57 protein-coding genes, 1 pseudogene and 1 other annotated feature (1 of these 59 running past the window's edge) are annotated in these 57,671 nt (G+C 41.6%); of the genes and pseudogenes, 15 read left to right on the top strand and 43 right to left on the bottom strand.

Features of this window, described 5'->3' with window-relative positions; all coding sequences use genetic code 11:
- Positions 1 to 155: 155 nt before the first annotated feature.
- From I4V44_RS09215 to I4V44_RS09240, 6 genes are all read right to left on the bottom strand, one after another.
- Positions 156 to 860, bottom strand: a complete 705-nt coding sequence (locus I4V44_RS09215; protein WP_025578142.1) for a LytR/AlgR family response regulator transcription factor — start codon at positions 858 to 860, stop codon at positions 156 to 158.
- A 202-nt stretch (positions 861 to 1,062) separates the two neighbouring features.
- Positions 1,063 to 1,812, bottom strand: a complete 750-nt coding sequence (locus I4V44_RS09220) for an ATP-binding protein (protein WP_118137647.1) — start codon at positions 1,810 to 1,812, stop codon at positions 1,063 to 1,065.
- A 72-nt stretch (positions 1,813 to 1,884) separates the two neighbouring features.
- The gene (locus I4V44_RS09225) at positions 1,885 to 2,079 is read right to left on the bottom strand and encodes a hypothetical protein (RefSeq protein ID WP_118247149.1); all 195 of its coding nucleotides are present in this window, start codon (positions 2,077 to 2,079) and stop codon (positions 1,885 to 1,887) included.
- A gap of 16 nt (positions 2,080 to 2,095) precedes the next feature.
- On the bottom strand, positions 2,096 to 3,913 hold the full coding sequence (locus I4V44_RS09230; RefSeq protein ID WP_196002638.1) for a cobaltochelatase CobT-related protein: 1,818 nt from the start codon (positions 3,911 to 3,913) through the stop codon (positions 2,096 to 2,098).
- A 6-nt stretch (positions 3,914 to 3,919) separates the two neighbouring features.
- The gene (locus I4V44_RS09235) at positions 3,920 to 4,852 is read right to left on the bottom strand and encodes an AAA family ATPase (protein ID WP_019162591.1); all 933 of its coding nucleotides are present in this window, start codon (positions 4,850 to 4,852) and stop codon (positions 3,920 to 3,922) included.
- 85 nt (positions 4,853 to 4,937) lie between these two features.
- Positions 4,938 to 5,708, bottom strand: coding sequence for an ATP-binding protein (locus tag I4V44_RS09240; protein WP_119253947.1), 771 nt, complete (start codon positions 5,706 to 5,708; stop codon positions 4,938 to 4,940).
- A gap of 168 nt (positions 5,709 to 5,876) precedes the next feature.
- On the opposite strand from I4V44_RS09240, the gene I4V44_RS09245 reads away from it, so the two are divergent.
- On the top strand, positions 5,877 to 6,524 hold the full coding sequence (locus I4V44_RS09245; protein WP_196002639.1) for a TetR/AcrR family transcriptional regulator: 648 nt from the start codon (positions 5,877 to 5,879) through the stop codon (positions 6,522 to 6,524).
- On the opposite strand, the gene I4V44_RS09250 is transcribed toward I4V44_RS09245, so the two are convergent.
- Positions 6,446 to 7,072 carry a DUF3786 domain-containing protein gene (locus I4V44_RS09250; protein ID WP_196002640.1) on the bottom strand — a complete coding sequence of 209 codons (627 nt, stop codon included), beginning with the start codon at positions 7,070 to 7,072 and terminating at the stop codon, positions 6,446 to 6,448. The genes I4V44_RS09245 and I4V44_RS09250 overlap by 79 nt on opposite strands.
- A gap of 322 nt (positions 7,073 to 7,394) precedes the next feature.
- Between I4V44_RS09250 and I4V44_RS09255 the strand changes: the two genes are divergently transcribed.
- Together I4V44_RS09255 and I4V44_RS09260 are read left to right on the top strand one after the other, a co-directional pair.
- The gene (locus tag I4V44_RS09255; RefSeq protein WP_196002641.1) at positions 7,395 to 7,832 is read left to right on the top strand and encodes an Rrf2 family transcriptional regulator; all 438 of its coding nucleotides are present in this window, start codon (positions 7,395 to 7,397) and stop codon (positions 7,830 to 7,832) included.
- Between the two features lie 308 nt (positions 7,833 to 8,140).
- Positions 8,141 to 8,725: a cytidylate kinase-like family protein gene (locus tag I4V44_RS09260; RefSeq protein ID WP_196002642.1), complete on the top strand. Its 585-nt coding sequence runs from the start codon at positions 8,141 to 8,143 to the stop codon at positions 8,723 to 8,725.
- A 160-nt stretch (positions 8,726 to 8,885) separates the two neighbouring features.
- Here the strand turns inward: I4V44_RS09260 and I4V44_RS09265 are convergent, their stop codons facing one another.
- Entirely contained in the window at positions 8,886 to 9,362 is a 477-nt protein-coding gene (locus tag I4V44_RS09265; protein WP_196002643.1) for a GNAT family N-acetyltransferase, read from the bottom strand.
- A gap of 32 nt (positions 9,363 to 9,394) precedes the next feature.
- A complete protein-coding gene (locus I4V44_RS09270) occupies positions 9,395 to 9,883 on the bottom strand; it encodes a pyridoxamine 5'-phosphate oxidase family protein (RefSeq protein ID WP_055054291.1) in 489 nt (162 codons plus the stop codon).
- Positions 9,884 to 10,202: 319 nt separating this feature from the next.
- Between I4V44_RS09270 and I4V44_RS09275 the strand changes: the two genes are divergently transcribed.
- A complete protein-coding gene (locus I4V44_RS09275; RefSeq protein WP_008706729.1) occupies positions 10,203 to 10,781 on the top strand; it encodes a TetR/AcrR family transcriptional regulator in 579 nt (192 codons plus the stop codon).
- Positions 10,782 to 10,790: 9 nt separating this feature from the next.
- Here the strand turns inward: I4V44_RS09275 and I4V44_RS09280 are convergent, their stop codons facing one another.
- The 11 genes from I4V44_RS09280 to I4V44_RS09330 all read right to left on the bottom strand — a co-directional run bounded on the left by I4V44_RS09280 (position 10,791) and on the right by I4V44_RS09330 (position 22,064).
- A complete protein-coding gene (locus I4V44_RS09280; RefSeq protein WP_196002644.1) occupies positions 10,791 to 12,335 on the bottom strand; it encodes an AMP-binding protein in 1,545 nt (514 codons plus the stop codon).
- A gap of 103 nt (positions 12,336 to 12,438) precedes the next feature.
- Positions 12,439 to 12,669, bottom strand: a complete 231-nt coding sequence (locus I4V44_RS09285) for an acyl carrier protein (RefSeq protein ID WP_055054282.1) — start codon at positions 12,667 to 12,669, stop codon at positions 12,439 to 12,441.
- Positions 12,670 to 12,695: 26 nt separating this feature from the next.
- A complete protein-coding gene (locus I4V44_RS09290) occupies positions 12,696 to 14,084 on the bottom strand; it encodes a condensation domain-containing protein (RefSeq protein WP_008706732.1) in 1,389 nt (462 codons plus the stop codon).
- A gap of 300 nt (positions 14,085 to 14,384) precedes the next feature.
- On the bottom strand, positions 14,385 to 15,371 hold the full coding sequence (locus I4V44_RS09295) for an alpha/beta hydrolase (protein ID WP_196002645.1): 987 nt from the start codon (positions 15,369 to 15,371) through the stop codon (positions 14,385 to 14,387).
- 204 nt (positions 15,372 to 15,575) lie between these two features.
- The gene (locus I4V44_RS09300) at positions 15,576 to 16,514 is read right to left on the bottom strand and encodes a DMT family transporter (RefSeq protein ID WP_062807980.1); all 939 of its coding nucleotides are present in this window, start codon (positions 16,512 to 16,514) and stop codon (positions 15,576 to 15,578) included.
- A 218-nt stretch (positions 16,515 to 16,732) separates the two neighbouring features.
- Complete coding sequence (locus I4V44_RS09305; protein ID WP_025577511.1) at positions 16,733 to 16,927, bottom strand: hypothetical protein; 195 nt, start codon at positions 16,925 to 16,927, stop codon at positions 16,733 to 16,735.
- 78 nt (positions 16,928 to 17,005) lie between these two features.
- The gene (locus I4V44_RS09310) at positions 17,006 to 17,863 is read right to left on the bottom strand and encodes an EamA family transporter (protein WP_118586219.1); all 858 of its coding nucleotides are present in this window, start codon (positions 17,861 to 17,863) and stop codon (positions 17,006 to 17,008) included.
- A gap of 1 nt (position 17,864) precedes the next feature.
- A complete protein-coding gene (locus I4V44_RS09315) occupies positions 17,865 to 18,491 on the bottom strand; it encodes a hypothetical protein (protein WP_022381326.1) in 627 nt (208 codons plus the stop codon).
- Between the two features lie 435 nt (positions 18,492 to 18,926).
- Positions 18,927 to 20,204: an L-cysteine desulfidase family protein gene (locus tag I4V44_RS09320; protein ID WP_118331485.1), complete on the bottom strand. Its 1,278-nt coding sequence runs from the start codon at positions 20,202 to 20,204 to the stop codon at positions 18,927 to 18,929.
- Between the two features lie 74 nt (positions 20,205 to 20,278).
- Positions 20,279 to 21,622 (bottom strand): MATE family efflux transporter, encoded by a 1,344-nt coding sequence (locus I4V44_RS09325; protein WP_118520294.1) that lies wholly within the window; start codon positions 21,620 to 21,622, stop codon positions 20,279 to 20,281.
- On the bottom strand, positions 21,612 to 22,064 hold the full coding sequence (locus tag I4V44_RS09330) for a MarR family winged helix-turn-helix transcriptional regulator (RefSeq protein WP_008706749.1): 453 nt from the start codon (positions 22,062 to 22,064) through the stop codon (positions 21,612 to 21,614). The genes I4V44_RS09325 and I4V44_RS09330 overlap by 11 nt, the downstream gene beginning before the upstream one ends.
- Before the next feature lie 192 nt (positions 22,065 to 22,256).
- Here I4V44_RS09330 and I4V44_RS09335 point away from each other — a divergent pair, with 192 nt between their 5' ends.
- The gene (locus I4V44_RS09335; protein ID WP_118520292.1) at positions 22,257 to 23,189 is read left to right on the top strand and encodes an AEC family transporter; all 933 of its coding nucleotides are present in this window, start codon (positions 22,257 to 22,259) and stop codon (positions 23,187 to 23,189) included.
- Positions 23,190 to 23,227: 38 nt separating this feature from the next.
- Positions 23,228 to 23,770 carry a TIGR00730 family Rossman fold protein gene (locus tag I4V44_RS09340; RefSeq protein ID WP_196002646.1) on the top strand — a complete coding sequence of 181 codons (543 nt, stop codon included), beginning with the start codon at positions 23,228 to 23,230 and terminating at the stop codon, positions 23,768 to 23,770.
- 325 nt (positions 23,771 to 24,095) lie between these two features.
- Here I4V44_RS09340 and I4V44_RS09345 read toward each other — a convergent pair whose 3' ends face one another.
- The 10 genes from I4V44_RS09345 to mgtE all read right to left on the bottom strand — a co-directional run bounded on the left by I4V44_RS09345 (position 24,096) and on the right by mgtE (position 34,476).
- Complete coding sequence (locus I4V44_RS09345) at positions 24,096 to 24,767, bottom strand: energy-coupling factor ABC transporter ATP-binding protein (protein ID WP_026649038.1); 672 nt, start codon at positions 24,765 to 24,767, stop codon at positions 24,096 to 24,098.
- Between the two features lie 32 nt (positions 24,768 to 24,799).
- Positions 24,800 to 25,402 carry an energy-coupling factor transporter transmembrane component T family protein gene (locus I4V44_RS09350; RefSeq protein ID WP_243280256.1) on the bottom strand — a complete coding sequence of 201 codons (603 nt, stop codon included), beginning with the start codon at positions 25,400 to 25,402 and terminating at the stop codon, positions 24,800 to 24,802.
- A gap of 224 nt (positions 25,403 to 25,626) precedes the next feature.
- The gene (cbiM, locus tag I4V44_RS09355) at positions 25,627 to 26,631 is read right to left on the bottom strand and encodes a cobalt transporter CbiM (RefSeq protein ID WP_055199579.1); all 1,005 of its coding nucleotides are present in this window, start codon (positions 26,629 to 26,631) and stop codon (positions 25,627 to 25,629) included.
- Between the two features lie 181 nt (positions 26,632 to 26,812).
- Positions 26,813 to 27,574, bottom strand: a complete 762-nt coding sequence (locus I4V44_RS09360) for an ABC transporter ATP-binding protein (RefSeq protein WP_118586207.1) — start codon at positions 27,572 to 27,574, stop codon at positions 26,813 to 26,815.
- Entirely contained in the window at positions 27,571 to 28,458 is an 888-nt protein-coding gene (locus I4V44_RS09365) for an ABC transporter ATP-binding protein (RefSeq protein WP_330610624.1), read from the bottom strand. Before I4V44_RS09365 ends, I4V44_RS09360 begins: the two co-directional genes overlap by 4 nt.
- A 140-nt stretch (positions 28,459 to 28,598) precedes the next feature.
- The gene (locus tag I4V44_RS09370) at positions 28,599 to 30,137 is read right to left on the bottom strand and encodes an ABC transporter substrate-binding protein (protein ID WP_196002647.1); all 1,539 of its coding nucleotides are present in this window, start codon (positions 30,135 to 30,137) and stop codon (positions 28,599 to 28,601) included.
- 33 nt (positions 30,138 to 30,170) lie between these two features.
- Entirely contained in the window at positions 30,171 to 31,037 is an 867-nt protein-coding gene (gene nikC / locus I4V44_RS09375) for a nickel transporter permease (protein WP_196002648.1), read from the bottom strand.
- A complete protein-coding gene (gene nikB / locus I4V44_RS09380) occupies positions 31,034 to 31,978 on the bottom strand; it encodes a nickel ABC transporter permease (RefSeq protein ID WP_196002649.1) in 945 nt (314 codons plus the stop codon). The genes nikC and nikB overlap by 4 nt, the downstream gene beginning before the upstream one ends.
- Before the next feature lie 155 nt (positions 31,979 to 32,133).
- A complete protein-coding gene (locus I4V44_RS09385) occupies positions 32,134 to 33,042 on the bottom strand; it encodes a LysR family transcriptional regulator (protein WP_173744093.1) in 909 nt (302 codons plus the stop codon).
- 39 nt (positions 33,043 to 33,081) lie between these two features.
- Positions 33,082 to 34,476 (bottom strand): magnesium transporter, encoded by a 1,395-nt coding sequence (gene mgtE, locus I4V44_RS09390; protein ID WP_196002650.1) that lies wholly within the window; start codon positions 34,474 to 34,476, stop codon positions 33,082 to 33,084.
- 759 nt (positions 34,477 to 35,235) lie between these two features.
- Here mgtE and sdaAB point away from each other — a divergent pair.
- Complete coding sequence (gene sdaAB, locus I4V44_RS09395; RefSeq protein ID WP_025577539.1) at positions 35,236 to 35,904, top strand: L-serine ammonia-lyase, iron-sulfur-dependent subunit beta; 669 nt, start codon at positions 35,236 to 35,238, stop codon at positions 35,902 to 35,904.
- 19 nt (positions 35,905 to 35,923) lie between these two features.
- Entirely contained in the window at positions 35,924 to 36,793 is an 870-nt protein-coding gene (gene sdaAA / locus I4V44_RS09400) for an L-serine ammonia-lyase, iron-sulfur-dependent, subunit alpha (protein ID WP_196002651.1), read from the top strand.
- 79 nt (positions 36,794 to 36,872) lie between these two features.
- Here sdaAA and I4V44_RS09405 read toward each other — a convergent pair whose 3' ends face one another.
- Positions 36,873 to 37,508 carry a YczE/YyaS/YitT family protein gene (locus tag I4V44_RS09405; RefSeq protein WP_008706774.1) on the bottom strand — a complete coding sequence of 212 codons (636 nt, stop codon included), beginning with the start codon at positions 37,506 to 37,508 and terminating at the stop codon, positions 36,873 to 36,875.
- Positions 37,509 to 37,764: 256 nt separating this feature from the next.
- Between I4V44_RS09405 and I4V44_RS09410 the strand changes: the two genes are divergently transcribed.
- Positions 37,765 to 38,856 (top strand): PTS transporter subunit IIC, encoded by a 1,092-nt coding sequence (locus I4V44_RS09410; protein WP_055052633.1) that lies wholly within the window; start codon positions 37,765 to 37,767, stop codon positions 38,854 to 38,856.
- 189 nt (positions 38,857 to 39,045) lie between these two features.
- Here the strand turns inward: I4V44_RS09410 and I4V44_RS09415 are convergent, their stop codons facing one another.
- The 6 genes from I4V44_RS09415 to I4V44_RS09440 all read right to left on the bottom strand — a co-directional run bounded on the left by I4V44_RS09415 (position 39,046) and on the right by I4V44_RS09440 (position 45,907).
- Complete coding sequence (locus I4V44_RS09415; RefSeq protein ID WP_196002652.1) at positions 39,046 to 39,702, bottom strand: ribonuclease H1 domain-containing protein; 657 nt, start codon at positions 39,700 to 39,702, stop codon at positions 39,046 to 39,048.
- Positions 39,703 to 39,971: 269 nt separating this feature from the next.
- On the bottom strand, positions 39,972 to 41,156 hold the full coding sequence (locus I4V44_RS09420; protein ID WP_178687420.1) for an iron-containing alcohol dehydrogenase: 1,185 nt from the start codon (positions 41,154 to 41,156) through the stop codon (positions 39,972 to 39,974).
- 285 nt (positions 41,157 to 41,441) lie between these two features.
- Positions 41,442 to 42,962, bottom strand: coding sequence for an APC family permease (locus I4V44_RS09425; RefSeq protein WP_008706793.1), 1,521 nt, complete (start codon positions 42,960 to 42,962; stop codon positions 41,442 to 41,444).
- Between the two features lie 3 nt (positions 42,963 to 42,965).
- Positions 42,966 to 43,586 (bottom strand): cytidylate kinase-like family protein, encoded by a 621-nt coding sequence (locus I4V44_RS09430; protein WP_020993570.1) that lies wholly within the window; start codon positions 43,584 to 43,586, stop codon positions 42,966 to 42,968.
- Between the two features lie 112 nt (positions 43,587 to 43,698).
- Positions 43,699 to 44,916, bottom strand: coding sequence for an aspartate aminotransferase family protein (locus tag I4V44_RS09435; protein WP_008706795.1), 1,218 nt, complete (start codon positions 44,914 to 44,916; stop codon positions 43,699 to 43,701).
- Between the two features lie 436 nt (positions 44,917 to 45,352).
- The gene (locus I4V44_RS09440; protein ID WP_008706796.1) at positions 45,353 to 45,907 is read right to left on the bottom strand and encodes a helix-turn-helix domain-containing protein; all 555 of its coding nucleotides are present in this window, start codon (positions 45,905 to 45,907) and stop codon (positions 45,353 to 45,355) included.
- Between the two features lie 235 nt (positions 45,908 to 46,142).
- Positions 46,143 to 46,410, top strand: a binding site (T-box leader).
- A gap of 395 nt (positions 46,411 to 46,805) precedes the next feature.
- Here I4V44_RS09440 and ilvB point away from each other — a divergent pair.
- The gene (ilvB, locus tag I4V44_RS09445; RefSeq protein WP_196002653.1) at positions 46,806 to 48,524 is read left to right on the top strand and encodes a biosynthetic-type acetolactate synthase large subunit; all 1,719 of its coding nucleotides are present in this window, start codon (positions 46,806 to 46,808) and stop codon (positions 48,522 to 48,524) included.
- Positions 48,525 to 48,541: 17 nt separating this feature from the next.
- Complete coding sequence (gene ilvN, locus I4V44_RS09450) at positions 48,542 to 49,051, top strand: acetolactate synthase small subunit (protein WP_022381366.1); 510 nt, start codon at positions 48,542 to 48,544, stop codon at positions 49,049 to 49,051.
- Between the two features lie 68 nt (positions 49,052 to 49,119).
- On the opposite strand, the gene I4V44_RS09455 is transcribed toward ilvN (I4V44_RS09450), so the two are convergent.
- On the bottom strand, positions 49,120 to 50,367 hold the full coding sequence (locus tag I4V44_RS09455; RefSeq protein WP_196002654.1) for a DNA polymerase Y family protein: 1,248 nt from the start codon (positions 50,365 to 50,367) through the stop codon (positions 49,120 to 49,122).
- A 771-nt stretch (positions 50,368 to 51,138) separates the two neighbouring features.
- Between I4V44_RS09455 and I4V44_RS09460 the strand changes: the two genes are divergently transcribed.
- From I4V44_RS09460 to I4V44_RS09475, 4 genes and pseudogenes are all read left to right on the top strand, one after another.
- Positions 51,139 to 51,852 carry a phosphatase gene (locus I4V44_RS09460; protein WP_118520268.1) on the top strand — a complete coding sequence of 238 codons (714 nt, stop codon included), beginning with the start codon at positions 51,139 to 51,141 and terminating at the stop codon, positions 51,850 to 51,852.
- A 159-nt stretch (positions 51,853 to 52,011) separates the two neighbouring features.
- Positions 52,012 to 52,413: pseudogene (gene ilvN, locus I4V44_RS09465) on the top strand (acetolactate synthase small subunit); the annotation flags it as partial.
- 348 nt (positions 52,414 to 52,761) lie between these two features.
- On the top strand, positions 52,762 to 53,397 hold the full coding sequence (locus I4V44_RS09470; RefSeq protein WP_055153341.1) for an ECF transporter S component: 636 nt from the start codon (positions 52,762 to 52,764) through the stop codon (positions 53,395 to 53,397).
- A gap of 107 nt (positions 53,398 to 53,504) precedes the next feature.
- Positions 53,505 to 54,470, top strand: coding sequence for a P1 family peptidase (locus I4V44_RS09475; RefSeq protein ID WP_173720945.1), 966 nt, complete (start codon positions 53,505 to 53,507; stop codon positions 54,468 to 54,470).
- Positions 54,471 to 54,541: 71 nt separating this feature from the next.
- On the opposite strand, the gene I4V44_RS18545 is transcribed toward I4V44_RS09475, so the two are convergent.
- The 5 genes from I4V44_RS18545 to pyk form a co-directional block, all read right to left on the bottom strand.
- Positions 54,542 to 54,694, bottom strand: a complete 153-nt coding sequence (locus I4V44_RS18545; protein WP_008706810.1) for a hypothetical protein — start codon at positions 54,692 to 54,694, stop codon at positions 54,542 to 54,544.
- A 188-nt stretch (positions 54,695 to 54,882) separates the two neighbouring features.
- Positions 54,883 to 55,308 carry a hypothetical protein gene (locus I4V44_RS09485; protein WP_330610626.1) on the bottom strand — a complete coding sequence of 142 codons (426 nt, stop codon included), beginning with the start codon at positions 55,306 to 55,308 and terminating at the stop codon, positions 54,883 to 54,885.
- A 249-nt stretch (positions 55,309 to 55,557) separates the two neighbouring features.
- Complete coding sequence (locus tag I4V44_RS09490; RefSeq protein WP_055052637.1) at positions 55,558 to 56,322, bottom strand: tRNA threonylcarbamoyladenosine dehydratase; 765 nt, start codon at positions 56,320 to 56,322, stop codon at positions 55,558 to 55,560.
- The gene (locus tag I4V44_RS09495) at positions 56,316 to 56,504 is read right to left on the bottom strand and encodes a hypothetical protein (RefSeq protein WP_055059860.1); all 189 of its coding nucleotides are present in this window, start codon (positions 56,502 to 56,504) and stop codon (positions 56,316 to 56,318) included. The genes I4V44_RS09490 and I4V44_RS09495 overlap by 7 nt, the downstream gene beginning before the upstream one ends.
- 11 nt (positions 56,505 to 56,515) lie before the next feature.
- A protein-coding gene (gene pyk, locus I4V44_RS09500; RefSeq protein ID WP_118617277.1) for a pyruvate kinase crosses the window boundary here: on the bottom strand, positions 56,516 to 57,671 show its 3' portion. 263 nt of this gene lie beyond the right edge of the window; 1,156 of the gene's 1,419 nt are visible here — the last part of the coding sequence; the start codon falls outside the window, past its right edge — the gene reads right to left on this strand; its stop codon occupies positions 56,516 to 56,518.

Here is a 57,671-nt window from a genome sequence, read left to right on the forward strand (position 1 = left end):
TATAATTTTTGAAAATTCATGTATAGAATAATATTTACTCAAAGAATCAACTCCTTTCAATAATATTCTACTCTAATATCTTATAACACTCAACATGTACTTATATGATTTTATAATTTATATTTAACTGTTAATAACCTCCATTTCGCATGAAATCATTCCATATTGAGGTTTTGCAGAAGCAGATTCATGAATTCTTTTTTTCTGGTTCTGCTGACAGGTATATGTACATTATGGATCACACAATCAGAACCAACAAATCCCTCTACATGATTCATATTTACCAGATATCCCTTTGCACATCGAAAAAAATTATGTACCGCAAGTTTTTCTTCGAGTTCTTTCATCGTAATTCTTGAACAGTAATCTCCTCTCGAAGTATGATAAATTACATTATGTCTCTGCCCCTCAATAAAATAGATATCTGCTATATCTATCTTTACAACTCCTTCCCCAATCGGAATCGTAAGAAATTCTTTAACCTCAGAACGCATACGACCAACTGCTTTATCCAGTTTCTGCGAAAAAGAAAAATACTCAACTGGTTTTACTACATAATCCATTGCATCAACTTCGTATCCACGTACTGCATATTGAATCATATTTGTAATAAACATGATAATTACTTTCTGATCCATTTGACGAATTTTTTCTGCTGCTGTCATACCGTCCATGAACCGCATTTGAATATCCATCAGAATAATGTCAAAACCGCCATTGTAATTTTCAGTGATATCTTCTCCATCACCAAATACTGTAACCTTTATTGATCTTCCCCTTTCCGTTTGATATTTCCGGATATACTCTGTTAATTGTTTTACGTAAATTTCTTCATCTTCCACAATTGCAATCTGTATCATCCTATCCCTCCACAAGAATTGCATTTTTTGTAACTGTTCAATCACACAATATAGTCCCAGGTTTTTATTGTTATTTTATAAATAACTTTTGTTCCAGTATATCACTGCATCTCTCTTGCGTCAAGTGGATGTAATATTACAAATTATATCTGTATAATCTGGTTTTCTTTTATCATATATCCACAGTAAATCTCCTCATTCTTTAAATAGAAAGTAGAAATTCTGTTAAGTTTTCAATAGCATCTGGTTTTTCTGATAGTTCTTTCCCCATCAGTCCCTCTCTCATAATACTAGTATCCGCACTAAGAGATACAGCGACTCGACTTGAATTCCATACAGCTTCATACATCATTTCCTGATTCTCTTTTGTTACTTTATTGAGAACGTAATAAAATGGTTTTCTAATACTTTCCGATAATTCCCCGATTTTTTTGGAAAGCTGTAGGGATTCATAGGATGGATCTATAATTATCAATATCAAATCTACACCGTTATCAATTCCACGTCCAAAGTGTTCAATACCAGCCTCCATATCCATTAGCGCAAATTGGTCTTCTGTAAGCCTGAGATTTTGGATAAATTGAGTCATAACAGTTCCCATAGCACAAGAACACCCTTCATTTGCTTGATGAATTTTTCCACTGCTCATCAGTTTTACACCATCCTTCAGACTATAATAATCTTCCGGTATATCATCTATAGTCCAGGTTTCCTCAAAAAACTGATGAGTAAATTTTGATAACATCATATCATTTAAAACATTTTGCTTACCACCGAAATAGTCTGTAAAATCTCTGGGAAGCTTCATACCTAGCTGTCGGTGTAGACCATAATTAGATTCATCGGAATCAATTACCAAAATTTCTTTTCCTCGTCTGGCTAAAGCCTTAGCCAAAAGACTGGTTACTGTACTTTTTCCACATCCACCTTTTCCGCAAACTGCTATTTTCATCTGTTATCTCCTTTACCCGTAATCTATTATGATTTATAATTCCAGTTTCTCTATAATACCTTTTAAGGCTTCTTACTCCACTTCCTCCAGTTCTGTTCCTTCTGGAAGAATATATCCGCAGTTATCACATACTCCGTCCTCTGCGAGTATCCCGTCTTTCACAAAGGCTTCAATGCCTCCCGGTTCATGACAGTGTGGACAATCTAATTCCTGTATCTTTTTCTGATTTCTTACATCCTGGCAATTGGCAAATTCAATTTTACCCATAGTGATTCCTCCATTTTTATTCCATATCAATTTGTCTTCGCAAAAAAGTTCCTACCATACGGGAAAAATTGCTGATATTACGAATATAGGCAAAGTCTTTTCCATAGATTCTCTTTTCCACGGAGAGCTCTTCTTCATTCCCTACAAAAATACCAATTACGAAAATTCCCTGATTTCTGGCCCGACGCACCTCATATGCAGTATCTTTCACAGCTCCTTCTCCGTCATAGATCTTGGGCTGGCGGGTTCCTGGTCGTTGTATGCTCATATCACAGGGTTTTCCATCACTTAATACGATTAAAATCTTATTTTTTTCCGGTCGCTCCATGAGAGAGGAACAGACTGTTTTCAGTGCAAGCCCATCTCTGTTATTGGCATACGCCCGAAATTGAAAGATTCTTTCATTTGTTTCCCTTGGATCTTCATAATCCCGAAATCTCTGAAGTACTGTATATCCCCAGAAAGCACAGTATCCTGTCACCCGATGAGGAATTCCTGCCTGGCTTAATGCTTCACTGATAATATATCCCTGCGCCGCTACCTGAGCCTGTCTGCCAGCTTGGGAACCACTGGAATCAATCAGGACGTCTATTACAAACTCAGAATCTTCTGCTCTCTTTTTTCTATTAAATAACTTGTCATCGTCTGTTCTTCCAATTTTCCATAACCTTTCAGGAACAAGCTGCCCTGCATCAGATCTGCTGACAGAATCATCCTTTCGGATTATAAATGCCCGTTTCAGTGACTCTGCCAACACAGAAATATTTCTTTTGATGATCCAGTGATTATTTCCATAATAGGCTTTATTTTTTTCAAACTGCAGCTGAGAAAAACGGTATTGATTATTTTTTATGACAGGGTTCTGTAAAATTCCATCTGTAAGATACAGGATACAGTTTTTGTGGATTCCTGTACAAAATTTCCGGTTGATTCTGGCCTGCTCCGATTCACTCAGATACGATTTCCCGTAATTCAGTTCCACATATTCCCGTATCCGTCGCACTGCCTGTGGATTTATATTCTCCGAGCTTTCCGGAACTTCTTCATTTTCCGGAGAGAAATAAAATCTTTTTTTCTTTTTGTTTCTGATATCCAGACTCATCATCTTTTTTTTGAGATTAGAAAGATATTTTTGAATGATGTCTTCCATCTGTTCATCCGTCATGCATTCCTGCCACGCGTCATTGGCTAATGCCATATCCGGTAAATTCAGAATCTTCTCCAGATTTCCATTCCTTTTTTCAAAAGAGAGATCCAGAACATGATTATAAATCTCATCTATCACGTTTATGACATCTTCCGTATTTTCCGCATCCTTCAGAGAAAGAATCTTGTACAATGCAATCTCTGCCTGTGGATCCATTCCCTCATCGTCTGTGTTCTCCAGAACATGCCTTATATACAGAAGCCTAATCCTGTGAATCAGGTCTGTTCCAGCTTTGTCTGATACCTGCTCTTTCTCGGCCTTTTCCAATTCTCTGAACGCCTGTTCTCTGATTTCCTTTGTTCCCAAACGTTCTCGAATGATAAAACGCTCCACAGCAGCATCCATGCATAATCCAGCAAGAGGCAAAAGTATATCTTCTCCAGCAGAAAAATGTAATTTTTTCATCAAATACATGCCAAGTTTCTTCTGATCAAAATATCGTGCAAAGGCACCCTGCTTCACTGCCTCATATAGAACCGTTTGTTTTGAATAAACATATTTTTCTGTGTCCGGTTCAAATTCCATATCATAATCACCACTGACTGTCCAAAAAAGATTTCTGATACGATTGCTGATCTCCAGACGATGTTCTTCCAGTTGTTTCGCCGGCCATCTGACATCCTCCATACAAGTTTACCCCCATATGTCTTTTCCGGTCCAGGAAGATGGGATTCTGGTAGAAACCACATCTTCTATGATCTCTTTTTCAAATACATCAAAACTTTTATTTATGATCCCCATCTGGATTGCATCAATTGGAGAAAGTCCGCTTTTTGTTGCTTTTACAGCAGAAACCAGTCCTCTCAGGTCAAGAGATTTTGTTGAGATTTCTCCATGATAAGCTTTGATCTGCAAATCCAGAAACAGTCCTGCAAAAGCTTTCAGTGCACTTTTTTCCCCATCTGGAAAATGTTGTCTTAATACAAAAAGGACACTATCCTCATCCATTTCAGGCATATCAATTACCATAAACCTTGAAACCAATGCTTCATTTAGCTCTCTGGTACCTGCGTAGCCATAATTCATCGTGCCGATAAATCGTGTTGCCGGATGAAGTAAAATCCTGTTATATCCTGGAATATCGATTCTGCGCCGATGATCCAGTGTGGCATGCAGTACAGAAACCGCATCATTTTTTGCCATATTGATTTCGTCCAGGATTCCAAATCCTCCAAATTCCGCGCATTGGTAGATGGGGCCTTTCCGAAGGCGAACCTCATTATTTATAAAGGTATCCGTTCCAATCAGATCGGCACTGTCTGTATTTACATGAAAAGAAATGTCGTATTCCGGTCTTCCGAATATCCATGCCAGTGTCTCACATAGTACATTTTTCCCTGTAGCTTTCGCACCGGAAAGTAACAGGTTATCTCCCTGAAGAAGCGCTGCTATTGACATTTCCAGAATCTTTTTCCCATAAAACAGGATATCCGGTTTTTCTACCCGTTCCTTTACCTGATCCTCTACCTCATAACGCATGTGAAAATCTCTCAGTTCTCCAATTAGTTCCTGCGCTATCTTCTGGTCTTCTAAATATTTTTCTATTTCTGCCCAATGATTTCTCATGAAGATTTTCCTTTCTTTACAATTAGTTATGCCAAATCAGATAATATTTCTGTTTACTCAATCTTCAAACTTTCAATCCTCCAACTCACAATCCCAACTTCTTTACAATTTCTCCCAGTGCACTTCTTACAGGAGAATCTTTCGGAAGCTGTATGATCGGCTTTCCATCACAGTCATACTGATATACCTGGTCATCATGTGGCACAACCCCTAACAATTCCAGTCCCTGATTTCGAATTTCTTCCAGAGTTCCGGCATCCAGTTTTCCATCCGGAACACGATTCACGATTAATCCAGTTTTCTGTGGTTTAAAGTTTAACTCCTTCATCAGCTTTGCAATACGTCCGGCTGCCTGAACACCTCTTCTGGAACAGTCACTTACAAGAATCGCAACTTCCATCATTGGCAGGATTCCTCTGCTGATATGTTCCATACCTGCTTCGTTATCAACCACAATATATGGATAATGACCTTGCAGTTTCTGAACCTGGGTCTGCACAAGACCATTTACAAAACAATAGCAGCCCTGTCCCTGGGTTCGCCCCATTACCATCAAATCATAATCGTCTTCTTCTGCAATTGCATCGGAAAGACGCATTTCCAGATATGCCTGTTTTGTCATACCGGAGGGAATCTGATATCGTGGGTCTATGCCTGCCCGCTCAATTTCTTCTCTCAGCTCCCCAAGTGTGACCTCCGGCTCAACACCGAGCACTTCGTTCAAATTTGCATTTGCATCTGCATCCACCGCCAGGACCGGACGTTTTCCGCTTTCACATAAATACTGGATCAACAATCCACAAAGAGTTGTTTTTCCTACGCCACCTTTTCCTGATACTGCAATTACATGTCCCATGTTTTTCCTCCTAAAATTCTGAACAATCTGTTGACTTTTTCTTTAAACCTCATTATAGTTGTTACTATATAAATTACAATAATCAATCTGTGAGATTTGTATGGTTACTCAACACATCAGAAAAATTGTTGAGAAATCATATGATACTAACTAATACAGGAGTATATAATGTCAGAAAAAACGAGAAAACAAGATCGCCGTACCCGCTATACCAGGCAAACCATAAAAGATACGTTCTTAGAGTTGTTAAATCAGAAAAGTTTTACGAAAATTACAGTTACAGAGATCTGCAAAAATGCTGAAATCAACCGTGGCACTTTTTATCTTCATTACTACGATATCCATGATGTATTATCAGATATTTTTAATGATATGACTCAGGATATGTTAACAACTGTAGATCATTTATTCTGTCTAAATCAAAAAAGCTGTTCCTATCCGTTCTGTCAGAAAATACAGATGGAATCACAATACAGGGCACTGTTTCTGGATGATGCAATTGCCCCTATTCTTCTGGAAAAAATAGCAGAAAATACAAAAGAAGGCTATGTGACCTGGCTTATGTCACACAGCCTCCTGACCTTTGAACAGGCAGAATCGGTTTTTTATTTTCAAATGAATGGCTGCCTTTCCATCAACAGACTGATGCTCCGCAATCACTGTAATGACTGGAAACAGATTCAGACAGTAATCGACAAATTTATCAAAGCCGGACTGGAAAGTTTTCTGATTCATGATCAGAGAGAAGAAAATGCTTCCGATAATTTTTGCAACAAAATTTCTCCAACTGTTACCGCATCTTCTACACTTAGATAATGATCGGCATGATCCTGAAGAAATATTTTGCCAGATACAGGAAATTCTTCATCTGCAAACCATATCTTTAAAGTTACCGGATATCTTGGCAGAACTGGAAAAACAGCACACAGATCCGCCTTTGTCTCTGTGAATTCTGCACCCAGGTTTTTACATGCTTTCTGAATTTTCTCAGGATCTTTATCCTGCAAAAGTTTTTCCAGTTTCTGCTCTGCAGTCCGGTCAAACTTGGTTCCTCGAATCAATCCATCTTTCAGGTTACCAAAAGTAATGAGCTTCTGTGAACCTTCTGTTCCATCGGCCATGTCCAGATAATGCAGCAATGTCAGATAATGCCATTCGTCCATGTTTGAGTTAATACGAAACTCAGGGAGTTGAATTTCAATCGTTTCATAAAAACTCAGTACTTCAAGCACATTTCGGCTGCTATGAAAAACAGCCCCACTTTTTGCAGCAATCTCCTCTCCAGAACGATTTTGTAACCGTTTTACTGCTGCCTGAAACATTTCCTGAAATGCACGATTTTCTGTTTGATTTTTGTATTCCATAAGTTCTCCTTTGTAAATATTTTATCGCATCACGTAATAATCAATGTTTATTCAAGGATTTTGGTGGTTTCATAAATTTGTCTACGATCAGCATATTATACAATCCTCCGTAAGTTTCATTCCTGTGTTGACTTTTCCTTTAAATTTCATTATAGTTGTAATTATATTATTTACAATCATCAAAATAATAAATATGCACAGTTTCTCAACACATTGAAAAGAACTGCTGAGAACTTGAAATGTTTTAGACAAACCAGAAATATTTTTGTCTCAAAAATGTGAAAGCAAAATCATTATATCATACTACAAGGAGTTTCTTATCATGAAATATTCAACGAAATTAAGTGATACTGTTCATGTGATGGTTCTGATTGCTATCAACCAGGAAAAATCTCTCTCCAGCGCCTCAATTGCAGAAAGTGTCCATACAAATCCCGGCTTTGTACGCCAGCTTATGTTAAAACTAAAAAGAGCCGGACTTATGACCAGTGTAGCCGGACATGCCCGTCCTTCTCTTTCAAAACCAGCAGACCAGATTACATTGCTGGATATTTATAAAGCAGTTGAAGGTGATAAACCATTGCTTCATTTAGATACTCATACCAATCCGGATTGTGGCGTTGGCATTAACATTCAGTTATCTTTGCAGGGATTCTATAATGAAATTCAAAAAACTACTGAAGAAAAAATGAATACGATTACTTTACAGGATATCATAAATACCTATTATCAACGAGCATCCATGCAAAATGATTTATAAAACATTATATGACAGGAGAATATTCTTTTTCAGATATTGTAAAAGCACTTGATATCTACGAATTGCTCCGCTGCAAAGCAGCTCCCACAATTCTCATCATATCTCAATATGAGGTATTTGTCTAATATTTCTATCAAGCAAATATTTGTCAGACCAATTTGCCATAAGTACCAGAATATCAGGATTTGCGAAGGCAATTTATAGTAGATTTTGGCATATACATTTCGATTTTTTTTGAGTATAATAATTCCGAAAAAGTACTTTGATAGTAAATTAAATGCGACATCATTGCACAGGAGGCATGGGATATGATTATTACAATAGCAAGACAGTGCGGAAGCGGCGGACATGAAATAGGAAAAGAACTGGCTTCCAAACTTGGACTGGAACTCTATGACAGAAAGAAACTGGAAGAAGAGGCCAAAAAACTTGGAAAGCTTGACGAAAACAAAGAATTTTTCCAGGAAAAGGCAGTAAACAGCCTGCTCTACAGCATTGCTGTAAGCTACGGAGACAGCAATCCGATGGAAAAATCTTTTGAACTTATACGTGAACTTACGCAGCAAAAATCTGCCGTAATCATCGGACGCTGTTCAGGAGCGATCTATGCAAATGATCCTGAGGCAACTACTGTTTTTCTTCACGCAGATAAAGACTGCCGTATCAAACGTGTAATGGAACGGGACGGTATTAATGAGAAAAAAGCTGCAAAGCTGATAAAGGAAGTGGATGAGAAAAGAGCATCTTTCCACAAATTCTGCACAGGCAAAGAATGGGAAGACGCCAGCCAGTATCAGCTGTCTATTGATACAGGCAAACTTGATATTTCCGATACAGCAGACATGATCATAAATTATATCAATGCTAAAAATATCGGACAAAAGCACCTGTAATTCCCAAATAACACTGTAAAAATCAGGCACAAGTTTCCGAAATATGACTTGTGCCTGATTTGCATTTTCTTTTAATATTTACTGTTTGACTGATCGGATTCATCCATCGGATATCTCTGTAAATTCGCAGATAGACTTCTCAAATATGCTATACAACGCATCAATGTTCCAGGATATATTCCATCTGCCTTTCTTTTGTTTTCATACCCATTTTTTCATAGAACTTTTCGGCTGAAGTATTTCCTGCCCATACATTCAGTGTCACTTCATAACAGCCCATTCGCTCTGCTTCATTTTTTACATATTCAAACAACCTCTCGCCGATATGCTGTCCTCGAGCCTGCTGATCAACACATAGATCATCTATAAAAAGAGACTTAAACGGCACCATATTAGTTGAAAAAGGCTGTTCCTGTAATTGGCAAAATGCATATCCTACACAAACATCTTCCTCGTTCACTGCTACATATATGGGTTTTTCTTCTTTTTCTAATAGCTCTGTCAATTGGCTTACAGTATATTTTGTGGTACCGGGAATAAAAATATCAGGTCTTATATCTGCATGGATCTGCAATACCTGTCCCAACAATTCAATTATTCTTAGAATGTCTTTTTCTTCTGCTTTTCTAATAGTCATTTTTGTCCTCCAAGTAACAAATTATTCCCAATTTATACTACTGGATTTGCCGGTAATGGTCTGTACTTTGCAGTATAATAATCACACTCAATTCGAATGACACTGACAATTGAAACCAGCCGCTCATTAAACTCAAAATCCTTACCCGTTTGTATTTTCATTAAGGCGCTCATGGCCTTAATTTTTTCTTGTGGTGCTTCCACAATCTCCGCAGTTCCAAATCCATCAAAAGAATAATAACTACACCCATATTGGCAGGCCACTTTACCTGAAAATGGCTGAACATCACACTCAATCTGAACACAGCAGTCTGAATTGTTTCTGATAATGTCAAGCTTACGGCCTTCCAAAGCACCGTGCACATAAAATACAAGTTTATCATTTTCCATAACATAACCGTAGTTCACAGGAACTATGTATGGCTTTCCCTGATCCACCAGCCCAAGGTGCAAAACCTTGCCAGAATCAAGTATATGTATGATCTCATTAAGTTCTGTTACCTCTCTGTCTCTTCTTCGCATATAAATCCTCCCATCATACCTCTGATATTTCCATTTTTTCTTCTCCGGATAACGGATTATTCTATAGTCAGTTTAATCATAGCACATACATTCCTGCTTGACAAATACATCGCAATGCAATGTAGCATAATATCTTCTCACGACCAATTATGGATATGGGATTATGCAGAAAGTAAAAGAATTGACAGAGAATGAACATATTCTGGGACTAGAGCGTGTTTGAAAAAGGCTCTGGAAAGTCCTGGAAAAAATAATTTTTTTATGGTCAGATTTGTGATATACTTTATGTATTACTTACAGACTCCCGGGGGAAACAACTATGCAAAATATAATTCCCGATGAAAGATATTCTGTGGCTGACGAGGCCATTTTAGGTGCTTTTTTCAAATTGTTAAAAGAAAAGAAACCTGACAGGATTACTGTATCCGACATCACTAAAACAGCTGGTATTGCCAGAAGTACCTTTTATAATCACTATCAGGACATCCCTTCACTGATCTCTGCAGTTGAGGATAAAACTATTCATGATGTTTTTTCCATGATGGAAAATTTCCAGCCAAAAAATGACCGGGATATCTGCAGTTCCTATTTTCTGACTCTGTGCCGGTACACTATGGAAAATCCTTTTCTGTCCGGTCTTTTGAGCACGCCTCATGGCAATGATCTGTTTGAAAAAATGCTGACTATGCTCCATCATTATGTTACAGAAACTACATCTAATTCCAGGCCTGACAGGCATACAAAGGAAGAAGTTTCCTATGTGATCACCTGCGCCATCGGCAGTACCATCGGCGTTCTCCACAAATGGAGCCGGGATAATTTTAATCTGGCACCGGAAGTGATCGCTGATATTCTGTCTGAGGTTTTTTTATCCGGTATGCTTCCACTTTTATCTTAAGCCTCTGTCTTATTCCAGAGGCTCATCAATCAGGACATCCTGTCTCCTGATTTTTTTTGTTGTGTTGCGGATAAACGGATTTTTGCGGACAACCAATCCTGTAATGCGGCGATAGGTGGGCTGATTTCTGTTATATTCATCCAGAAATGCCTGAAGCTGTGCCTGAATTGCCTCTGCATCCAATGCTTTCGCTTCCACAACAGCCTGCTCCGGATAGATGCGGGCGGTCAGTCCATTGTCCTCACCTGTGACGATCACTTCTCCTACCAGCGGATTCAGAGCCAGCTTATTCTCAATCTCCTCCGGAGATACATTTTCACCGTTGGACAGGATGATCAGGTTCTTCACACGTCCATTGATAAACAGATAACCGTCTTCATCCATATATCCCTTATCACCTGTATGCAACCAGCCATCCTTTAAAGTCTCTGCTGTCTCATCAGGCATCTGATAATATCCTTTCATAACGCTACTGCCTTTTACCAGGATCTCACCGTTTTCAAATCTTATCTCTGCATTTTCAAGTGGTTTTCCAATAGAACCCTTTTTATTGTTTTCCAGTGTATTATTGCTGATAACAGGAGAGCATTCTGACATTCCATAGCCTTCCAGTACTTCGACGCCATATTCTGCAAAACAGTCAATATAATACGGATCCAGATGTGCACCGCCTGTAAAGATAATGCGCAGTTTTCCGCCGAATACCTTTTCTGCCAGAACTGCCTTCGGGATTGACGGATCAGCGGCAGCCAGTCTCTTATAAATAGTTTCGATCATCATTGGAACCATAAGCATAATATCCGGTTTGAAAATACTCATATTCCTTACCATATGGAGCAGGGAATCATTGATGCAAAGAGTTGCACCCAGAGAGAATCCCTTCAGCCAGTCCATAACCAGGCAGAATGCGTGATGGATTGGAAGCACACTGAGCACGGCAGTTCCCGGTTCTGCCGTAATCTTTACTGCCTCAACATTGGAGGCCAGATTATTCTGTGTCAGCATAACACCCTTGCTCTTTCCTGTTGTTCCGGAAGTGAAGATAATGGTCGCAATATCCTCTGCATCCGGGCAGACAGAATCTGATGATGCACTCTTTCCTGCATTTCGAAGTTCACCAATACCGTATACCTTTGCCGGCGCATCTTCTACCTCTTCCTGAAGCATCCACACCTTCTGAAGTTTCGGACAGTTTCCAAGAAATGCATCCAGATATGGTCTAAGCTTCGGACTTAAGAAAAGAGCGGCGGAATCGGAACGGTTAAGCAGATCGATTAGATCCTCACAGGGAAGTGCTGCATCCAGCGGTACTGCTGTGGTACATCCTGTAATGATTCCCAGATAGCTTTCCATCCACTCTACAGAACTGGTTCCGATCAGTGCAATGTGCTTTCCCTCAAAGCCTTCTGCAAGAAGACCTTTTCTGGTGGAAACTACATTTTCCATCAGTTCGCCATAGCTTCTTTCCATAATTTCCTTTTTCTTGAGCCATTTTACTGCTTTTACTTCATCAAATTTACGTACACTTTCTTCTAATATATTTCTGATCAGCATATCTGTCCCCCATTATTTTCTGAACTGTTCAAGTTATGGATATCCTGTCAGGTACAAAATATCCTTGACCCTGACATCTTTATAAGTTTTGCTTCGAAAAAAATTACTGAAGTTCTTCCAGCAGATTTAAGGCTTCGCCAAGAGTTGTGATCTTCAGCACTTCGCTCTCGTCAAGTTCAAGATCAAAGGTATCCTCAAGCTCACCTAAAAAGGACATAAAATCCAGAGAACTGAAACCCAGATCCTCGCGGAATCTCATTTCATTATTCATTTCTTCCGATGCTACCTTGCTATACTGTGCTACGATATTTTTAAATTCCATTTCCTGATTCATTGCATTTCCTCCTGATATTGATTTAGTTAAACCAGTTCCATAATTTCGCCGATGCTCATATCCGGCTCTGCGATTCCCTTGAAAAGAATACGCATCATATAATAATAGAGCAGTTCCATATCATGTTCCTCCAGATGAGCAGTCTGGTAATGATAGGAGAAGTTCATACCTCCATCTTCTGTATGGGATACAGTCAGATACATCTTCTTGGTGGCTGCACCGTTTGCAAACCATTTTGCATGCTGACGGATAGTTCCAAGCATTTCATTCTCTACCTTCACAGTCATTGGCTGGTAAGTCAGATAACAGCTCTCATATCCTGTATGCTCCGGTGTATTGTATCTCTTTCTCATCTCATCCATAATAAATGCCGGATCGTAATTGCTGTGCATGTAGATACGATTCTGCATATTCTGGATCTCATAAGCAGCAGAAAGGAAATCTGTCTCCGGTGCGATCACTGTTCTGCATGGGAACATGATAGTTCTGCTTCCTCCTGAAGTCCATTCATCATGAGTAGAACGTCTGGATATAAAGTTCTGGATAGTGATATCTTCCTGTCCGTTATTTACCTTTGACAGATAGGTACGGATGCCAAGCAGAAGAAGGTTTGTCATAGACAGCTGATGGTTCATACAGAAATCGATCAGATTTTTAGTTGGTCCCGGCTCCAGATAATAATCCTTAACTGCCACAAACAGATCCTTCATCTCAATGTCAGAAGAACGAAGTTTTGGATTTCCATGACGTTTTCTTGCTTCCTCCAGTACGGACGGTCCCTGAATATCAGAATACAGAGGTTCGCCCAGTGCATCCAGCTGATCATCCCAGAATTTCTTATCTTTTGCAAAACGTTTCTCGTTGCCTGCTTTTGCAAGATCTTTTTTCAGTACTGTCTCAAAGTCTGCCAGTTCCTGCGGATAGGCTGTTCCATATTTATAATAGGTATATAACTGAAACAGATCACCGATCATTACTACCAGACCACAGGAATCGATCAGTCTGTGATCCATATGTACAAAGAAACCATTATATCCTTCCGGCAGCTTCAGCATAGTAAACTCGCACATGGGAATGTCATCACCGTCAAAGGTTTCGTATGCCCACTGCTGCATCAGCTCGTCTGCTTTTGCAAGGCTTCCCATTCCTGACAGATCCTTGAATCCGATATCTCTTGGATCCTGTTTTACAAGGTATTGCTGTACATTTCCGTCTTTATCAGGCTTCGTAAAACGGATTCTGGTGCATCCGGAACGTTCTGTCTCCATCTGAATACATTTTTTTAATAATCCAAAATCCAGTTCAGCCTGTACAGACGCCACAACACTGACACCGGATACCTGCTGTGTACCGTAATCCATGATCCAGTTATGGTGCATTTTCTGTGCTGCTGTTAAAGGATAGTAGTTTGTCATACTTTATTTAACCTCCATCACCCGTTTTTTCTCTTTTCCCGGGTACAAAAACATTACATACTTGTTCAGTAGCCCACAGTTATTTTAAAAATAATGTACTGGCAGCTACAACATTACTTTTTTATTACGTGACAAAAAATAGCACAGATTTTTCCCAAATACCAGTACCCTCAGCACTTAATGAACACTTTACATAAAATTGACCGAGACTTATCATGCATTTAACAAAACGCATCTGATAAGTCCCGGTCAGGGATTGTTATCATTCGTAATCGCCTTTGGCGGTTGAAAACAGTCACATTATTTTTCAGAATTACTGCCATCATATTTCTCAAAAAACTCCATCACTGTACGCTGATACAGTTCCGGATCTGCATAGGCACTGCACAGATGCCTTGCTCCCGGTACAATGACCAGCTCCTTTGGTGCTCTGCACAGCATATAGTTCTGGAATGAATTGTTCGGGTATACATAAGTATCCTTCTCTCCATGGAAGAAAAGGACAGGTCTTGTATTCCTTTTCATAGCTTCTGTGGTATCTGCATCTTTCATACGAAATCCTGCCACAAAATGGCACAGACAGTCCATTTCCTTCAAAAGCAAAGGGATATAATGCAGATGGAACCAGTTGTCAGCCATATCCCGCATCTGTCTTTCCATAGACTGAAAACCACAGTCTGCGATCAGTCCCTTCACCTCTGACGGAAGCCTGTATCCGGATGCCATCAGTACAGCGGCTGCTCCCATAGACTGTCCATACAGATAGATTGGAAGCTTTTCTTTATTTCTCTCGGACACATAAATTGCCCAACGCTGCACATCCCATTTTTCCTTTGCTCCAAAGGTAATATATTTTCCTTCACTTTCTCCACAACATCGCTGTTCCATAAACAGAAGATTACATTGATGCTCATGGAGATATTTTGCCATAAATGACAGGGAACCAAATCTGCTGCCCCTGTAACCATGGCTTAAGATAACAAACCGCTTTGCATGCTCTGCCGGCAGATAGAATCCGTGGAGTTTTAATCCATCCACGCTTTGGATATAACAGTCCTGCATCTTCTGAGCCTCGCACCATGCCCTGCTCTCATCATATTCCTTTGCGTATCCGTTTCTGGGATGATTATCCCGTATATGAGATAATTCAAACCATTTCTTTCTTTCCTTTTTCCTTCCCCCTCTTTTGCAGCAGACCACCATGTTAAAAAAGCGCCAGCCAATCTCCATAATTCCCGAGAAAAAAAGCAATACTGCTGCTGACAGCTTACAAATTTTTTTCTTCATCTGAATTTCTCCTGTTCTTTTTTAGATTGATATCCAGAAATATTCATTCCTGCAAGATAAAATTCTATTTTATTATGCTCTTTTTTTCATAAAATAAAAAGAGCCGCCGATTTCTTTCCAGACTTCCCGGATTACGGAATCAGTCAAGCGGATATCCGCAATCTGCTTCGCTACTTGCTTATAACCGAATAACTGCTCCGCAGTTTATCGAGACATTTTTTTCTTGCAGTTAACAATATAAATTCCTGTGCAAACCAGAATCAGTGCTATCAAACTTCCAATATTAAATGCCTGCTTCACCTCTCCAAGCATCAGCGCAGACAAAATCACACTGCACAGGGGATTGACGAATCCAAAGATTGCAACCTTCGAAACATCATTCCATGCAAGCAATACAGACCAGAGTGTATATGCCACTGCTGAGACCATTGCCAGATAAAATATGATTGCCACACCTCCTGCTGTAACATTTCCCAGATGACCGCCCATTCCCACTCCTATCAGAGTCAGAACGATGCCGCCCATCGTAAACTGCGTTCCGCTCAGTACTACCGGCGATACTTTTCTGGAAAAAAGATTAATCAGAACTGTGGAAATTCCATAGGATAACTGAGCAATCAGAATAAATCCCTCTCCTGTCAGCTTAAACCCCATATCCAGGGAATTTCCCATCAGATTGATTACCACAACTCCCGCAAATCCCAGAACACATCCGGCAATTTTTCTGCCTGTCATCCGTTCACTCCGAAAAGCCAGACAGGACAGAAGAATTGCAATAAAGTTTCCAAGTCCGGTAATAATAGCGCCCTTGACTCCTGATGTATGTGCAACACCTATATAAAAGAAGAAATACTGTCCCACTGTCTGCGCCAGACATACCGGAACTGCGTATTTCAAAATTTCCCTGTCAGGAATCATCACTTTCCTTTCTTTAATGGAAGCAAAGATCAACACCAGAATCCCTGCCAGCGTAAAACGAACTCCCGCAAAAACAATCTGGCTCGCGGTATCTGCGGAGTCTACCTGCATCAGACGATAGCCGGTCTTGATCACCGGAATCGCACTTCCCCACAAGATGCAGCAAACACAGGCAAGAAGCGCTACAATACCGGTTTTTGTTAATGTATTTTGTTTTTGTGTCATTTGTAGTTTTCTCTCTTTTCATTTGTATTTCTGTATTTCGCCTTTCCATTGTATCACAGATTTCTGAATAATTGTTAGTGCTTTTTGACACTTTCTTTATTTTTAAAAACACAAAATTTTACGGCATTTTGAGTAAGAAATCAAAAAGCAGAAATGTCTTTCACGAATAAAATCGCTTCAGACATTTCTGCTCTATCTGCTACCCTGTCTGATATACTTCAGACACAGGATAAATATACAATTTGGGGATAACGGTCTGCGTATTCTTTTTCCAGACCGCATCTTTCCAGAAGTTCTTCCACTTTTCTACGAGTTTCGGTACGGCTTATCCCCATATTTCTCAGGCTTTCTCCGATTCCGTCCCCGAGCGTACAACGTGGATCAAAGGATTCCATTGGCATCTGAAATACCATCTGAATATCCCTCTGCTACCTGAAAAAGCCAGTTTCCGCAATTATATTTTTCCAGATAGTTTTTCTTTTTTATAATAGTTATATCAGCAAAGCTAACGTTCCAACAACAATAAGAAGCAGTCCTGTCCCTGATTTCAATGACAGTCTTTCATGGAATACAATATATGAGAATGCAATGGTCACAAGGATACTCAGTTTATCAATCGGAACTACCACACTGGCCGGACCTGTCTGAAGTGCTCTGTAATAACATAGCCAGGAACCGCCTGTTGCAACTCCGGAAAGAATAAGGAACAGCCAGCTTTTTCTGTCAATGTTATTAACCGTATTCTGCTTTCCGGTCACAAATACTACTATCCACGCCATCACCAATACAACAGCAGTCCTGATCGCAGTTCCAAGATTTGAATTAACATCCTGAATTCCAATCTTTCCCAAAATAGAGGTAAGACTGGCAAAAACAGCGGAACCGACTGCATAAAGCAGCCACTTCTTATCTTCTGCCTTCTCCTTTGTTTCCTTTTTCTGTATCATCAGATAAGTACCGATACCGATAAGAATCATTGAAACAAATTTCAGCCACGTTATTTCTTCCCTGAGAAAAATAAAAGCCAGCAGCATCGTTATCACTGTACTCGATTTATCAATTGGTGTTACTTTATTGATATCTCCAATCTGCAGTGCTTTGAAATAGCATAGCCAGGATATCCCCGTTGACAGTCCTGACAAAATCAGAAAGATCAGGACTTTTGCTGAAATATCTCTGATTCCGCTTTGTGCCCCGACCACAAATACCATAAGCCATGAAAAGACTAACACTACACCGGTTCTTAATGCTGTCGCAACATTAGAATCTGTGTTTCTGATTCCGCATTTTGCCAATATGGCTGTCAAGCCTGCAAACAGAGCAGAACCAAATGCAAATAATATCCACATATTATTTTCCCTCCATTACCCAGGCAAATGCTTTCGCAATTCTTATATCCGGTTCTCTAAAATGATTGCCCTGATTCCATTCCAGGTTACAATTGATCCCATGCTCTATGAGCCACCCATATCCCATCCGGATACAGTTTCCAACCTGTGACATCACCGAATTTCTCGTTTTTTCTTCTCTGTCACCAAGACTTAGATAAACTGTCTCACTTTTAATTTCATGTTCCTTCATATACTCAATAAATCCCGGAAACCAGACAGACGGTGAAGCAGCTGCAATGCCGGAAAATACATCTGTCTGATATGCTGCCCATAACGAGAACAGCCCCGCAAGAGAATATCCCCCGATATAATATGTCCTGCTTTTGTCTGTGCATAATGTCAGAATCTGCTCCAGTGTCCTGACAGCACCATCACCAAAGTCTTCATTTCCGAACACTGCCGGTGCTTTCCATGGAGACAACTCATAATTCCAGTCATCAACTTTTGCAGCAATGAGTCTGAAATCTGTTGAAGTCCGTTTCCGGATTTCTTCAACCTCATTCTTAAGAACAGATAATTCATGATCACCAGTCAACTGAATCAAAACAGTATCCGCATCTGGATTTCCATACTCATATATAGTCATATCTATCTGCTTACCTCGTAAAAATTTTTTACTTTCTCAAGTTCCTTGACTTAAATTTTATTTTCAGCAAATTCAGTCAAACAAAAAATCTCTTTATATTGACTCTATTCTTCACTTTCTTTATTTCAAGTCATTCATAATTCCATTTTAAGATGACCACAATTCTGCTTTTCTTGTTTTAAGTCATTCATATTCTCTTCTATACATGACTGTAATTGTACTTTTTTCGTTTCAGGTCATTTTCATCGGTTTCTTAAGATGACCGTAATTATACTTTTTTCGTTTCAGGTCATTTATATTCCTATTTTCAGATGAACATAATAGACGAATTGAAATTTATAGTCATTATTTTTTCTTGTCTTATCACAAAACCAGTGCAATTATGTCTTTTTTTCAGCAGGAGAATATACCGGTCTTTTTTACTTTGTCATAAAATCAAACACGCTCTAACATAATCCGCAGAATTTCTTTGTCTGTTTCTTTCATTCCTTCTTTGCCGATCTGTCCTACACAGCTGATGGTTTCGCCGGCTTCTTCCTTGAGGATTCCAGTGTATGGCGCATAGGACTGACCGTTCATAGCAAGATGATGTGCCAGGAATGCAGCATCAAGACTGGCGGCGATTTTCGCTGCACAGGATATTTTCGCTCCATCACAGATGATTCCCGGAATATTGGCAAGAGTATTCTCTATAGTCTTCTTGATCACTGAAAGTTCGCCACCTCCCATGTAGGTAATCCCCGCACCGGCTGCACAGGATGCGGATACCGCACCGCAAAATGCGGAAAGTTTACCGATATACTGTTTCTGGTATACAGTTAAGAGGTTAGAAAATACCAGTGCACGGTAAAGTACATAGTCCGGAAGTTCCATTTCTCTGGCATACACGATCAGTGGTACGGAACAGGCAATCCCCTGGTTTCCGCTGCCTGAGTTGATGACTACCGGCATATCGCATCCGCCCATTCTGGCTTCGGAAGCTGCGGCTGTGAGGCTGCGCATTTTGGTAAGCATATCATTGGAATAGGTTTCGCGTATTATCCGGCCGATTCCAAGACCGTATTTACCAGTCATTCCTTCATGAGCGATTGCCATATTGCTGCGGATCTGATTTTCTATAATTTCTTTGACATCATCAAGTTCTACAGTATCTGCAAATGTTTTAATATCTTCCAGATTGAGCAGAGTTCTGTCTGCTGCAGCCGGAGTTTCACCGGATTTATGATCTGAATCCAGCAGGACTTCCTGGTTCTTTACAATTTTGGTTACATTTATATGATCGTATTTAATTTCCAGACTTACTGTGTCATCTCCAGCCTGCATTTCTATGATAAAGTGCAGGACTACCGGGGAGTCCAGAAGTTCTACTTTGCATATCTTTTTATCCAGAAGTTCACAACATCTCTTTCTTCCAGATTCATTTACCTTCGAAAGAACTTCCATGTTCAGGGATGGGTCTCCGGCTACTGCACCGAGGACTACACCTGCTTCAATTCCAGTCAATCCGCCGGAGTTTGGAATGATAACACAACGGACATTTTTTATAATGTTTCCACTGCATTTTGCAGTGATATGTTCCGGTTCTTTTCCCAGAACTTCTCGTGCTCTGGCTGCTCCATATGCCAGTGCGATCGGTTCTGTACATCCCATTGCAGGAATCATTTCTTCTTTCAGAATGCCTATGTAATTCTGATATATTCTCTCATCTAACATTGTGCTGATGTCTCCTGTTCATTTTTAATATTTATTCAAGTATGACATAACACTATCAGAATGTCCAGAAAGAATCAGCCCGGTGTATTTTCTGTGCGGTTCAGGTATATATAAAATCCCACATTCAAGATAATTCCCGTTACTGTTGCCACAGGGGCAGCCAGTCCGATCTTGGTAAGATTTGCATCTGGCTGTATACTCATAAAATATGCCAGTGGCAAACGTACCAGAAGTGTCTGGATCAGTCCCTGGATCATTACCCAGACTGTCTTGTTATTTCCATTGAAATAGCCAATCATACTGAACAGGATTGCTGTCACTATGGTTTCTGGTGCAAAGCCTTTCAGATAGTCAAATGCATTACTGATAACTTCTGCATCTGTGGAGAAAATACCAGCCAGCATATCACCTTTGAACATAACCAGTATAAATACCACGCATCCCACAGCAAGCCCTACTCCGATTCCTGTAAACATGGACTGTTTTGCTCGTTTTTTCTTGCCCGCTCCTATGTTCTGAGATACAAAGGATGCCATAGACTGCATCAGAGAACTTGGTACCAGCATGGCGAAGTTAACGATTTTGCAGGCAACCCCGTAGCCGGACGAAGCCTCCAGTCCCAGCCGATTTACGAATGCACAGAGCGCAAGGAAGGAAATCTGTGTCAGACATTCCTGCAATGCAAGAGGAAGTCCGATCTGAAAAAATCTTTTGCACTGTACATTCAGCCTGAAGTCTTTTTTTGTAATCGTAAACGGAAGTTTCATTTTAACAAGCAGGATAAGTGCGAATACCACGCTAAGTGCCTGAGCAGCAACTGTTGCAATAGCAGCTCCGGCTGCATCCATATGAAGTCCCGCTACCAGCACCAGATCTCCGATCACATTTACAATACATGCCACCAGCACAAACAGAAGCGGCGATTTACTGTCACCCAGTCCACGAAAAATTGCAGACAGCAGGTTGTAAGCTACAATAAAGAAAATACCGCCGCCACAGATACGTACATAACTGGATGTAAGACTGACGGCTGATTCCGGCGCCTGCATCAGCACAGAAATCGGATGTGCAAAAGCTACCATTATAACAAACAGCACAGCCGAAATCATTGTAAACACAATTGCACCGCCGCCGATAACAGCTCCTATCTTTTCCGGTCTTCTTTCTCCCAGATAGCGGGCGATCAGAACTGTAATACCCATTGCAAACTGTACAACCACAAAAGTAACCAGGTTTAAGACCTGGCTGCCTGTAGAAACTGCAGAAAGTCCGGCAGTAGAGCCAAACCTTCCCACAACAAGAAGGTCAACTGCACCATATGCTGCCTGCAGGATCAGTGCCCCGAGAATGGGCATCATAAAAGAAACCAGCTTTTTCAGAATATTTCCCTGTGTGAAATCAGATCTATCATTTGTCATAGTGATTCCTCCTCTCACACATGATCTGGTAAAATTTCTCAATTGTCCGGATCATGCAGTCAGCTTCCTCTTCGGATATCTCACTGAGATAGGGAACCAGTTCCCCAAAATAATACTCATTATATTTCTGTGACAGTTTTCTTCCTTCTTCTGTAATGGATATATAAGTGACACGTCCGTCATCCGGGGAAGAAATTTTCCGGAGATATCCCTTTGTTTCCATTTCCTTTACAGTTCTGGTAACACCGGGACGTGGAAGATTCATTACATCACTGATATCCGATATCTTTACCTGGATTCCCTGTTTTTCCAATGCATGAATGTTATCCAGATACTGAATGTAAGACGGGGTAACTCCCTGTGGCAGCGGCGGAAGCAATTCCCGTATCCGCTTCGCCTGATAGCATGCATCCAGCATTCGCTTGATTTTTTCAGTTGTCATATTGTACGCTCCTATATAATTATCTTTGTTAATTACCATTGATAATTATATGCAGATTCTGAAATTTGTCAACCATCAAAATTACTATTGAACCGTAATCTGGAAAGTTCTATAATGAGTTCCGACATCAGAAATCGAGGAAATACAATATTCCCGATGACGGACATTTTTAAGAATACGAGGTGGATATTTATGAATATCAGCATACTGCTCATGGAACAGATCATTCAATTGTTTCTTATGATCTTCATGGGATATTTGATCGTGAAAGTTGGGCTTGTAAAAGATGAAGACAGCAAGGTTTTATCCAAAATCATTCTCTATCTGATCATTCCCTGTGTAATCATCAATGCTTTTCAGGTAGATTACACGATGGATACTGTAACGGGATTGCTGCTTGCTCTGGCTGCATCTGTCATGACCCAGGTTCTTCTCCTGATCATTATCTCCATAGCCGGAAAGCTTTTGCATCTGAATGAAGTGGAAATTGCTTCTGTTTATTATTCTAATTCAGGAAATTTGATCGTACCCATTGTGACCTTTATTCTTGGACAGGACTGGGTTTTATATGGATGTGTTTTTATGAGTGTGCAGCTTATCTTTCTGTGGACACACTGCAAAAAGATTATCAGCCGGGAATCTTCCTACGACTGGAAAAAGATTGTATTAAATATTAACATGATTTCTATTTTTATCGGTGTTGTACTTTTTTTCGCAAAAATCCATTTGCCAGAGATCATCAATAATACTCTTGGCTCAGTGAGCAGCATGATAGGACCGGCCAGTATGATCGTAACCGGTATGCTGTTTGCAGGAATGAATCTGAAACAGATTTTTGCTGACAAAAGAGTATATTTTGTATCATTTCTTCGTCTGATTGCAGTGCCTTTGCTTGCACTTGTAATGATTAAGATCAGCCATCTGGCTATGTTCTCTGCAGACGGAAATAAAATCATGCTTATTGTCTTTCTGGCGATCATCACACCGTCTGCTTCCACAATAACCCAGATGTGCCAGGTATACGGAAATGATTCACGTTATGCCAGTGCCATCAATGTCATGACTACACTGTTCTCGATTATTACAATGCCGCTGATGGTAATGTTATTTGAGGCAGTTATATAAAACAATTACCTGTACATGAAAAAAGAAAGGAAATTACAATGAATATTACCGTTTATCTTGGAGCTTTGGAGGGAAATGATCCGGCACTTGGAGATGCTGTCCGGGAACTTGGTACATGGATTGGAGAAAGCGGAAATTCTCTGATATATGGTGGTTCAAAGTCCGGTCTTATGGGACAGATAGCAGAAAGTGTGCTGAATGCCGGAGGAAAAGTAACAGGCGTGGAACCACAGTTTTTTATAGATTCTGAACTGCAGTATGATGAGATCACAGAACTGATCGTCACAAAAGATATGGCTGAAAGAAAAGCAAAAATGATTGAACTTGGTGATGCATTTATTGCATTTCCGGGAGGCACCGGTACTCTGGAGGAAATCACAGAAGTTATGTCCATGGTTTCCTTAAAACACCTCAATGCCCCCTGTATTCTGTATAATCTGAATGGATATTATAACAGCCTGAAGCAGCTTCTTGACCATATGATCAAGATGGGGCTGTCCTCAGAAAATCGTCAGCAGGGAATTTATTTTGCTGATGATCTGGAAGATATTAAAGCACTTCTGGCTACAGTAACTAAGTAAAATTCAGGTCGTAAACAATTGTCAAACACCCCTGGGGAATATTTACCTATTCATATATTGCATAGTTCATACTACTTTTTTCATGGTTTGAAATCCCCCTGGGAGGCTTGTTCTTTCCCATAATTTTGTTAAAATATAATCAATGCAGAGATCATTAAATATCAGTCAGCGAGATACTTAATGATTCATGTATCCGCACAAAGATTTGTGTCAGACAACAAATAAAGGTGCACAGACCTCCGCGCAATGCGCATCAAAAAACTCATTAAAAAAAGTACTTCGTCCGCAGGAAGTACTTTTTTTAACGAAAAGATAATTATCAATATTATGATAGCATCTTCAGTTCATGTTCTTCATTCATACAGGCAAATCTGGTACCGATAGTTTCAGCCAGTTGTCTGTTATGTGTAATCGTAATCAACGTTTTTCCTGCTTTATGAAAACTCTGCAGAAAATCCACCAGCATATCCTGTGTTTTTTCATCAAGTCCTGCAAGAGGTTCATCCAAAATCAGAACCTCAGGATTCAACGAAAGAATACATGCCAGTGAAACCTTTCTTTTCTCCCCTCCACTCAGATGATAGGGTGGTCTCTCTCTTAGTTTTTCCAATCCAAATAAGTGCAGGCAGTCTTCTGTTCTTTTTTTAATCTCCTCTTCCGAAAGCCCCATCTGAACCGGTCCAAATGCAATCTCCTCTTCCACACTTCCACAGAAAAGCTGGGTATCTGCATTCTGAAACACATATCCCATCTGCTGATGAAACCATTTTGCAAACTGGCTGTTTTTTAACGCTTTTTCATTAATTTCATGTCCCTGATAAAAATATTTTCCTTCCGATGGAAAAATAATTCCATTCAATAGTTTAATCAGTGTTGATTTTCCACATCCGTTAGGTCCCTGGATAACTATAGAATCTCCTCTGTTTATGTGAAGATCCACATATCTCAGTGCAATCTCTTTTTCATATGCAAAACATACATTCTCAAGTCTGATCATAACTGCCCTCTTCTGTCTTTTCCTGTCAATTATCATATCTTTCTGTTCAGATACCAGAACAATACAATACATCCAGCAATAATAAAAGTGCTGAAAATATCCGCTGCACATAACGTGTATTTCTGCTTTTTCTTATACTCTCCTGTAAATCCACGACAGCACATTGCTGTATGCATTTCTTCCGCCATTTCACCAGATTTCAGAAATGAGATTCCCAGCACACCTGACAAAGCTTTTGCTTTCTGAGGATTCTTTCCCACTGACCTTAACCGGACAGACGTAAGAATAGCCGCACACATTTCTCCAAGCACCGAAATATATTTCAAAGTAATATCCAGCGTAAAAATAAATATGGATGGCAGCCGAAAAGTTCTCATACTTCCTGTCAGTTTATTCCAGGATGTCCCTGATGACAAAATACCAACCAAAGTTACAGATACATATACTCTTGAAGTAATATTCATTAAAGTCTGAGGAGTTCCCATAAATACGGATGGGAGAAGGATCAATATAGAAAACAGAACCGCACCTGCTGTTCCTCTCAGGATCTGACGGATAGCTTTTGCCGAAAAAACGCCAGTCTGACTGTCACTGCTGCACACATGATCAGAGTAAACAGATAATTTCCCGAACATGCAGTAAGAACAATATATAGAAGTGTATAAAACAGTTTCAGAGAAGGAGTGGCAGAAAATTTGCCATCCTTCCCTTCATAAAACCGCATTTTTGCAAGCACAGATAAAACTGATTTCGTACTTTTTGTTAAAAATGCTTCTTTATCTTTAGATGGAACATAAGTTTCTCCGGAACACATCCAGTCTGGAAGCATAGTTTCTTCTTTTTTATGATCATTCATCTGTTATGCAGCCTTCTTTTTAAAATCAACTTTCTCTTTCATCATTGAAGAAATAATCTTAAAAATGATCACCAGAAGTGCCACGCCTACAATAGCCGAAAGAATATATCCTGTCCACTCAGGTAACCCGGACATAGAATAATCAGGAAACAAAGTTGACAGTTCAAATCCATTGGTCATTCCTGACGGAGTGTATCCAAGCTGGCTTCCGCCACTTACCAGACCAGCGATTTCATCAGCACCCCATTCACCCCAGGCAGTACCGGTTGCCAGAAGTCCCAGAGGAGTCAGTACAATGAGAACAGCCATCAGTATATACAGTGGTTTAAATGCTGTCTTATCCGGAACAACATCCAATGCTTTTGGTGTAACTTTTTCAACAAAGGTAAGTACCACTACTGTCAGAATAATCTCTGCCAGACCAAATAATGTAATATGTCCGATCATCATTGCAGGTATTGATACACTTAGCGGATACGGACAATAAAGAGCCTGGCCTTCTGCATTTTTGAACAGCAGTGGCTGAATACCAAATTCAACAGCTGCACAAAAGGCCGCAGCATTAATACCTATATATGAACCAATTGCCGCGCTAAGTTTGCGCATACCTGTTTTCTTCAAAAGAAGTTTATACAGGAAAAAGCCCAGATATGGCAATATAAATGCCATATTAAAACAGTTTGCCCCAAATGCAAGGATTCCGCCATCTCCAAAAAGAAGTGCCTGTATCAGCAGAGCAATAGAAACCGATATGCACCCGGCTGCAGGACTTCCTGTCAGTATGGCAATAAGAGTTCCCCCTACTGCATGTCCTGTTGTACCGCCCGGAAGCGGAACATTAAACATCATTCCCAGAAATGAAAAGGCTGCCCCAATACCAAGAAGCGGCATCTTTGATTTCGGTATCTCTGTTTTTATTTTATGAATAGAATATCCCCACACCGGAAGCATGGCTGCTGTCATTACAGCACATGTTGACGGGCTTAAATAATTTTCAGGTATATGCATAAATATACTTCCTTTCCTGTGAAAATATTATTTTTATCTGGCGCGCACCTTACAAACAACTGTATTGTAGCACCACATTAAAGCGTCAACAACCCACCCAAGGGGATATCTATATATTCTTATCCGGCATAGTTTTGCCTGTATTTTTCATACCACTATCGCACTTCCAAAAAAATCACATTCACGAAAGTACCGCATCCACCAGTCTCTGCGTATACTCTTCCTTGGGTTCATTGATGATATCATCGGGAATTCCGCTTTCCACTACTTTTCCCTCATACAGTACCAGAACCCTGTCACAGAACATCTGGACAAGGGCCAGATTATGACAAATAAAGATAAAAGACAGCCCATTCTTCTCTTTCAGGTCTTCCAGAAGCTCCATGATCTGTTTCTGTATGGTTACATCCAGAGCACTGGTTGCCTCATCACAGATCAGAACTTTTGGTTCTACTGCCAGAGCTCTTGCTATCGCAGCCCGCTGACACTGTCCGCCACTTACCTCATGAGGATATCTTTTTGCATATTCCTTCTCAAGGCCGCACTGCTCAAGCAATTCTGCTACTCTTTTCTCCACATCAGCCTTTTTCATTCCACGGTTTCTAAGACTCTCACCAATTCCGTCACCCAGTGTCCTTCTGGGATCAAAAGAACCCACCGGATTCTGAAAAACCATCTGTATATCTCCATATATCTCTTTCAGCTGACTTTGTTTCAGTCTTGTAATATCTTTTCCTTCAAATTTCAGCGTACCCTCTGTGATGTCAGTCAGCCGGGTGATCAGCTTTGCTATGGTACTTTTCCCGCTGCCGGATTCTCCTACGATTCCCAGCGTTTCTCCTCTTTCCAGTGTAAAGCTTACATCATTTACTGCTTTAAAAGGATTTTTTCCTCTCTGGGTAAATGTTTTTGTTAAATGTTCTGCCTCTAAAAGTATGCTCATACTCTGACCTTCCTTTGCAGCTTTGGTACAGCTTCCAGCAATTTCCTGGTATAAGAATCCTGGGGATGATCTAGTACACGGTCTGCTGTGCCATGTTCTATTGTTTTGCCATTTTTCAAAACTAACACAGTATCTGCCATTGCCCGAACTACTCCGATATCATGTGTCACGATCACGATTGCAGTTCCAAACAACTCTCTTAACTTAAGCATTTCCTTTACAACCTGACGCTGTACAGACACATCCAGAGCACTGGTCGGCTCATCTGCAAATAAGATAGGCGGATTCATAAGCATGGCGATTGCAATACCTGCCCTCTGATTCATTCCGCCAGACAGTTCAAATGGATAACTGTCCCACACGCGCTGGCTGTCCTTAAAATTCAGTTTGTCAAACAGATCCATTGCCCTGGTTTTGGCCTCACTTCTTGTTATCTTTGTATGTGCACACATACTTTCGTAAATCTGCTCTCCAATGGTGCGGATCGGGCACAGGGAAGCACCTGCGTCCTGAAAGATCATTCCGATTTTTGCACCTCTGATCTTTCTTTTTTCTTTCTCCGGTATATCCAGGATATTCTGATCCATATATCGGATATCTCCTCTTGTCACAAGACCATCCGATCCCAGAAGTCCCATTGCAGCTTTGATCAGAGTGCTTTTTCCACTGCCTGATTCCCCCACAAGACCAAGTATTTCTCCATGTTCAAGGGAAAAACTCACATCATGAACCACCGCTTTTCCGCCAAATGATATCTCTACGGAATCGTAGGTCAGTATTTTTCTATCCATCTGTAAACCATCCTTGTTAATCCTTACCAAATCAGGGGCAAAATAGTTACTGTTCACTCCCACTCCGTTCTCAGTAACGTAGCCAAAATTCATTCCAGATTGCCTGCGGCAATGGAATTTTGGCTTGTATGTCTCGGGATTTTGGCATATTCATGCCAAAACACCTCGCGGAATAGTGATATGTGAGCAGTAACGCAAAATACCTTTTACCCCTGAAATATCATCGTTCAAGTTTAGTTAATATCCAGATCTGCTGTCAGTTCATAATAATCACATGGATGTGCAGTCAGTCCTGTTACATTAGACTGCATGATCATACTCATTCTCAGGTGAGAACAGAATACATAGGCATTATCATCCAGGATTGTCTGCTGCATCTGGATTGCCAGATCTGAACGCTTATCTGCATCAAATTCTTGCTTCATCTGTTTTTCCAGATCTTCCAGTTTATCACTGTGATAATGTCCGTTATTGCTTGCAGATTCATCCAGTGTACAGGAAGTGAAGAAATACTCCGGATCTCCTGTAGGTGCAGTTACCATGGCACTTGCATATACATCCCATAATGTAGGATCTTTACGGATAGTATTATTATCAGAGGTACAATTCACCTGAACATCCATACCGATTTCTTTTAAGGTCGCCTGTGCAGACTCTGCAAGAAGCGGAAGCTCCTGACGGCTTGGATAAGTAAGCCAGCGGATTTCCAGTTTCTGTCCGTCTTTTTCACGGATACCGTCACCATCAGAATCCACCCATCCAGCTTTCTCCAGAACCTTTTTCGCCCCATCAGGATCATAGCTCTCTGTTGTCAGATTCTGTCCGCCAAAAGAGAAGGTATCCGGGAAAGCGCCGACTGCGGGATATCCATATCCATTCAGAAGCGCAGACACAAAGCTGTCCTTATCAATACCCATGGCAATTGCTTTACGCACTGCCGGGTCAGATGTTACAGGACTTTCAAAGTTCATCCACGCATAGAATGCACGGCTTGTAGCTGTACTGGTAAATGTAAAGTCATCATTTTCAAATAAGGGATAGCTTGCATATGCCATACCATAGGCAGCATTAATTTCCCCTGCCTGAAGAGCCATTGCCAGTGTATCACCGTCAGAGATTGTGTGGACAGTGATCTCATCCACATTTACATCTCCATTCCAGTAGTTTTCGTTTTTTACAAGATTAACATGATCATCTGTCACCAGTTCAGTTGCCACATAAGGACCTGTACCGATCACAATACCATTATCACTGACACCTGCCTGCATATCAATAATGCATCCGTAAGGATCACTGAGATAATTGATCAGTGCAGGCTTCGGTTCTGTAGTCTTTATGGTAACAGTATTTCCGTCAGCCTCGATAGTATCAATGCAGAGATCTCCTGCTGCACGCTCATGATTGGCAACCAGAGCCTCCAGGCTTTCCTTTACTGCCTCTCCGTCACAGGCACGTCCATTGGAGAACACAACTCCGTCATTCAGTGTGATCTTCCAGGTCAGCTCGTCAATATTTTCATACTTTTTTGCGATCCATGGCTCTATCTCCATGGTATCGGAATAACGGAAAAGAGTTTCCCCTACTCCATAACGGATACACGCCCATCCTGCATATGTATTTTGTGGATTAATATCTGCCTCTTCATTTTCCGCATTAAAGGTGGTATCACCAAATACAAATGTCTTTTTGTCTGCTGCCAGTGTTGGCATAGCTGTCGCTCCTACCGCCAGTCCCAAGGCAATTGCCATTGCCAGAAATTTCTTTGCTCTCATTTTCTTTCCTCCTTATGTTTTCGATATTACTTATCATAAACGGCTGTTCTTCGGATCCAGATAGTCACGAACTGTATCACCTAACAGATTGAAAATTGCCACAGATATAAAAATTGCAATTCCAGGTGATAATACTACCCATGGATATGTCTGGATCATACTTCGTCCGCTGCTCATCATACTTCCCCACTCAGCCATGGGAATCTGTGCTCCCAGTCCAAGAAATGACAGGCCCGCAAGCTCCATCATCATAGTACCAATGTCAAGCATGGCTGTTACCAGAACAGGTCCCAGCATATTGGGAAGAATATGCCTGAGCATAATCTGACCTGAGCTGTCACCTGCAAGTATGGCAGCATGAATATAGGGTTCCTCTTTTAATGCCAGAGTCTGCCCTCTGGCAATACGTGAATATTTCGGCCAACTTACTACTGCCAGTGCTATAACAGCATTCTGAATGCCTCCCCCAAGAATAGCCGCGATCGCCATGGCAAATACAAGCCCAGGGAAAGCAAGACATACATCTGAAATCCTCATCATAACAGCATCTGCAGCTCCGCCAAAATATCCGCAGCATACACCCACAGCTGTTCCCAGCACAGCGATCACAGCAACCAGGATAAAGGTAGAGAAAATACTGGCTCTTGCACCACTTATCACTCTGGACAGCATATCTCTCCCATATGTATCTGTTCCCATAGGATGCTGAAGACTGGGAGGCTGAAGTGCACTTGCCAGATCCTGTGCATAAGGGTCATATGGACAGAGATGCTCTGAAAAAATTGCAAGTATTACAAGCCCTATTGCAAGAATAAGAAAAAAGATCAGCTTTTGTTTTATATGGTTTTTCTTAATCTTCTGTACACGCACTGTCACATTTTTATTCTGCTTTTCACTCATTGTTTCACACCTCCCAGACGGATTCTCGGATCCAGGAACCGGTATGACAGATCTGTAAGCAGATTTACTACAACATAGATGATCGCCATCCACATAACATAGGCCTGAATAATAGGATAATCACGCATGGAGATGGCATCTACTGCCATCTTTCCAACTCCATCCCACATAAAGATTGATTCTACGATTGCAGTTCCTCCCAGCAGATTTCCCACTGACAGCATCAGCAAGGTAATGATGGTTACCAGCGAAGCCTTCATAATACTTTTCCAAAGAGTGACAGAAAACTTTACTCCTCTTGCTTTCGCTCCTGCCACATAGTCTTTGCTTAATTCATCCAGCACAGTTGCACGGACCTGGCGGAGATACTTGGCAGACATGGCAATTGCCAGAGTGATTGCCGGCATTGCCACACTCTTTAAACTTACATCTTTGGATATAACCGGAAAAATCCTCAGCCTGATTGCAAGAAAATACATCAACAGCAATGATACAAAAAAATTAGGAAGACTGTTTCCTATAAAGCTGCATAAACGGATCAGATAATCCGTGATCGTATTCTGTTTTACTGCTGACAGAATCCCCAGAGGGATTGATATGATGATGGTCAGCAAAATAGATGTCACTGTAAGAAGCAGCGTTGCCGGAAGCTTCGATATGAACGTATCAAAAACCGGAAGACTGGATACATAGCTGTTTCCCATATCTCCATGAAGCAGTTTCCAAAGCCACACAAAATACTGGGTCAGAAATGGTTTGTCCAGTCCCAGCTGTTCTCTGGCTGCATTTAACTTATCTTCTGACAGGATCTGTCCTGTATTTTCCATTTTTTGTGTTACTACATCACTTCCCGCAATCCGCATCATGCCATAAGAGAGAAAAGTAATCGCAAACAAAATGGGAATCAGCTGAAGCAGTCGTCTGAATGCATATTTTCTCATTTGATTATCTCCATTTTATAATTTTTGAAAATTGTACTCCTAATTTGCCATCATTCAGTTTAACAAAAGCAAAAATAGCCCACAACCCACCCTGGGGGTTATAAGCTATTCTTAATTTGAATATCTATCTTTGTTTTTGGAATACCTATGATCATTTAATGCTTCGGCAATCTATTCTTTAAAAATCCCACAAGTTCAGCCACACTCTCGTCCATCTCTTCTCCTTTGTGGAGTATAAAGCCAAAAATCACTTTACTGTCTCCAAGATCCAGAGGGATTCCCGGTGTAGTGCCTTCTTTGTTTTCTGACAGGTAACTTCCGCTTATATTTGCCACCTTACTGTTCTTCAGCATTTTTTCCATAATATAATCACTGTTGGTCAGCACGGAAATGTCAATATCCTTCCATTGGAATGCATCTTCTTTTACAGCACCGATGTCAAAAAATTCATCCTGATAATTCTGTATAAAACGGATTCCCTCCAGGTCTTCCAGTTCTGCCCTCTCTTTGCCGGAATTGTAAAGCTCTGTCAGCCCTCCCGGATACAGCATTACATCTGTTTCATAGATAGGTTCGAAATGCATTTTGTTTTTTGACAGTTCATACAAAAAATTTTCCTTCTGCTGACTGAGGATATATACAAAACCAATGTCATCCATATAATCCCTGACTCTTTCCATTACGCTTTGTACGCCTGCTGTTGTTACCTGGAAATGGTACTTTTTTTCATAGGTTTCATTATAAAAGTCTACAAACTGATTGGCAAACCAGGAACTGGGGTTTAAAGATATCCGGATCCATTTTGTCATTCCGCTGGAAGCCATATTTTCCAGAACATTTACTTCATTTATAATTTTCGACGCATATTCATAAATCTTGTGCCCCTGTACTGTCAGTCTGATTCCTCTTGGAAGCCGTTCAAAAAGCTGCATTCCCAGCGTATCTTCCAGTCCCTTGATCACCTTGCTGACGCTGGGCTGTGTAGAATACAGATTTTTCGCAGCATCACTGAATGAACCTGTCTGCGCACATACTACGAAATACTGTAATTGTTTTAAATCCATAAAGATTTTATCTCTCTTTCTGTTTTTATTATCTGAAATTCAGCCTGCAAGATTCAGCATTTTTAATAAGAACAGCCAGCTCAGGCCATAATAGGTAATTACTGCAACAAGGTCATTCACTGTTGTGATCAGCGGACCTGATGCTACTGCCGGGTCAATATTGATCTTCTTAAAGAACAATGGAATACAGGTGCCTACTGCACTGGAGATCAACATAGCCAGCAACAGTGCCACACCGATACATCCGGATACTGCATAGGAAAACAAAAGTGTTTTTCCTTTAAACAGATAAATATACAATCCAATCAGTGCAAAAGACAGAATTCCAAGAAGTCCGCCATTACACAGACCAATTCTCATTTCCTTCCACACAAGTTCCAGTTTCTGCTTACCTGTCAGAGATTCATCCATCAGCACACGAATCGTCACAGCCAGAGACTGGGTACCCACATTACCTGCCATATCAAGGATCAAAGACTGGAAGCACATAATGATCGGAAGTGCAGTCACCACCTTCTCAAAAATTCCTACCACTGAGGAAACTACCATGCCAAGTCCCAGAAGAATGATCAGCCAGGGCAGACGTTTCTTCATACTTTCTTTCAGTGGCTCCTTTAAATCCTCTTCCGCTGTCAGACCGGCCAGCTTCGCATAATCATCACCCATCTCATCATCAACCAGGTCAATGATACTGGCAGATGTGATGACACCCAGAAGCTGATTGTCATTGTCAAGAACCGGAATAGAATCCTCAGAATAATCTTTCAGTTCTTCGATACATTCATCAATATTCTCTTCCGCATATACATATGGATAGGAAGTCACCACCAGATTCTCAAGCAGATCATCCCGTCTGGCAATGATCAGTTCTTTCAGATTAATGGCCCCATAAAATTTCTGCTGCTCTGTCACTACAAAAATAGTGGAGATATTGTCATTTTTTGCAGCCTGTTCGATCAGACTGCTCATTGCCTGCTTAACTGTCAGTTTATCTGTGATCACAATATAATTTGTTGTCATGCGGCTTCCGATCTCATCCTCATCAAAGGATGCGATCATCTCCACATCACGTCGAACCTCCGGTTCAAGCAGATCGATCAGTATTTTTTTCTTTGTTTTTTCAACTTTATTTAATACATCTGCAAGAGCATCTGTCTCCATTCTGGATAAAATGGCTGCTGCTTTTTTCACATCCATTTCATTCAGATACTCTGCTACATTCTCCTCATCTGTATATTCAAAAATATCAGAGAGCATATCTGTATCCAGGATACGGTACAGCTTGCACCGCTCCTGTACAGTCAGTTTCGGCATTACATCTGCCAGGTCATTCTCATGATAATCCTGCAGCCTTCCTCCCATAACGGCCGGAGAGGTGTTGCTGCGGATGATCTTCAGAATTTCTTTGGAATAATCCTGTACTCTTTTCTCCATTCTTTCATCCTCCGTTTTTTTTGCATAAAAGCACACCAAAAGAAAGCAGTCTGTTATTTATTACATTTTACTGCCATTTCTTCCATGCTTTTTCCAGCACAATAAACTGCAGGGTATCAAACCATAACCTGCTATTCATCCGCTGTCCGTAACTGTCCGGCATCTTTGCCGGATCATTACTGCTCAATATGTAATTGCATGATTCGGGGGAATTTCATAAATACAGGATAAGAAATGAAAAAGACATCCGATCTTCCACATACAGAAACTGTCAGATCACAGACAGTAAAAAACTTCTATTCTATATGCATACATGGAAAATCCTGAAAATATATGACTACAGCAGAACAAAAACGGCTGCTATACTCATATACTCTTTTTAATTCAGATCCTGTGCTACTACTTCGCCCATGAGAATCGCAATTATCCATTCTGTTCCACCTGCCTTTTCTTTAAAATTTACGATTTCGGATATCAGACCCTGTTTTCGGGAATCTGATTTCTAACAGCAAATTTTATGCTGTTCCCTATTTTGAAACAGCATTTTTAAAATTATTTTCAATTTGCACAGTTATTGTAACCGCCCAGTAGAGAAAAAGCAACCCTGTTTTCTCATTTTTTACATTAATTTTTGTTAATGTTAACGATAAGTTTGCTTCTTTTATTCCTAAATGATAGAATATAATCAGAAATTTACAAATAATAAGATTATTGCCATAAACATGCAAGACTATAATTGATATTCACAGGAGAAAAAATATGTCATTTATCAGTGTATTTGATGTTATGGGGCCGAACATGATCGGTCCTTCAAGTTCACATACCGCAGGTGCGGCGCGTATTTCCTATCTTGCCCAGAAAATGATCGAAGGCCCGTTAAAGAGAGCCGACTTCATCCTGTACGGCTCTTTTGCAAAAACTTACCATGGTCACGGTACTGACCGAGCTCTGCTGGGTGGTATTATGGGATTCTCTACTGATGATATGCGCATCCGAAATTCTTTTGATATTGCTCATGAAAAAGGTCTGAAATTCTCTTTCACTCCAAATGAGCAGGAAACAGATATTCATCCGAACACCGTAGATATCTGCATGGAAAATGAAAAAGGCCAGAAAATGACCGTACGCGGCGAATCCCTTGGAGGAGGCAAGGTCCGTATTGTAGATATCAATCACGTACAGGTAGACTTTACAGGCGAGTACAGTGCAGTGATCGTGATTCATCAGGACACTCCCGGCGTTGTGGCCTATATTACCAAATGCCTGAGTGACCGCAATATCAATATTGCATTTATGCGTCTGTTCCGTGAAAGCAAGGGAGAGATTGCTTATACAATCGTAGAATCTGACGGCAAACTTCCTGAGAATATCGTTCCTGCGATTCGCGAGAACCCAAATATTCATGAAGTTATGATCGTACAGATGTAAAGAAAGAAGGATTTTTATCATGGATTTTAAAAATGCAAATGAACTCTTAGCACTCTGTGAAGAAAAAAATCTTCCTATCTCAGAGATTATGCGTATCCGTGAGATTGAGCTTGGCGAAACAGCCTCTGAGATTGTAAATAAAAAAATGACACGAGTACTGGGAATTATGAAAGATGCTGCTTTCTCACCAATCAGACAGCCGGTAAAATCTATGGGTGGTCTGATCGGCGGCGAAGCCAGAAAGCTGAGTCTCCACGCTCAGGAGAAAAAAGGTCTCTGCGGAAATCTGCTTCAGAAGGCAATTACTTATGCTATGGCTACACTGGAAACGAATGCCTCCATGGGGCTGATCGTGGCCTCTCCTACTGCCGGTTCTGCCGGAATCGTACCGGGGCTGATGCTGGCAATGCAGGAACATTATCAATTCTCTGATGAAGAGATTATACGGGCATTATTTAACGCAAGTGCCATTGGTTATCTGGCAATGCGAAATGCAACTGTTGCAGGTGCGGTAGGCGGATGCCAGGCCGAGGTAGGGGTTGCATCTGCAATGGCTGCATCTGCTGCTGTAGAGCTGATGGGAGGTTCACCGAAAGAATGTACTTTTGCTGCATCTACTGTTCTTATGAACATGCTTGGTCTGGTATGCGATCCGGTCGGCGGTCTGGTAGAATATCCATGTCAGAACAGAAATGCTGCAGGTGTGGCAAACGCTATAATTGCCGCAGAAATGGCTCTCGCAGGAATCCCGCAGTTGATTCCTCTGGACGAAATGATCCAGACGATGTTTACCGTGGGTAAAAAGCTTCCTGCAGAACTGCGTGAAACTGCTATGGGAGGATGCGCTACTACGCCATCTGCATGTAAAGCATGCCATATATGCAATTAACAGGCTGACAAATAAAAAAACTGTCTCTGTAATGCACCTATTTTCTACGTATAATGTGCATATACAGGACAGTTTTTTATTATTTTTCCAGCTTTGCCAGCACTTTTGATGTAAAATGTGTATCGAAAAACTGAACAAAAGGTCCGAATCCAAATGCACTGACCAGTGTTCCCAGTCCGACGATTCCCCCTGCAAGCCAACACACCAGTGCACTGATCGCATCATTAGATACTCTGCACCAGAAATACGGAATTTTCGGCCATTTCTCTGTCATGATCAGAGAAATACTGTCATATGGTGCAACTCCCTGTTTCGGAAGCTGGTACATGGAAATTCCAAGGCTTGTTATGATAACTCCAATAAATACGGTAACCACCTGCATTGCCATCTGATCCGGTGCATCGATCACAGATGTGATCAGGTTATAGAAAAATGTAACAAAATATCCAAGGAATAACGCATTTATGATCGTTCCCAATCCGATAAGCTTTCTTCCCCAGATAATTTCTATTACAAAAAATCCCAGATTCAGAAGAATTAAAAAACGGGCATATTCAATTCCCACACATTCTGCCAGTGCCATTACCATTCCGCTGAAAGGGTCATTTCCAAGTCCGGAAAGTTTAAATATCGCAATTCCCAAACCAAGGATTATATTTCCAATCAACATTACGACCACATACTTCCAGTTTATTTTTCTGATCCATTCACTCATCTTTTTTTCCTCCGTAAAATTAACTCTTTCTATCATATCAGACAGTAAAATACTTTACAATATTCTTTCTGTAAATTGTTTTCCACTATTTTATTGTGATTTTGGCATATTCATGCCAAAACACTTCGCGGGATAGTGGTGTGTGAACAGTTACAAAACTACTTGATTTACTCCGTGAATGTGACTATAATGAGAAAAACGTATATAGGTGTATATACACCCTTCTATACATAATAAAAACAGGAGAAAGTAATCTATGGAAAAGTTTAAAGCATTTCTCAGACGCAAAGACATCGAGATTTCCATAAAACGTTATGGAATCGATGCCCTTGGTGCCATGGCGCAGGGTCTTTTCTGCTCCCTGCTGATTGGTACGATCATCAACACACTTGGAACACAGTTTCATATTTCATTTCTGACCACTGCTGTGGCAACTGTAAACGACACTCAGTATACCGTAGGCTCTCTGGCATCTGCAATGAGTGGTCCTGCCATGGCTGTTGCCATCGGCTATGCGCTACATTGTCCGCCGTTGGTGTTGTTTTCACTGATCACTGTTGGCTTTGCATCTAACGCATTAGGCGGTGCAGGCGGACCGCTGGCTGTATTATTTGTAGCCATCTTCGCTTCCGAAATCGGAAAAGCAGTATCTAAGGAAACCAAAATTGATATTCTGGTCACTCCACTTGTCACGATCGGTGTAGGTGTTGCCCTGTCCGCGTGGTGGGCTCCGGCACTTGGAAGTGCAGCAATGAAAGTGGGAAATATTATTATGTGGGCAACCAACCTGCAGCCGTTCCTGATGGGAATCCTTGTTTCTGTATTTGTGGGTATTGCACTGACACTTCCTATCTCATCTGCCGCAATCTGTGCTGCGCTTGGCCTTACCGGACTTGCCGGAGGAGCTGCTGTTGCAGGATGCTGTGCACAGATGGTAGGTTTTGCAGTAATGTCCTTCCGCGAAAATAAATGGGGTGGTCTTGTTTCTCAGGGAATCGGAACATCCATGCTCCAGATGGGAAATATCGTAAAAAATCCACGCATCTGGATTGCACCGATCCTTACTTCAGCCATCACCGGACCTCTTGCAACCTGTCTGTTCAAACTTCAGATGAACGGTACTCCGGTTTCTTCCGGTATGGGTACCTGTGGTTTCGTAGGACAGATTGGTGTCTACACCGGATGGATGAATGATATTGCCGCAGGAACAAAAACAGCTGTCACAGGCTGGGACTGGGCCGGACTTTTGCTGATTTCCTTTATCCTGCCTGCAATCCTGTGTCCGCTCATCAACATGTTTATCCGTAAGCTTGGATGGGTGAAAGACGGGGATATGACACTTTCATAAGCAAAAACAGCTGCGTTACCTGTCAATTGAAACTGTTACTTGATAAAAATTTCAGCTAACAGTTTCAATGGTAACACAGCTGCTTTTTATTTTTCCACTTCCGTATATTGATTTCCCTGAGGATCACTCAAATTGTCATCCACATAAATTTTTCATCCCTTTGGAAATCGCCTTTCAGCGATAAGATTTTTATATTCGTACTTCTTCATCCATTTTAAGCAATGCACTCTTAGCCAGCTGATCTGCCTCTTCATTGTAGTGATTGCCCGTATGAGCTGCTATTTTACAAAAAGAAATCTGTACTTTCTTTCCTGCTTCCTGCATATGAGCAGCATATTTGCTGGTCAGAGGTGTTTTGGCTCTCCACACACCTGTTACCCACTTCTCTACACCTTCGTAATCATAGCGGATTTCCACAGCTGGATATTTGTTTTCTATGGCCCATTTTACTGCAGTCATGGAACCAAGCATCTCTCCTGCCACATTTCGGATCGCGACTCCTGCAGAATCACTGCCGCTGCCGGATTTACGGATTTCCTGTCCATCCGGTGTAAGGATCACACAACCAAAGGCATATCTGCCAATACTTTTCTCGAAACTTCCATCTACATAAGCAATGACCATATTTTCAGGTACTTCCACGATTCCTGCCGCCTCTTTTGCTTTATCACCGGATACATTTCCTGTTGTCTCCATGTTCAGAAAAGCCAATGCTTCCTCTTTCTCTGTAAATCCCCGAAACTCAGCTCCTGAATATCCGCTTACTGCCTTCTGGCACTCCGCCCATGTAGCAAAAAGTCCTGTTTTATGTCCCTTGCGTACTGCATACATTTTCTTCTTTGCCATAAAATCCTCCTGAACAATCAATATTTTGACCCACATTACTTTACTATATTTTGATTAATACTATATAATCTTTCTTTCTATCAGGCAAGTTATACAATGGAAATTTCTCAAAAAAATAACGTGCAGATACATTTTGAAATCGAGATAAACCTTCAAGCCTGAAGTTATCTGTCGACTTCGATGTCTCTGCACGTTTTTTATAATAACAGATATTTTTAATCAATATCCTACCTGTAGCAATCACATAAAATACTGCATTATTCTTTATCTTATAAAGCTTTATAATACAGTTTCACAATATCCTGCTTTCTGGAGGATCTTGGATTTACTGCAATATTTCCGCTCTTCATAGCATCATCTGCCATGGCATCAATCTTGCTTTCAATCTCCTCATCAGAAATCTCTTCTCCCTTCTTTGCCTGGCGGATGGCTGTGGTCAGGTCTTCCGGGATTCCGATATCTTCGTTTAATTCCCGGATGGCATCCACCAGCATCAGCGGTTCGAATTCATCCTCATATGCCGAGATTGGACTGATATAATTATAAATCTTCAGATATCTGCCATGATCTGCCAGCGCATTATATTCTGCGATCACGGGAAGAAGAACTGCATTTGCCACTCCATGTGCCACATTAAAGAAAGCACTTACCGGATGACTCATGGCATGGACATTTCCAAGTCTTGCAAAGGAAAAAGCGATTCCTGCAAAAAGAGATCCCGTAAGCATTGCCTCTGCTGCCTCCAAATCTGTACGTCTTGCCACAAAACGGCGGATATTTCCACCGATCAACTCCATTGCTTTCTCTGCCATTGCGTCAGAAAAAGGAGATGCTGCTGTGGAAACATAAGCCTCCTCCGCATGGATAAATGCATCGATTCCGCAGGCTGCTGCCACAGATGCCGGAGCAGATGTGAGAAGCTCAGGATCCAGAATCGCATATGCAGGAAGAAGTTCATAACTGAATACCGTCAGCTTATAATCTCTGCTGTGGTCAGTGATAACAGAAAATGCCGTAACCTCTGAACCGGTTCCCGCAGTAGTCGGGATTGCGATCAGCGGAACAATTTTTCCGGGAACCTTATGTGCCCCCTCATATTCTGTAATACTGCCGCCATATTTAGCCGTAACTCCCACTGCTTTTGCGACATCCATAGGAGAACCACCGCCCAGCGCAACGATAAAATCTGCGCCGGAATCCTTATACGCTTCTGTCGCTTTTTCCACTGTGGTGACAGACGGATTGGCTTCTACATCTGTAAAAATATCCACTGCCATTCCGGCGTCTTTCAGATAATCCGCCGCCTTATCCACAACTCCCATTTTCCGGAGAGTTGGTCCTGAGATCAGCATTGCATGAGAACCTCCAAGCTTTTTGGCACATTCCGGAAGCTTCGCCAGAGTACCTGCACCGACTGTAATATTCTGAGGAATAAAAAATTCAAATGGATTCATTAATTTCTGCCTCTTTTCCTGTATTTTTTCAATATTGCAATGTGCAGGGCATCTACCCTGCACAAATTCAAAACTCTGTTACCCAAAATAATTCCTAGTACAGCGTTTCGTAAATAACTATACCAATCGCGTAGGATGCGGATTCGAGTGTGCTGGTATAAAAACGCAGGCGTAGCGGGCTACGCTGAGGCTTTTAGACCTGTGCAATCGGATTCGCAGACAAGTGAGTGGTATAGTTATTTCGAAAACGATGTACTAGCAATAATTGTCATGTCATTTATAGCGTTATGCCATAGAGGAAAGCACCCTGTCAATAGCCGCATCGATTACCACATCAAGCTCTTCATCATCAGCCTCCGGCATAAGACTTGCTGCATCCTCATCAGAAATCAGTTCAATAAGTTTACCAAAATCTTCTTTATATTTACGTTTACAGATCGCATAAAATACAACTCCAAGTAAACTCCAGCTACCTACCATAAGCCATTCCTGAAATACCAGACTTCCACCGGAACCCGGAATACAGTAAACCAGAAGCATCAGCCCTGACATGACTACTGCCATAAAACCTACAAATTTGTAGTGGCCTACTTTGTAAGGTCTTGCCATATCCGGTTCCTTTTTACGAAGGATCAGGAAAGAGACAGAGACCATACAGTATGCAAGGCAGCATCCGAAGTTACCTGCATCACAGATCCAGACCATCATTGTTCTTCCTGCAAAAGGAGCCAGCATAGTCAGGGCACCGATCAGATACAGAGAATTAACCGGAGTTTTGTGCTTCGGATGAAGCTTTGCAAAAAACGGAGGAATCATGTAGGATTCTGCCATAGAGTACATGGCACGGGAACCGCCAAGGAGGAAGGAGTTCCATGATGTAATAATACCACACATTCCACCTACAATGATAACCTTGGCCATAATCTTTGTCCCGAAAGCCTTGGCCATGGCATCTGCTGTTACAAGTCCTGTTCCCTGCTGAGACTCAATAATCTCTGCCGGATTCAGGATATAACCTACTGCAAGAATAACCAATGCGTAAAATACAACAGCCAGCACAACAGAGAGGATCATCATTTTACCGATTTTTTTCAGCGGAACATTAATCTCCTCTGCTGCCTGTGGGATAACATCAAAACCAATAAAGAAAAACGGAGTGATAACTGCAACCTTAATAATACTTTTCATTGCTTCACCGGTACCGTTTCCAACAAACATCTGTCCCTGAAGGTTATCCACACTTCCTGTAACCACAGAAGCCACGATCAGAATAATTCCGGCACCGCCGATAATACAGGTAAGAACAGTCTGCAAAACTGCTGCAGTTTTTGCTCCATTAATGTTGATTATCATAATAAGAAAAGCAATCACAATTGCCACGATCAGCCAGGATGCATAAACATCAAAGCCTGCAACTGTATAGAGATATCCTTTCAGGAACCCTGGCCACAGATAAGTGATGATTGTGGGAAATGCACATGCCTCAAAGCAGGCAACACTTACATATCCAAGAATAATCGCCCAGGTACAGATAAAAGAACCTGTAGAACCCATTGCCCTGTAGCTGAATACGTGCTCACCACCACACTGAGGCATGGCTGCTGTAAGCTCTGCGTAAGTCAGACCTACAAAGAAAATCATGATTCCACCGATTGCAAATGCAATAGCTGCACCAAGCACACCACCGGATTCAATCCAGTTACCGGAAGAAACTACCCAGCCCCAGCCGATCATGGCGCCAAATGCAATTACAAGTATGTCCCATGCACCAAGTACTTTGTCAAATTCTGATGTTTTTTGTTCCATAGGTCAGGCCTCCTTTTTTCCGTATTTTTTTGCGATCAGATCTTCCAGATATTCTGCTGTTCCCTGAATTCCCAGAAAATCACTGTTAATAAGAATATCCCTGTTATGTCTGTCACCGCGGTTACTTCCTGTCAGTGCCAGATGTCTCTTATGATAACGTTTATCCTTCTCATCCAGCAGAAGCTTTGCATCCTTTTCCGAAAGATTATGGCTTTCCATAATGTTATGAATGCGAACATCATTAGGTGCATAAATAAATGCTCTCACCAGCTGGATTCCTTCTGTATCTTTCAGAATATAATCTGCAGACCGTCCTATGATCACGCAGGCTTCTTTCTGAGCCAGCTTCCGGATAATCTGCTTCTGTACATGAATGGCGCGGTCTGTCAGATCCGCATATTTGGAAAAGGAACCTCTCACATCACCCTGTGCACCTTTACCTGCGATGGTTCCGCCTTCCTCTACTCTGTCCATAATGTCTGTAGGGATGCCTACCTCTTTGATAATCTCATCCACAAGATCACGATCATAAAACTTAATCCCCAGATCCTGTGCAATCTTCTTACCGATGGCATTGCCCTTGGCTCCATATTCGCAGCCAATCGTAATTACCAGATGTTTCATGCTCTTCCCTCTCACACTCAAATTTTTATCAGATTCTGATATCATAAAAGGGCGCACGAATATAATTCGTGACGCCCTTGTCCTGTTACTGTATCACTCCGTTGCCGGATTTTTATTTTTCCAGAGATTTAATTGTATCTTCGATGATTGCTACAGCTTTGTCGCACTCTTCTTCTGTAACAATAAGCGGTGGGATCATACGGATGATATGCGCTCCGATAGCTGTGATCAGAAGATGTCTGTCAAGACAGCCATGTTTTACATCCACTCCGCCGATAGTATCATCAAATTCCACACCTACCAGAAGTCCCTGATGTCTTACTTCTTTTACATGAGGAAGCTTCTCAAGCTTAGCTGCAAAGTAATCGCCAACCTTCTTTGCATTTCCAGCCAGATCTCTGTCCAGAAGCTCATTCACCTCAGCCAGTGCAGCTGCACAGCTTACCGGATGTCCGCCGAATGTAGTTCCATGGGAACCTGCTGTGAAAGCTTTTGCAACCTCTGCTGTTGCACAGATGGCACCGATTGGCATTCCACCACCCAGAGCCTTTGCCATAGATACAATATCCGGTTTGATACCATAATTCATATAGGACATAACAGCACCTGTTCTGCACCATCCTGTCTGTACCTCATCGATCAGAAGAAGCATATCGTTCTCATCACAGAATTTACGAAGTCCCTGCATGAATTCCATTGTTGCAGGATGTACGCCACCCTCGCCCTGTACAGGCTCAACCATAATGGCAATTGTGTTCTCTGTACATGCATCCTTGAAAGCCTGAAGGTCATTGTACGGTGCATAGGAGAAACCATAAGTCATAGGTCCGAATCCAACCTGGCATCCATTACCCGGCTGACCTGTTGCAGACATGGCACCAAAGGTTCTTCCATGGAATCCCATCTTTGCAGTTACGATATGATAACGGTTTGGACCATACTTTTCAATACCATATTTACGGGCCATTTTGATCATTGCCTCGTTAGCCTCTGTACCAGAGTTCTGATAGAAAATCTTGTCCATTCCGATTGTTTCACAGACCTTCTCAGCAAGCAGCGCCTGCGGGATTGTGTATGGATAGTTGAATGTATGCATAATATCATCTAACTGATCCTTTGCAGCAGCTACAACCTTAGGGTTACAGTTTCCTGCGCTGTTTACTGCAATACCAGCATAAAAATCAAGATATGGGGTTTTATTCTCATCATAAATGTACATGCCCTCTGCTGTCTCTGCAAGGAAATCAAATCTCTCATAAGTCTCGATCATGTACTTGTTTACTTTGTCCTTAATGTCCTGAAAAGTTAATCCTGTGTCTTTTAATTTCATAGCTGTGTCCTCCTGCATCCTTAAGATAATAAAAAAAGCAAAGACAAACTGACCCGTATGGGTAAGCGCCTTTGCTTAACTTTTTCTGTGTATTATTTTGTACATCCTTACAATATCACTGCCCTTATGATTTGTCAACATGTTTTTTTGATCATTTACATTTTTTTACAAAAAGCTCTGTGTTCTCCTTATTATATATCCAATATTCCCTGCATATTCGTGCGATATTATAAAGGTTTCTCAACAATTCATAACAACACAGCCTCTTCATGAAATAGCAGACTGACAAACCATTACATACATTCTTTCTTTTCAGATGTTCATTTCCCGATGTATCTTTTTTATTATTTTGTGCATTATATTGCACATTTTACACTCATACTTCGGATAAAATCACCTGGACCACTTCAGCGACAGAATTCCTGATGCAACTGTATTAATGATAATCCAGAAAGAAACAGGTACAGCAGGCTTTCTCCTTCCCTGTGTTCCGATAGACATGCTCCTGATCCGTTTCAAACTTAAACACCTGATCTCTGTGGATTTCATACTTCTCACCATGACATTCCAGAGTAAGCACACCCTCCATAACAGCCAGATATTCTCTTGTCTTCTCCCCATGACTGCCACTGATATAAACACCACCCGGTTCCACCTCGATCCGATACACCTCTACCAGACGTGTATCCTCATAAGGCAGACAGGTCCATACCCTGTACTGTCCTGCTACCTCCTTGGTGGGAACCAGCTCTGCCGGTGTCACCAGACAACAGTCCACTCTCGGCGGCTGTATCAACTCCTGAAACTCAATCCTCAGACCACTGGTGATCTTCCCCAGCACACCCAAAGAAGGATTGGCAGTCCCCCTCTCAATCTGAGCCAGCATACTCTTACTCACCCCCGTCTGCTCAGACACCTGATCAAGACTCATACTCTTGGATTTCCGAATCCTCTTCAGATTCACCGCCACATTATTCGATAAATAATCCATATGTTTCCTCCTTCCAAACAACTGTACTATTTCTTTTTTATATCAGCAATATAGAAATCTGTCAATTACATTACTGTTCACTCCGTTCTCAGTAACGTAGCCAAAATTCATTCAAGAACATAAATTTTATAGCAATTATCCAAAACCCGGTTGACAATTTCCTCTCTCCAAATGTATAATGTAACCCAAGAAAACATTTGTCCACCTATTCGGACAATGAATATCCCTATATCAGCCAAATGCCATGACAGGGAGGAGTACACAACCCCGGGAAGCACAGAGAGAAAGCGGTCGGTGCGAGCTTTCGTGAACGAATTGTGGAAGTAGCCCCCGAGCAGTGAACCAAACCGCATATCTCGTCTGATCCACAAGACCTGAACGGACATGCCAAGTAGGCTTCAACGTCAGTTCCACGTTACAGGAACACAGTATATCAGTACTGACAAAGTGCAGAGCCAGACTCTGAATACAGGTGGTACCGCGGAAACATTTTCGCCCTGGGCAAACAAGCCCAGGGCGTTTTTTACTATATTTAGATATCAGGGTCAAAAAGTCGTTCGTGCTTGCTTTAATCTGTCACATCAAACCCGCCACCCCACACTCGGCAGAATCAGCGCAGCGCCATTCTGCCCCACCCTGTATTCGCCAATACACAGCTCGGAAATTTATTTGTTTTCGGGTGCATTTGCAGGAGTCGTAGTAACTCTTAGTGCCTGGAAATCTGCGTTGTTCAGAAAAATCTCACTGTCTGAGCCGCATCCGCGGCGAGTTTGAGATTTTTCTGAACGGTTTTAGCAGATTTTCAGACACTTAGAGTTCCTAAACCCCGAAACCGCACCCGAAAACAAATAAATTTCCGAGCGTCCTATACACATACACAAAGGAGGTTTACCCAAATATGAAACAAATATCCGGCAACAAACTCTTAGTCAAAGCCTTAAAAGAAGAAGGCGTAGAATACCTCTTCGGCTACCCCGGAGCCTGTACCATCGACATCAGTGATGAACTCTACAAACAGGACGATGTCAAAATCATCCTCCCCCGTCACGAACAGGCCCTTGTCCACGAAGCCGACGCCTACGCCAGAACCACCGGCAAAGTCGGCGTATGTTTGGTAACCAGCGGTCCCGGAGCAACCAACCTTGTAACAGGACTTGCAACCGCCAACTATGACAGCGTACCTCTTGTATGCTTCACCGGCCAGGTAGCCCGCCACCTCATCGGCAACGATGCATTTCAGGAAGTAGACATCGTAGGAATCACCAGAAGCATCACCAAATACGGCGTTACTGTCCGCAAACGTGAAGACCTGGGACGTATCATCAAAGAAGCCTTCTACATTGCCCGCACCGGCCGTCCGGGACCTGTCCTTATTGACCTTCCAAAGGACGTAATGGCAGAACTTGGCAGCGCTGAATATCCTAAAAATGTAAACATCCGCGGATACAAACCAAACACAGATGTCCACATCGGCCAGCTCAAACGTGCCATCAAACTTTTAAATAAAGCAAAACGTCCCTTATTCCTGGCAGGCGGCGGTGTAATAATCTCCCGTGCCCATGAAATTTTCCGGGAAGTAGTGGAAAAGACAAAAGTACCGGTTGTCACAACCGTAATGGGCAAAGGTTCCATTCCTACTGACCATCCGCTTTATATCGGAAACCTCGGCATGCATGGTGCCTATGCAGCAAACATGGCAGTCAGCAACTGCGATGTGCTGTTCTCCATCGGAACCAGATTCAATGACAGAATCACCGGAAAACTTCATGAATTTGCACCACATGCCCAGATTATCCACATTGATATTGATACAGCATCCATTTCCCGAAACATTCAGGTGGATATCCCCATTGTTGCTGATGCAAAAGAGGCTATCACCAAAATGAACGAATACGTCCAGGAATGTTCAACGGACAAGTGGCTTAACCTGATCAAAAACTGGAAAGAAGAGCATCCGCTTAAAATGCGTCCAAATGATCTTTTAAGTCCGATGGATATCCTGAAAGAGATCAACGAACAGTTTGAGAACAGTATTATCGTAACAGATGTAGGACAACATCAGATGCTTGTCTCCCAGTATGCGGAAATCACAGAGGGCAAACAGATGATCATGTCCGGTGGTCTGGGAACAATGGGCTATGGTCTTCCAGGCGGCATCGGAGCCAAAATCGGAAATCCCGACAGACCTGTCATCGTTATCTCCGGTGACGGCGGTGTGCAGATGAACATTCAGGAGCTTGCAACTGCAGTTCTGGAAGAACTTCCTGTTATCCTGTGCATCTTTAACAATGAATACCTTGGAATGGTACGCCAGTGGCAGAAACTCTTCTACGGCAAACGCTATGCTATGACCAATCTGCGCGCAGGAGCACTTTCCCGCCGCACTGAAGGCATGGAATATCCACAGTACACACCGGATTTCATCAGACTTGCAGAGAGCTACAGGGCAAAAGGAATCCGTGTCACAAAGAAAGAGGAAATTGCAGCAGCCTTCGAGGAAGCAAAAAAGAACACAAAGGCACCTACAGTAATTGAATTTATCATTGACCCTGAGGAAATGGTTTATCCTATGATCAAACCAGGCGGAACTCTAGAAGATATGATTATGGACTGTTGATCAGGAGGAAAATTATTATGGATAAAGGAATGAAAAAAAGATGGATTTCTCTCTATGTTGAGAACCAGGTAGGTGTTCTGTCCAAAATCTCCGGACTTTTCTCCGGAAAAAGCTACAATCTGGACAGTCTTACTGTAGGAACTACCGAGGACCCCACAGTATCTCGAATGACTATCGCAACTGTCAGTGATGATGAAACTTTTGAGCAGATCAAAAAACAGTTGAACCGTATGATCGAGGTTATTAAGGTTATTGATTTCACAGACGTATTTGTCCGCATGAAAGAGATTCTGTATATTAAGGTTTTTAACTGTTCCAAAGAAGATAAGGTTGAACTGTTTCAGATTGCCGAAACCTTCAAGGCAAAGGTCATTGACTATGGCAAAGACAGCCTGCTCCTGGAATTTGTCCAGACAGCAACCAAGAATGACGCAGTAGTGAAACTGATCAAGGAAGAATTTCACAGAATTGAAGTGGTACGTGGAGGAAGTGTAGGAATCGAATCTATCAGTATGATGGAACGATAAAACTTTTTCTGAAATTTTTATAAAGGGAGGATTGTCGCATTATTCTTAATGCTCAGTCCTCCCTTTACTTACGGTTCTTCTGTCTTTTCGTTTTTCATCTGTGCTTTCGCTTTTCGCCCAATCCGTGTATTGCTGTTCATAATACTGGCACGGGTGATCTTATCATTTCCAAATTTCATCCGGATCTCATCCATAGCTGCATCCAGCTTTCTGCGGCGTTCTTTATTTTCTGTATCTTCAAACAGAGACATCTGTTCATAAGTGCCATCTGTAAGGCCTGTCAGTGCCACACCAATCAGACGTAGCGGCTGTCCTTTCCAGAATTCTTTAAAAAGTCTTGTAGCATTTATATAAATTTCATCTGTAAGATCTGTAGCATTTTCCAGCTTTGTCTGGTGTGAACGGTTTCTGAAATCCAAAGTACGGAAAGTCACGGAAATACAGTTGCATTTCTTATCTTTTCTGCGCATTCTGGTTGCCAGAACATCACACTGCTCCAAAAGTATGGGAAACACCTGCTCTATGGAAGTAATATCATCGTTAAAAGTAGTTTCCACGCTGAAACCTTTTGCCTCATCAGGCACTGCTTTTACAGGGGAATCATCAATACCTCTGGCATATTGCCATAGCTGATGTCCCGTTTTTTCCCCAAGCCAGTACTGCACATTGGATGCTCTTTCTCTTGCCAGATCACCGATGGTACGGATTCCCTGATTCAGAAGCTTCTGCTCGGAAGCTTTTCCCAGAAACAATAGGTTACGGACAGGAAGAGGCCACATTTTCTCCGGAATTTCATCCGGGAACAGAGTGTGTACTCTGTCCGGCTTCTGGAAATCTGATGCCATCTTTGCCAAAAGCTTATTAGTAGAAATTCCCACATTTACTGTAAATCCCAGCTCTCTGTGAATCTTGTCTTTCAGCTCATGAGCAGCAGCTACAGGGTCAGGATAGATCAGAGAAGTACCTGTCATATCCAGAAATACCTCATCAATGGAAAAAGATTCCATCACAGGTGCAAAAGAAGCACAGATTGCTTTAAATGCCCGGGAACATTTATCGTATAATTCAAAATCACTGGGAACGATCACCAGATTGGGACATTTCCGAAGAGCCATGGCTACTGGCTCGCCGGTCTGGATCCCGTATTTTTTTGCAGGGATAGATTTGGCAACCACGATACCTGTCCGTTTCTTTGGATCTCCTCCTACACAGGAAGGAATTTCTCTGAGATCCGGCAGCCCCTGGCTCACCCTTCTGGCTGATTCCCAGGAAAGAAATGCACTGTTGACATCAATATGAAAAATTAATCGTTCCATACTTTTCACTGTTCTTCCTCCAATATATGAATTGCGCTCTTCATATCTGATGATTTCATTTTACCCTGATCTGCTCTCCAAGGTAAGAACCTCGTTTGTCCAAAAAAGTGTCTTTATTTGCATCATCTTGTCTGAGCTGTTACTGTATTTATATTTGTTTGATTTCACTCTGCTATCAGAGTTTTGAACAACAACGCCGCACTTGCCATACGGCAGTGCGGCGTCTGTATTTCGCTGCCGGTCACATTGTTCCCGGTAACTTTTTTTACTTAATTCTGAGGATTCATTTCCTCTCGATATATACTTATCGATTAGTCATAAAGGTTAGGAGCAATTTCTTCGCTGTCCATATTTGTGGAATCATACCAGTATCCAGTTCAGCCTCCAGCCATTCATAAGAGAATTCCGGGAATGTCTGATGTTTGAAATTTTTCCATGTTACTCCTTTCTCATGAAGTAACTGTCTACACATAAGCAAACAGTGCTATCGCTGTCATTGATCAGCAATAAGCCCCCGTGTTTTCATATAGTTCCATTATACCTTCTCATTTTCCCGAAGTCAACATAATTTAACATGTATCAGCCGTTTATTTGTGTTGCTTTTTATTTGATTTTTGTTGTATTTCAGTTGTTTTTATTTTGTTTCCTCATTGACATTTAAATCCTCATCTGTCATACTTGAATATAACGAATGTACCATCAAACAGCAGCTTTGCATCTTCCGTAAGGCTCTTATCATATATAGAAACCGCTCTGGAAAGGAGACAAACAATGTATCTTTCTGACATCCACACACATTCTATCGCCAGCGGTCACGGAACCACCTGTACCATCTCTGACATGGCAAAAGCAGCCAGCAAAAAAGGACTGAAACTCCTTGGGATTTCTGACCACGGCCCGGGAACTCTGGCTTCCGGAACTTCTTCTTATTTCAGAAGCCTTCCTTTTTATCCCAGAAAAAGATTCGGCATAGATATTCTTTACGGAGTTGAACTAAACATCCTGGACAGTGCAGGACATACAGATCTGTCAGATGAACTGCTGAACAACCTGGATTACGCTATCATCAGTATGCATCGGCAGAACTACCGTTCAGGCTCTGTATCTCAGAATACAGAAGCTTACATCAATGCAATGAAACATCCTGCTGTAAAAATACTCGGCCACTGCGACGATACACATTTCCCTGTAGATTATGAAACGCTGGCAAGAGCAGCTTTACGGGAAAATGTTATTTTTGAAATAAACGAAGCTTCCCTCGCACCCGGAGGATATCGGGGAGACACAAGAGCCAATGCAGCCAGAATCCTGTATCTCTGTCAGAAATATCAGCTTCCTGTTATTTTGTCCAGCGACAGCCACGGAAAAGAACATGTTGGAGATTTCACCTATGCCGAAGAATTCGTTCACCAGCTCATGTTTCCGGAAACTCTTATCCTTAACAACCAGCTTCCCAGATTAAAAGTTTTCCTTCAGACACGTTAAAAGAATGTTCCTCAAAGGGACATTCTTTTATTTTATGCATTGTTTTTTGCATTGTGTTATTTTGTTTATTTTCTATAATTTCTTGTCAAAAAAGACAATATTTTAGTATATTTTAATTAACAAAGCTCACTTAACCATTTACATATCTCGTGATAGATCAGTCTTACTGTAGGAACCACCGAGGATCCTACAGTATCCCGAATGACTATCGCAACAGTCAGCGATGATAAAACCTTTGAACAGATCAAAAAACAATTAAACCGCATGATCGAGGTTATCAAGGTAATCGACTTCACAAATGTATTTGTCAGAATGAAAGAAATTCTCTACATCAAGGTTTTCAACTGCTCCAGGGAAGATAAAGCAGAACTGTTTCAGATTGCAGAAACCTTCAAGGCAAAAGTCATTGACTATGGCAAAGACAGTCTGCTTCTGGAATTTGTCCAGACAGCCACCAAGAATGATGCAGTTGTTAAACTGATCAAGGAAGAATTCCACAGAATTGAAGTGGTACGCGGTGGAAGCGTTGGAATTGAATCCATCAGCATGATGGAACGCTAAATCTCATAATCAATATTTTTTACAGGATATAGAAACACCTCTATATCCTGTATTTATTTTCAAACATACTATAAAATATTGCAGTTTTTAATCAAATGTGTTATTGTTTACGGGAGCGTTATTCGAAAGAAAATGCATCTGATTTCCACATCTGACAGTCTGGTGGATAAAGTCATCCACTTCACAGTCTGGTTAAATTTGTGAGGCGACCTGTAAGGCGTCTACACACCGGAAATTTTTCTTTTGTTCTGATGCATATTTTTCATAACGCCTGATCCCCATACTCTAAACTGTCTGAAAAGCAGGGGACGCATTGCGCCGTTTTATCAGACCAAAAGGAGAATTCATATGAACACAACAACAACTACTACAACAGCTGCCGCAAAAAGAAGCAGCACTCTTTACATGGTAGAGCTGGCTATGATGATTGCCATTATTCTGCTCATGTCCTTTACCCCGCTGGGCTACCTTCGTACTCCCGGCTTATCCATCACTCTTCTCACCATCCCGGTAGCTGTAGGAGCTATCATCCTCGGACCGAAAGGTGGTGCTGTATGCGGACTTGCTTTCGGTGCAACCAGCTTCTATATGGCTGTCACAGGAAGTTCAGCTTTCGCTGCCGCACTTTTTAACATTAATCCATTTGGCACTTTTATTGTATGTATCGTGGCACGTGTGCTGGAAGGATGGATCACAGGACTTATTTTCGCAGCATTATATAAATCACCGGCGAAGAAATTTTCCTATTACGTTGCTTCACTGGCATGCCCGTTACTGAATACTTTCTTCTTCATGGGCTTTTTATGTCTCTTCTTCTACAACACAGATTACATTCAAGGTATTGTTTCCAGTCTTGGAGTAAGCAATCCTGTTGTCTTCGTTGCTGCTTTTGTGGGCGTTCAGGGACTGATCGAAGCGGGCTTCTGCTTTGTAGTGGGAAGCATCATTTCCAAGGCACTTTCTGTGGCGCTGAAACGTGCATAATCTTTAAAAGAACAGCCTTTTAATTCTGCTGTTCCGGAAGGTTCACTAAAAATCCCTGACTACATTGTCACTGTAGTCAGGTTTTTTTTTATCAAAAGGAGATTTTTATGTCATTACTAAAAGAGATTTCTATTACAGAGCTTTCAAATTTACGCATCGGCCATACTTCTGACCATGATGCGAAGACCGGTGTAACTGTTCTTTATTTTCCAAATGGAGCAAAAGCAGGCTGCGATATAAGCGGAGGCGGTCCTGCTTCCAGAGAAACTCCTCTCACCTCTCCTGTCACTGCCGACAATCCCATCAATGCTATTGTCTTGTCCGGAGGTTCTGCCTATGGACTGGCTGCTGCTGACGGTGTGATGAACTATCTGGAATCACAAAATATCGGTTATAACACCGGTGCAGCCCTGGTTCCTCTTGTATGCCAGTCCTGTATCTATGACCTCTCTTACGGAGATCCTAAAATACGTCCAACTGCAAAAATGGGCGAAGAAGCCTGCCGTCAGGCATTTGCAGGAACAGATACCAGAACCGGAAATATCGGTGCAGGTACCGGTGCAACTGTGGGAAAACTTTACGGTATGAAACAATCCATGAAGTCAGGTCTTGGTATTGCCGCTGTATCTGTGAAAAATTTCCAGATGGCCGCAATTGTCGTTGTCAATGCACTGGGAGATATCTTCAGTCCACAAAATGGTCAGAAAATTGCAGGGCTGAAAACACCTGACAGAAGCGGGTTTCTGGACAGTGTCCACGAATTATACCGCTTTATGACACCTCATGACCAGTTTACCGGCAATACCACCATCGGAGCTGTAATCACCAATGGGGCATTTTCAAAGGCTGAACTGAATAAAATTGCCTCTATGACCCGCTGTGCCTATGCCAGATGCATCAATCCTGTAGCAACTATGGCTGACGGTGATTCCATCTATGCTGCCAGCATTGGCAATGTTTCTGTAGATATCAATATGGCAGGAACTCTCGCCGCAGAAGTCATGGCTCAGGCTATCCAAAATGCCATCCATACTTCCCAGATCCAGGATGAAGAATTTCTGAAATATGTATAACAGTCCGCTATAAAAGCGCAGAGAAAAAGTATCATCTCTGCGCTTTTATTCTTCCTGTCTGTCTTCATTTTTCATCTGTGCTCTGGTTTTTCTCCAAGCCAGAGCTGTACATTTGCTTCCCGTTCCCTTGCCAGATCACCAATAGTACGGATTCCCTGATTCAGAAGCTTCTGCTCGGAGGCTTTTCCCAGAAATAACAGGTTACGGACAGGAAGTGGCCACATTTTCTCCGGTATTTCGTCCGGGAACAGCGTGTGTACTCTGTCCGTTTCTTTGGATCTCCTCCCACACAGGAGGGAATCTCCCTGAGATCCGGCAGCCCCTGGCTTACCCTTCTGGCTGACTCCCAGGAAAGAAATGCGCTGTTTACATCAATATGAAAAATTAATCGTTCCATACTTTTTAATATATCTCAATCATATTTTTGCAGACTTCCAATCATCTTAATCCCCATTATCATCAACACAGGGAAAATCAGTGCCGCAAAGATTCCAAGTTTCAGATTATCATTCAGTGCTCCTGAGATCATCCCCACATAAGTTGGTCCGGATGAGCATCCCACATCTCCAGCAAGGGCAAGGAGGGCAAACAGGGCTGTTCCGCCACGCTTTACTGAGGCAGCCGCCATGCTGAAGGTTCCCGGCCACATAATACCTACAGACAGACCGCAAACCGCACATCCAAGGATTCCCAACGCAGGTACCGGGATAAATGCGATCATCAGATAGGAAACTATGCACAGAACTGCACTGTTCTGTTGTAATTTGTTTTCATCCGATGTTATATCCTCCAATCTGAAATTTATTGAGCTGACATCATTCAGACATTGATCCACCAAACTTCTATATCTCCACAGTTCTAATAGATTTTTATCCGTCAATAATGACAGTGTATCACAGATTCTCTCCTTTTTCTTTCATTATCTTTTGAAAATCCCATAAATTTTTATATTATTTTGACTTTTTCCCTATAACAATTCTATAAAATCCAAAAAGTAATACCCCCATCCGATTCCAAATATTTCCCGCAAAAAAAGATGTGCACCATACCATTTCTGACACCATACACATCTCAAAATAAACACTTCTTATCTTCTGTACTCCGCAGTCAGGTCTTTAATAACCTCTCCTGCAATAATCAGCCCGGCGACAGACGGCACAAACGCCACACTACCCGGAATATCTCTGCGCTCCGTACACTTATGCGCGGCACCCGGAGGACAAATACAATGCGACCTGCAGCTGATTGCCATATCTTCAATTGGTCTGATCGGCTGTTCCTCTGAATAAACAACCTTCAGTTTCTTCACACCACGCTTCTTCAGCTCTCTGCGCATAACCTTCGCCAGCGGACACACCTTCGTCTTATAGATATCTGCCACCCGAAATGCACTGGCATCCAGCTTATTTCCTGCACCCATACTGCTGATAACAGGAGTCCCTGCCTCTTTTGCACGCATGATCAGTTCAATCTTTGCAGTCACTGTGTCCACAGCATCTACCACATAATCATACTCACTAAAATCGAAATCAGCAGCATTCTCCGGAAGATAAAAACAGTTATGGATTCTCACATCTGCTTTCGGATTAATGTCCAGGATCCTGTCCCGCATTACCTCTGTTTTATATTGACCAACAGTTTTCCTGGTGGCAATAATCTGTCTGTTAAGATTCGTCAGACATACTTTGTCATCATCGATCAGATCAAAGGCCCCTACGCCGCTTCTGACCAATGCTTCACATACATAACCTCCAACTCCTCCGATTCCAAATACTGCCACACGGGCATTCTCCAGTTTATCCATCGCTTCTTTTCCAAGAAGAAGCTCAGTTCTCGAAAATTGATTCAGCATAATCTCTCCACTTTATCCTGTCCCACTACATTCTCTACCTGCTGTTCCTCTACTGCCTCGTCTCTTATCTGCATATTCTTATTTCCCGTGACATACGCAGCCCTGCATGCCAGGATCAGAAGCACGATAAACAGAAACCAGAGCCAGATTTTTCTTTTATTTTTTATGACTAACCGTTTCATAACCTGCTCCACTATTCTACTGTGCAGACGCGGATCAGGTTTGTTCTTCCCGGAATTCCAAGCGGTACACCACCGGCAAATACAATAGTGTCACCAACTTTTACAAGTTTATGCTTCTGTGCTGCCTCGATTGCTCTCAGGCAAAGGATCTCAGAACTGTATTCTTCTTTGATCAGCATCGGGTAAACACCCCAGGACAGATTCAGCTGGCGAAGAACTCTCTCAGAGCTTGTACATGCACCGATCAGACATCCTGGTCTGTGTTTGGACATCATATGAGCTGTACTTCCGGATTTTGTCACTGAAAGGATTGCACTGGCCTTCAGGTCGATTGCTGTCAGGCAGGTTGCATGTGCGATTGCATTTGTAATATCCGGATTCTCATTTCTGTCTGTTTTCTTAAAGATTGTATTGTAATCAATATTCTGCTCCATATGTTCTGCAATACGGCTCATCATCTGAAGTGCCTGTACCGGATATTTACCGGCTGCGGTTTCTCCTGAAAGCATAGTTGCACTTGTTCCCTGGAAAATCGCATTGGCAACGTCTGTAGCCTCTGCACGGGTTGGTCTCGGATGAGAGATCATGGAGTCAAGCATCTGTGTTGCTGTAATAACCGGTTTTCCTGCTGTGTAAACTTTCTGGATGATTTTCTGCTGGATAACAGGTACATATTCCGGCGGGATCTCAACACCCATGTCACCTCTGGCGATCATGATGCCATCTGCTGCTTCAATAATCTCGTCGATATTGTCAACGCCCTGCTGGTTCTCAATCTTTGCAATGATCTGAATCTCTTCACCGCCGTTTTCTTTCAGGATTTTTCTTACTTCGCGGATATCGTTTGCAGTACGTGTAAAAGATGCTGCAACGAAATCAAATCCTTCCTGGATACCGAAGAGAAGATCATCATGGTCTTTTTTACTGATGAATGGCATCTTCAGGTTTGCACCCGGAACATTGACACCCTTCCTGTCGCCAATCACACCTGCATTAATAACCTTGCAGACAATGTCCTTTCCTGCGATGTCCTGAACCTCCAGGTCTACAAGTCCATCATCAACCAGAATATGTCCGCCCGGCTGCACATCCTTATAAAGCTCTTTATAAGTAATGCTTACGCACTCATTAGTTCCTTCAATATCTTTATTTGTAAATGTAAATATC

This window comes from Blautia sp. 1001283B150304_161114_C9 (genome assembly GCF_015668165.1).
Lineage (GTDB): Bacteria > Bacillota > Clostridia > Lachnospirales > Lachnospiraceae > Blautia_A > Blautia_A wexlerae.

What these genes read in the sequence shown, in the direction of transcription:
- I4V44_RS09215 (WP_025578142.1), bottom strand. Translation starts at nt 860, where the DNA reads ATGATACAGATTGCAATTGTGGAAGATGAAGAAATTTACGTAAAACAA.
- I4V44_RS09220 (WP_118137647.1), bottom strand. Translation starts at nt 1,812, where the DNA reads ATGAAAATAGCAGTTTGCGGAAAAGGTGGATGTGGAAAAAGTACAGTA.
- I4V44_RS09225 (WP_118247149.1), bottom strand. Translation starts at nt 2,079, where the DNA reads ATGGGTAAAATTGAATTTGCCAATTGCCAGGATGTAAGAAATCAGAAA.
- I4V44_RS09230 (WP_196002638.1), bottom strand. Translation starts at nt 3,913, where the DNA reads ATGGAGGATGTCAGATGGCCGGCGAAACAACTGGAAGAACATCGTCTG.
- I4V44_RS09235 (WP_019162591.1), bottom strand. Translation starts at nt 4,852, where the DNA reads ATGAGAAATCATTGGGCAGAAATAGAAAAATATTTAGAAGACCAGAAG.
- I4V44_RS09240 (WP_119253947.1), bottom strand. Translation starts at nt 5,708, where the DNA reads ATGGGACATGTAATTGCAGTATCAGGAAAAGGTGGCGTAGGAAAAACA.
- I4V44_RS09245 (WP_196002639.1), top strand. Translation starts at nt 5,877, where the DNA reads ATGTCAGAAAAAACGAGAAAACAAGATCGCCGTACCCGCTATACCAGG.
- I4V44_RS09250 (WP_196002640.1), bottom strand. Translation starts at nt 7,072, where the DNA reads ATGGAATACAAAAATCAAACAGAAAATCGTGCATTTCAGGAAATGTTT.
- I4V44_RS09255 (WP_196002641.1), top strand. Translation starts at nt 7,395, where the DNA reads ATGAAATATTCAACGAAATTAAGTGATACTGTTCATGTGATGGTTCTG.
- I4V44_RS09260 (WP_196002642.1), top strand. Translation starts at nt 8,141, where the DNA reads ATGATTATTACAATAGCAAGACAGTGCGGAAGCGGCGGACATGAAATA.
- I4V44_RS09265 (WP_196002643.1), bottom strand. Translation starts at nt 9,362, where the DNA reads ATGACTATTAGAAAAGCAGAAGAAAAAGACATTCTAAGAATAATTGAA.
- I4V44_RS09270 (WP_055054291.1), bottom strand. Translation starts at nt 9,883, where the DNA reads ATGCGAAGAAGAGACAGAGAGGTAACAGAACTTAATGAGATCATACAT.
- I4V44_RS09275 (WP_008706729.1), top strand. Translation starts at nt 10,203, where the DNA reads ATGCAAAATATAATTCCCGATGAAAGATATTCTGTGGCTGACGAGGCC.
- I4V44_RS09280 (WP_196002644.1), bottom strand. Translation starts at nt 12,335, where the DNA reads ATGCTGATCAGAAATATATTAGAAGAAAGTGTACGTAAATTTGATGAA.
- I4V44_RS09285 (WP_055054282.1), bottom strand. Translation starts at nt 12,669, where the DNA reads ATGAATCAGGAAATGGAATTTAAAAATATCGTAGCACAGTATAGCAAG.
- I4V44_RS09290 (WP_008706732.1), bottom strand. Translation starts at nt 14,084, where the DNA reads ATGACAAACTACTATCCTTTAACAGCAGCACAGAAAATGCACCATAAC.
- I4V44_RS09295 (WP_196002645.1), bottom strand. Translation starts at nt 15,371, where the DNA reads ATGAAGAAAAAAATTTGTAAGCTGTCAGCAGCAGTATTGCTTTTTTTC.
- I4V44_RS09300 (WP_062807980.1), bottom strand. Translation starts at nt 16,514, where the DNA reads ATGACACAAAAACAAAATACATTAACAAAAACCGGTATTGTAGCGCTT.
- I4V44_RS09305 (WP_025577511.1), bottom strand. Translation starts at nt 16,927, where the DNA reads ATGGTATTTCAGATGCCAATGGAATCCTTTGATCCACGTTGTACGCTC.
- I4V44_RS09310 (WP_118586219.1), bottom strand. Translation starts at nt 17,863, where the DNA reads ATGTGGATATTATTTGCATTTGGTTCTGCTCTGTTTGCAGGCTTGACA.
- I4V44_RS09315 (WP_022381326.1), bottom strand. Translation starts at nt 18,491, where the DNA reads ATGACTATATATGAGTATGGAAATCCAGATGCGGATACTGTTTTGATT.
- I4V44_RS09320 (WP_118331485.1), bottom strand. Translation starts at nt 20,204, where the DNA reads ATGTTAGATGAGAGAATATATCAGAATTACATAGGCATTCTGAAAGAA.
- I4V44_RS09325 (WP_118520294.1), bottom strand. Translation starts at nt 21,622, where the DNA reads ATGACAAATGATAGATCTGATTTCACACAGGGAAATATTCTGAAAAAG.
- I4V44_RS09330 (WP_008706749.1), bottom strand. Translation starts at nt 22,064, where the DNA reads ATGACAACTGAAAAAATCAAGCGAATGCTGGATGCATGCTATCAGGCG.
- I4V44_RS09335 (WP_118520292.1), top strand. Translation starts at nt 22,257, where the DNA reads ATGAATATCAGCATACTGCTCATGGAACAGATCATTCAATTGTTTCTT.
- I4V44_RS09340 (WP_196002646.1), top strand. Translation starts at nt 23,228, where the DNA reads ATGAATATTACCGTTTATCTTGGAGCTTTGGAGGGAAATGATCCGGCA.
- I4V44_RS09345 (WP_026649038.1), bottom strand. Translation starts at nt 24,767, where the DNA reads ATGATCAGACTTGAGAATGTATGTTTTGCATATGAAAAAGAGATTGCA.
- I4V44_RS09350 (WP_243280256.1), bottom strand. Translation starts at nt 25,402, where the DNA reads ATGTTCGGGAAATTATCTGTTTACTCTGATCATGTGTGCAGCAGTGAC.
- cbiM (WP_055199579.1), bottom strand. Translation starts at nt 26,631, where the DNA reads ATGCATATACCTGAAAATTATTTAAGCCCGTCAACATGTGCTGTAATG.
- I4V44_RS09360 (WP_118586207.1), bottom strand. Translation starts at nt 27,574, where the DNA reads ATGAGCATACTTTTAGAGGCAGAACATTTAACAAAAACATTTACCCAG.
- I4V44_RS09365 (WP_330610624.1), bottom strand. Translation starts at nt 28,458, where the DNA reads ATGAATTTTGGCTACGTTACTGAGAACGGAGTGGGAGTGAACAGTAAC.
- I4V44_RS09370 (WP_196002647.1), bottom strand. Translation starts at nt 30,137, where the DNA reads ATGAGAGCAAAGAAATTTCTGGCAATGGCAATTGCCTTGGGACTGGCG.
- nikC (WP_196002648.1), bottom strand. Translation starts at nt 31,037, where the DNA reads ATGAGTGAAAAGCAGAATAAAAATGTGACAGTGCGTGTACAGAAGATT.
- nikB (WP_196002649.1), bottom strand. Translation starts at nt 31,978, where the DNA reads ATGAGAAAATATGCATTCAGACGACTGCTTCAGCTGATTCCCATTTTG.
- I4V44_RS09385 (WP_173744093.1), bottom strand. Translation starts at nt 33,042, where the DNA reads ATGGATTTAAAACAATTACAGTATTTCGTAGTATGTGCGCAGACAGGT.
- mgtE (WP_196002650.1), bottom strand. Translation starts at nt 34,476, where the DNA reads ATGGAGAAAAGAGTACAGGATTATTCCAAAGAAATTCTGAAGATCATC.
- sdaAB (WP_025577539.1), top strand. Translation starts at nt 35,236, where the DNA reads ATGTCATTTATCAGTGTATTTGATGTTATGGGGCCGAACATGATCGGT.
- sdaAA (WP_196002651.1), top strand. Translation starts at nt 35,924, where the DNA reads ATGGATTTTAAAAATGCAAATGAACTCTTAGCACTCTGTGAAGAAAAA.
- I4V44_RS09405 (WP_008706774.1), bottom strand. Translation starts at nt 37,508, where the DNA reads ATGAGTGAATGGATCAGAAAAATAAACTGGAAGTATGTGGTCGTAATG.
- I4V44_RS09410 (WP_055052633.1), top strand. Translation starts at nt 37,765, where the DNA reads ATGGAAAAGTTTAAAGCATTTCTCAGACGCAAAGACATCGAGATTTCC.
- I4V44_RS09415 (WP_196002652.1), bottom strand. Translation starts at nt 39,702, where the DNA reads ATGGCAAAGAAGAAAATGTATGCAGTACGCAAGGGACATAAAACAGGA.
- I4V44_RS09420 (WP_178687420.1), bottom strand. Translation starts at nt 41,156, where the DNA reads ATGAATCCATTTGAATTTTTTATTCCTCAGAATATTACAGTCGGTGCA.
- I4V44_RS09425 (WP_008706793.1), bottom strand. Translation starts at nt 42,962, where the DNA reads ATGGAACAAAAAACATCAGAATTTGACAAAGTACTTGGTGCATGGGAC.
- I4V44_RS09430 (WP_020993570.1), bottom strand. Translation starts at nt 43,586, where the DNA reads ATGAAACATCTGGTAATTACGATTGGCTGCGAATATGGAGCCAAGGGC.
- I4V44_RS09435 (WP_008706795.1), bottom strand. Translation starts at nt 44,916, where the DNA reads ATGAAATTAAAAGACACAGGATTAACTTTTCAGGACATTAAGGACAAA.
- I4V44_RS09440 (WP_008706796.1), bottom strand. Translation starts at nt 45,907, where the DNA reads ATGGATTATTTATCGAATAATGTGGCGGTGAATCTGAAGAGGATTCGG.
- ilvB (WP_196002653.1), top strand. Translation starts at nt 46,806, where the DNA reads ATGAAACAAATATCCGGCAACAAACTCTTAGTCAAAGCCTTAAAAGAA.
- ilvN (WP_022381366.1), top strand. Translation starts at nt 48,542, where the DNA reads ATGGATAAAGGAATGAAAAAAAGATGGATTTCTCTCTATGTTGAGAAC.
- I4V44_RS09455 (WP_196002654.1), bottom strand. Translation starts at nt 50,367, where the DNA reads ATGGAACGATTAATTTTTCATATTGATGTCAACAGTGCATTTCTTTCC.
- I4V44_RS09460 (WP_118520268.1), top strand. Translation starts at nt 51,139, where the DNA reads ATGTATCTTTCTGACATCCACACACATTCTATCGCCAGCGGTCACGGA.
- I4V44_RS09470 (WP_055153341.1), top strand. Translation starts at nt 52,762, where the DNA reads ATGAACACAACAACAACTACTACAACAGCTGCCGCAAAAAGAAGCAGC.
- I4V44_RS09475 (WP_173720945.1), top strand. Translation starts at nt 53,505, where the DNA reads ATGTCATTACTAAAAGAGATTTCTATTACAGAGCTTTCAAATTTACGC.
- I4V44_RS18545 (WP_008706810.1), bottom strand. Translation starts at nt 54,694, where the DNA reads ATGTGGCCACTTCCTGTCCGTAACCTGTTATTTCTGGGAAAAGCCTCC.
- I4V44_RS09490 (WP_055052637.1), bottom strand. Translation starts at nt 56,322, where the DNA reads ATGCTGAATCAATTTTCGAGAACTGAGCTTCTTCTTGGAAAAGAAGCG.
- I4V44_RS09495 (WP_055059860.1), bottom strand. Translation starts at nt 56,504, where the DNA reads ATGAAACGGTTAGTCATAAAAAATAAAAGAAAAATCTGGCTCTGGTTT.